Annotated in this window: 45 protein-coding genes and 2 pseudogenes (1 of these 47 running past the window's edge); 39 read left to right on the top strand and 8 right to left on the bottom strand. The window is 68.7% G+C overall.

All coding sequences use genetic code 11. From position 1 onward, the window contains the following. From rpmF to glk, 4 genes are all read left to right on the top strand, one after another. Window positions 1–110 carry the 3' portion of a 50S ribosomal protein L32 gene (rpmF, locus tag K343_RS0109305; protein ID WP_020648428.1) on the top strand. Its footprint begins 91 nt before the window's first position, so 110 of the gene's 201 nt are visible here — the last part of the coding sequence; the start codon falls outside the window, past its left edge; the stop codon is at window positions 108–110. 18 nt (window positions 111–128) lie between these two features. Continuing rightward, window positions 129–1184 (top strand): phosphate acyltransferase PlsX, encoded by a 1056-nt coding sequence (plsX, locus tag K343_RS0109300; RefSeq protein WP_043112443.1) that lies wholly within the window; start codon window positions 129–131, stop codon window positions 1182–1184. Window positions 1185–1216: 32 nt separating this feature from the next. Continuing rightward, entirely contained in the window at window positions 1217–1753 is a 537-nt protein-coding gene (locus tag K343_RS0109295; RefSeq protein ID WP_028007842.1) for a mechanosensitive ion channel family protein, read from the top strand. A gap of 67 nt (window positions 1754–1820) precedes the next feature. Beyond that, window positions 1821–2825, top strand: a complete 1005-nt coding sequence (gene glk, locus K343_RS0109290; RefSeq protein WP_028007841.1) for a glucokinase — start codon at window positions 1821–1823, stop codon at window positions 2823–2825. A gap of 68 nt (window positions 2826–2893) precedes the next feature. Here the strand turns inward: glk and gspF are convergent, their stop codons facing one another. The 4 genes from gspF to gspC all read right to left on the bottom strand — a co-directional run bounded on the left by gspF (window position 2894) and on the right by gspC (window position 8719). After that, complete coding sequence (gene gspF / locus K343_RS0109285) at window positions 2894–4111, bottom strand: type II secretion system inner membrane protein GspF (RefSeq protein WP_028007840.1); 1218 nt, start codon at window positions 4109–4111, stop codon at window positions 2894–2896. An 80-nt stretch (window positions 4112–4191) separates the two neighbouring features. Then, window positions 4192–5673, bottom strand: coding sequence for a type II secretion system ATPase GspE (gene gspE / locus K343_RS0109280; protein ID WP_051278106.1), 1482 nt, complete (start codon window positions 5671–5673; stop codon window positions 4192–4194). Further along, the gene (gspD, locus tag K343_RS21540; RefSeq protein WP_043112441.1) at window positions 5673–7817 is read right to left on the bottom strand and encodes a type II secretion system secretin GspD; all 2145 of its coding nucleotides are present in this window, start codon (window positions 7815–7817) and stop codon (window positions 5673–5675) included. Before gspD ends, gspE begins: the two co-directional genes overlap by 1 nt. Before the next feature lie 32 nt (window positions 7818–7849). Next, a complete protein-coding gene (gene gspC, locus K343_RS0109270) occupies window positions 7850–8719 on the bottom strand; it encodes a type II secretion system protein GspC (RefSeq protein WP_028007838.1) in 870 nt (289 codons plus the stop codon). A gap of 174 nt (window positions 8720–8893) precedes the next feature. Between gspC and K343_RS0109265 the strand changes: the two genes are divergently transcribed. The 3 genes from K343_RS0109265 to clpA all read left to right on the top strand — a co-directional run bounded on the left by K343_RS0109265 (window position 8894) and on the right by clpA (window position 13921). After that, window positions 8894–11122 (top strand): CHASE2 domain-containing protein, encoded by a 2229-nt coding sequence (locus K343_RS0109265; protein WP_028007837.1) that lies wholly within the window; start codon window positions 8894–8896, stop codon window positions 11120–11122. 114 nt (window positions 11123–11236) lie between these two features. Then, window positions 11237–11560 (top strand): ATP-dependent Clp protease adapter ClpS, encoded by a 324-nt coding sequence (gene clpS / locus K343_RS0109260; protein ID WP_028007836.1) that lies wholly within the window; start codon window positions 11237–11239, stop codon window positions 11558–11560. Between the two features lie 81 nt (window positions 11561–11641). Next, the gene (clpA, locus tag K343_RS0109255) at window positions 11642–13921 is read left to right on the top strand and encodes an ATP-dependent Clp protease ATP-binding subunit ClpA (RefSeq protein WP_028007835.1); all 2280 of its coding nucleotides are present in this window, start codon (window positions 11642–11644) and stop codon (window positions 13919–13921) included. Between the two features lie 157 nt (window positions 13922–14078). Here clpA and infA read toward each other — a convergent pair whose 3' ends face one another. The 4 genes from infA to K343_RS0109235 form a co-directional block, all read right to left on the bottom strand. Beyond that, window positions 14079–14297, bottom strand: coding sequence for a translation initiation factor IF-1 (gene infA, locus K343_RS0109250; protein WP_028007834.1), 219 nt, complete (start codon window positions 14295–14297; stop codon window positions 14079–14081). 54 nt (window positions 14298–14351) lie between these two features. Continuing rightward, entirely contained in the window at window positions 14352–15074 is a 723-nt protein-coding gene (locus K343_RS0109245) for an arginyltransferase (RefSeq protein ID WP_028007833.1), read from the bottom strand. Continuing rightward, window positions 15071–15814, bottom strand: coding sequence for a leucyl/phenylalanyl-tRNA--protein transferase (gene aat, locus K343_RS0109240; RefSeq protein ID WP_028007832.1), 744 nt, complete (start codon window positions 15812–15814; stop codon window positions 15071–15073). Before aat ends, K343_RS0109245 begins: the two co-directional genes overlap by 4 nt. Before the next feature lie 352 nt (window positions 15815–16166). Next, a complete protein-coding gene (locus K343_RS0109235; protein ID WP_028007831.1) occupies window positions 16167–16499 on the bottom strand; it encodes a hypothetical protein in 333 nt (110 codons plus the stop codon). A gap of 92 nt (window positions 16500–16591) precedes the next feature. On the opposite strand from K343_RS0109235, the pseudogene K343_RS25375 reads away from it, so the two are divergent. From K343_RS25375 to K343_RS0109070, 32 genes and pseudogenes are all read left to right on the top strand, one after another. After that, window positions 16592–17230 (top strand): annotated as a pseudogene (locus K343_RS25375) (DNA translocase FtsK 4TM domain-containing protein); the annotation flags it as partial. A 211-nt stretch (window positions 17231–17441) separates the two neighbouring features. After that, window positions 17442–19120 (top strand): annotated as a pseudogene (locus tag K343_RS0109230) (DNA translocase FtsK); the annotation flags it as partial. 84 nt (window positions 19121–19204) lie between these two features. Beyond that, window positions 19205–19843 carry an outer membrane lipoprotein periplasmic chaperone LolA gene (gene lolA / locus K343_RS0109225; protein ID WP_028007829.1) on the top strand — a complete coding sequence of 213 codons (639 nt, stop codon included), beginning with the start codon at window positions 19205–19207 and terminating at the stop codon, window positions 19841–19843. A gap of 109 nt (window positions 19844–19952) precedes the next feature. Beyond that, window positions 19953–21287: a replication-associated recombination protein A gene (locus K343_RS0109220; protein WP_028007828.1), complete on the top strand. Its 1335-nt coding sequence runs from the start codon at window positions 19953–19955 to the stop codon at window positions 21285–21287. A 106-nt stretch (window positions 21288–21393) separates the two neighbouring features. Then, window positions 21394–21777, top strand: coding sequence for a fluoride efflux transporter CrcB (gene crcB, locus K343_RS0109215; RefSeq protein WP_028007827.1), 384 nt, complete (start codon window positions 21394–21396; stop codon window positions 21775–21777). Window positions 21778–21784: 7 nt separating this feature from the next. Next, complete coding sequence (locus K343_RS0109210; protein ID WP_051278105.1) at window positions 21785–22135, top strand: DUF190 domain-containing protein; 351 nt, start codon at window positions 21785–21787, stop codon at window positions 22133–22135. 61 nt (window positions 22136–22196) lie between these two features. Further along, window positions 22197–23474, top strand: a complete 1278-nt coding sequence (gene serS / locus K343_RS0109205) for a serine--tRNA ligase (RefSeq protein WP_028007825.1) — start codon at window positions 22197–22199, stop codon at window positions 23472–23474. Window positions 23475–23591: 117 nt separating this feature from the next. Then, window positions 23592–25427, top strand: coding sequence for a DNA mismatch repair endonuclease MutL (gene mutL / locus K343_RS0109200; RefSeq protein WP_028007824.1), 1836 nt, complete (start codon window positions 23592–23594; stop codon window positions 25425–25427). Window positions 25428–25520: 93 nt separating this feature from the next. After that, complete coding sequence (locus K343_RS0109195; protein ID WP_028007823.1) at window positions 25521–26579, top strand: YjgN family protein; 1059 nt, start codon at window positions 25521–25523, stop codon at window positions 26577–26579. A 6-nt stretch (window positions 26580–26585) separates the two neighbouring features. Beyond that, entirely contained in the window at window positions 26586–27620 is a 1035-nt protein-coding gene (locus K343_RS21535) for a M48 family metallopeptidase (RefSeq protein WP_051278104.1), read from the top strand. Window positions 27621–27698: 78 nt separating this feature from the next. Further along, on the top strand, window positions 27699–28616 hold the full coding sequence (gene miaA, locus K343_RS0109185; protein ID WP_245585157.1) for a tRNA (adenosine(37)-N6)-dimethylallyltransferase MiaA: 918 nt from the start codon (window positions 27699–27701) through the stop codon (window positions 28614–28616). 71 nt (window positions 28617–28687) lie between these two features. Then, entirely contained in the window at window positions 28688–28948 is a 261-nt protein-coding gene (gene hfq / locus K343_RS0109180; protein WP_028007821.1) for an RNA chaperone Hfq, read from the top strand. A gap of 170 nt (window positions 28949–29118) precedes the next feature. Next, window positions 29119–30432 carry a ribosome rescue GTPase HflX gene (gene hflX / locus K343_RS0109175; RefSeq protein WP_028007820.1) on the top strand — a complete coding sequence of 438 codons (1314 nt, stop codon included), beginning with the start codon at window positions 29119–29121 and terminating at the stop codon, window positions 30430–30432. A gap of 136 nt (window positions 30433–30568) precedes the next feature. Beyond that, on the top strand, window positions 30569–31714 hold the full coding sequence (gene hflK, locus K343_RS0109170) for an FtsH protease activity modulator HflK (protein WP_028007819.1): 1146 nt from the start codon (window positions 30569–30571) through the stop codon (window positions 31712–31714). After that, entirely contained in the window at window positions 31711–32577 is an 867-nt protein-coding gene (gene hflC / locus K343_RS0109165) for a protease modulator HflC (RefSeq protein ID WP_028007818.1), read from the top strand. Before hflK ends, hflC begins: the two co-directional genes overlap by 4 nt. Next, window positions 32574–32765: a DUF2065 domain-containing protein gene (locus K343_RS0109160; RefSeq protein WP_028007817.1), complete on the top strand. Its 192-nt coding sequence runs from the start codon at window positions 32574–32576 to the stop codon at window positions 32763–32765. The genes hflC and K343_RS0109160 overlap by 4 nt, the downstream gene beginning before the upstream one ends. Window positions 32766–32779: 14 nt before the next feature. Next, on the top strand, window positions 32780–33760 hold the full coding sequence (locus tag K343_RS0109155; protein WP_043112438.1) for an ATP phosphoribosyltransferase regulatory subunit: 981 nt from the start codon (window positions 32780–32782) through the stop codon (window positions 33758–33760). 49 nt (window positions 33761–33809) lie between these two features. Next, a complete protein-coding gene (locus K343_RS0109150; RefSeq protein WP_028007815.1) occupies window positions 33810–35102 on the top strand; it encodes an adenylosuccinate synthase in 1293 nt (430 codons plus the stop codon). 561 nt (window positions 35103–35663) lie between these two features. Beyond that, window positions 35664–36680, top strand: coding sequence for an AAA family ATPase (locus tag K343_RS0109145; protein ID WP_084615795.1), 1017 nt, complete (start codon window positions 35664–35666; stop codon window positions 36678–36680). Between the two features lie 47 nt (window positions 36681–36727). After that, window positions 36728–37642 carry a DUF58 domain-containing protein gene (locus K343_RS0109140; RefSeq protein ID WP_211226202.1) on the top strand — a complete coding sequence of 305 codons (915 nt, stop codon included), beginning with the start codon at window positions 36728–36730 and terminating at the stop codon, window positions 37640–37642. Between the two features lie 11 nt (window positions 37643–37653). Then, on the top strand, window positions 37654–38673 hold the full coding sequence (locus tag K343_RS0109135) for a VWA domain-containing protein (RefSeq protein WP_028007812.1): 1020 nt from the start codon (window positions 37654–37656) through the stop codon (window positions 38671–38673). Further along, the gene (locus K343_RS23360; RefSeq protein ID WP_084615794.1) at window positions 38670–40460 is read left to right on the top strand and encodes a vWA domain-containing protein; all 1791 of its coding nucleotides are present in this window, start codon (window positions 38670–38672) and stop codon (window positions 40458–40460) included. Before K343_RS0109135 ends, K343_RS23360 begins: the two co-directional genes overlap by 4 nt. Next, window positions 40460–41926, top strand: a complete 1467-nt coding sequence (locus K343_RS0109125) for a hypothetical protein (protein WP_028007811.1) — start codon at window positions 40460–40462, stop codon at window positions 41924–41926. Before K343_RS23360 ends, K343_RS0109125 begins: the two co-directional genes overlap by 1 nt. Window positions 41927–42362: 436 nt before the next feature. After that, entirely contained in the window at window positions 42363–43868 is a 1506-nt protein-coding gene (locus K343_RS0109120; RefSeq protein ID WP_043112481.1) for a M81 family metallopeptidase, read from the top strand. A gap of 242 nt (window positions 43869–44110) precedes the next feature. After that, window positions 44111–45619: a M81 family metallopeptidase gene (locus tag K343_RS0109110; protein WP_043112479.1), complete on the top strand. Its 1509-nt coding sequence runs from the start codon at window positions 44111–44113 to the stop codon at window positions 45617–45619. A gap of 161 nt (window positions 45620–45780) precedes the next feature. Continuing rightward, entirely contained in the window at window positions 45781–47274 is a 1494-nt protein-coding gene (locus tag K343_RS0109105) for a M81 family metallopeptidase (protein ID WP_043112478.1), read from the top strand. Window positions 47275–47533: 259 nt separating this feature from the next. After that, window positions 47534–48469, top strand: a complete 936-nt coding sequence (locus K343_RS0109100) for a LysR family transcriptional regulator (protein WP_211226200.1) — start codon at window positions 47534–47536, stop codon at window positions 48467–48469. A 625-nt stretch (window positions 48470–49094) separates the two neighbouring features. Then, window positions 49095–52064, top strand: coding sequence for a TonB-dependent receptor domain-containing protein (locus K343_RS0109095; protein ID WP_028007806.1), 2970 nt, complete (start codon window positions 49095–49097; stop codon window positions 52062–52064). Window positions 52065–52361: 297 nt separating this feature from the next. Then, a complete protein-coding gene (locus tag K343_RS0109085) occupies window positions 52362–53750 on the top strand; it encodes a CapA family protein (RefSeq protein WP_051278102.1) in 1389 nt (462 codons plus the stop codon). A gap of 94 nt (window positions 53751–53844) precedes the next feature. Next, complete coding sequence (locus K343_RS0109080) at window positions 53845–55008, top strand: HupE/UreJ family protein (protein ID WP_161628869.1); 1164 nt, start codon at window positions 53845–53847, stop codon at window positions 55006–55008. Between the two features lie 150 nt (window positions 55009–55158). Then, a complete protein-coding gene (locus K343_RS0109075; RefSeq protein WP_028007802.1) occupies window positions 55159–56025 on the top strand; it encodes a D-amino acid aminotransferase in 867 nt (288 codons plus the stop codon). A gap of 209 nt (window positions 56026–56234) precedes the next feature. Beyond that, complete coding sequence (locus K343_RS0109070; protein ID WP_084615793.1) at window positions 56235–57521, top strand: M20/M25/M40 family metallo-hydrolase; 1287 nt, start codon at window positions 56235–56237, stop codon at window positions 57519–57521. Window positions 57522–57671: the final 150 nt, after the last annotated feature.

Raw genomic sequence — 57671 nt, 5'->3', positions numbered from 1 at the left:
CCGATCCGACCTCGGGCGAGACGCACCGCCGTCACCACGTGACTGCCGACGGTTACTACCGCGGCAAGAAGGTCGTGGACACGGCTCCGGCGGCCGACGCCGGCGAGTAAGCGCCGGTGCCGTCGGGCATGCCCGCTACGGCTCCCGTCGTTTTATCGATCGACGCCATGGGCGGCGATCACGGTCTGCAAACGACCGTGGACGCCGCTCTTTTGGCGTTGGCCGAGCACGAGGGGTTGCAACTGGTCCTGGTCGGCGACGAGTCGCTGGTCGAAGCCGCGCTGAAGGCGCGCAAGCCGGCGGCGCTGCTGCGCGCGCGTATCGCTGTGCAGCACGCCGCGGAAGTGGTCGGCATGGATGAGGCGCCGTCCAAGGCGCTGCGCAACAAGAAGGATTCGTCGCTGCGCGTGGCGATCAACCTCGTGCGCGACGGCCGTGCGCAGGCCGTGGTGTCGGCCGGCAACACCGGCGCGCTGATGGCGACCGCCAAGTTCGTGCTGAAGACGCTGCCGGGCATCGACCGGCCGGCCATCATCTCGCCGATTCCGTCGATGAGCGGCCATGTGCACATGCTCGATCTCGGCGCCAACGCCGAGTGCAGTGCCGAGCAGCTGTTCCAGTTCGCCGTCATGGGCTCGGCACTGGTCACGGCGATCCACGGCATCGAGCGACCGCGGGTGGCGCTGCTCAACATCGGCGAGGAAGAGATCAAGGGCAACGAGGTCATCAAGCAGACCGCGCATCTGCTGCAGGCCTCGCAGCTGAATTACATCGGCTTCGTCGAAGGCGACGGCGTGTTTCTGCGCGACATCGACGTCGTCGTCTGCGACGGCTTCACCGGCAACATCGCGCTGAAGACCGGCGAAGGCGTCGCCAAGCTGATCTACCACTACATCAAGCAGGAATTCACGCGCTCGGCGTTCACCAAGCTCGCCGCGCTCGCGGCGATGCCGGCGCTCAAGGCGCTCGGCAAGCGCATGGATCCGCGCAACTACAACGGCGCCAGCCTGGTCGGTCTCAACGGCATTGTCATCAAGTCGCACGGCAGCGCCGACGCGCTGGCCTTCGCTGCGGCGATCCGCGTCGCCGTGCGCGAAGTCCAGCATGATGTGCCGGCGCGGATTTCGCGGCTGCTCGCGGTTGCGCTGCCGCAGCTGCCGAAGGCCGCGTCCGGCGAAGCCTGACGCCAGCGCGTCGCCGGTCGCGCCTCGTCGTCATGGATCCGCTCTACGCGACCCTGCAGCAGTGGAGCGCGCCGGCGCTGCTCGCGCTGCAGGTCGTCGTCATTCTGGTCGGTGCCTGGATCGTGCAGCGCCTGGTGGCGCGCGCGCTCAAGCGCATCGCGCGCCGCTATCTGTTTGCGCCCGAGCTCGCGCTCGTTCTGCGCGGTAGTTTGCGGGCGCTGATCTGGATCGCGGCGCTGATCGCCGTGCTCGGCCGGATCGGCGTGTCGGCGACGGTGCTGTGGACGGCGGTATCCGGCTTCGTGGCGGTTGCCGCGATCGCTTTCTTCGCGATCTGGAGCGTGCTGTCGAACCTGCTGTGCGCGATCCTGATCTTCACCGTCGGCGCGTTCCGGCTCGGCGACGAGGTGGAGCTGGTCGATGCCGCCGACAAGCCCGGTCTGAAGGGGCGCGTGGTTGCGATCAATCTGCTCTACACCACGCTCAGCGAAAGCGGCGGCGCCCAGGTGCAGATTCCGAACAGCATGTTCTTCCAGAAGGCCGTGCGCCGCTGGCGCGGCGGCCAGTGACGCCTCGCCAGGCGCCGGCGCGCGCCTCTAGAATGACCGGCTCCAACCTCGAAGCCGAACCCGCACCATGCCCGCCACGTCCGAACTGCCGTTCCTCGTCGCCGACATCGGCGGCACCAATGCGCGTTTCGCGCTGGCTTCGGGCGACGCCGAACAGCGGCCGGTGCTGTCTGCGATTCGCGAGCTGAGGGCCGCCGACTATCCGACGCTCGGCGCGGCGGCCCGGCACTATCTCGATCTTTGCGGGACGCAGGTCGAGACCGCCGTGTTCGCGGTCGCCTCGCCGGTCACCGGCGATCACATCAAGATCACCAACAACCCCTGGGCGTTCTCGGTACAGGCACTGCGCGCCGAGCTGGGCCTGCGCGCGCTGCAGCTGATCAACGACTTCGCGGCGGTCGGCCATGCGGTGCCGCACCTCGGCCATGGCGACGTGCGTGCGATCGGTGCGATGCCCGAGCGCCTCGCGCGCGATCACAGCGACGGCCATTACTCGGTGCTCGGACCCGGCACCGGCCTCGGCGTCGGCCGTCTGCTGCTGCGCAAGGGCGAGACCATCGTCATCGAGACCGAGGGCGGGCACGTCGGCTTCGCGCCGGCGGACGGCTACGAGCTGAAGATTCTCGAGCTGATGCTGCGGCGGTATCCGCGCGTGTCGGCCGAGCGTCTGTTGTCCGGGGCCGGCCTGCTGAATCTGTATCGCGTGGTCGCCGAGATCGAAGGGGTCGCCGCCGACGCCGAGACGCCGGCGCAGATCACCGGGCAGGCGGAGGCCGATCCGGACAGTCTGGCCGGGCGCACCGTGGCGCTGTTCTGCGGGCTGCTCGGCAGTTTCACCGGCGACACCGTGCTCGCGCATGGCGCCTGGGACGGCGTCTACCTCGCCGGCGGCATCACGCAGAAGCTGGTGCACTGGCTGGAGCAGGGCGCGTTCCGCACGCGCTTCGAACGCAAGGGGCGCTTCGAGCCACTGCTGCAACGGGTGCCGACGCTCGCGATCACGCATCCGCACGTCGGCCTGCTCGGCTCCGGCGCCTGCGCGCTGGGCCTGTACGAACGGCGCGGCGGCTGACGGGGCGGGGCGGCGCTCCGCAACGGAGCGTGCGCCGCGCGCGCCGGCCGCAGGGACGGCGCCCGGCTTTACTTGACCAGCTGGTTCAGATCGAAGATCGGCACGAGGATCGCGAGCACGATCAGCAGCACGATGCCGCCCATCACGACGATCAGCGCCGGCTCGAACACGCTGACTGTGGTCTGGACCAGCATCTCGACTTCGCGCTCCTGGTTCTCGGCCGAGCGATCGAGCATCTCGTCGAGACGGCCGGACGATTCGCCGGAGGCGATCAGGTGCACGGTGATCGGCGGGAACAGCTTGCTGGCCGCCAGCGAGCGGCTCAGCGAGGCGCCCTCGCGGACCTTGATCGTCGCTTCGTCGATCGCTTCGCGCATCGGCAGATTGGTGACGACCTGCGTGCCGATGCGCATGGCGTCGAGGATCGGCACGCCGGAGCCGAACAGGATGCCGAGCGTGCGCGTGAAACGGCCGGTGTTGGCGCCGCGCGTGAGGCGCCCGATCAGCGGCACCCGCAGCAGGAAGCCGTGCACGCGCCGTTTGAACGGCGCAGCCTGCATCATGCGCGCGAACATGAATGCGCCGGCGGCGATCAGGATCAGCAGGTAGATGCCCCATTCACGCAGGAAGTTCGAAACGGCGATCAGCGCGCGCGTCAGCAGCGGCAGCTGCGCGCCGATGCTGTCGAACACGCCGACGACCTGCGGCACGACGTAGGTCAGCAGCGCCACGACCACGCCGATCGCGACCACCGTCAGGATCACCGGGTAGATCAGCGCGAGGCTGACGCGCGACTTCAGCACCTGGCGGCGCTCGACGTAGTCGGCGAGGCGCTCGAGGATGTAGTCGAGCTTGCCCGACTGCTCGCCGGCTTCGACGGTGGCGCGGAACAGCGGCGGAAAGGCGTTCGGGAACTGGTTCAGCGAATGGGCGAGGGAGTTGCCTTCGATGACGCCGGCGCGCACGCCAAGCGCGACGCGCTTGACGCGCTTGCTCTCGCTTTGCTCGGACACCGCGGTCAGCGCCTCGTCGAGCGGCAGGCCCGAGCGCACGAGGATCGCGAGCTGGCGCGTGAACAGGGCGAGCTCGGCGCTGCCGATGCTGCCACCGCCGCGGCTGAACGGCGCACCGCCGCTGGCCCGGCGTTCGGAAACCTGGGTGACGTCGAGCGGCGTCAGGCCCCGCTCGCGCAGCAGCTGGCGGGCGTGGCGCGGCGTATCGCCTTCGATCAGGCCCTTCTTCTGGCGGCCCTGTGCGTCGAGGGCGCTGTATTCGTACGCGGCCATGCGTCAGCCGCGCCCGGTCGTGGCGGGCGCCGACGCGACGGCGCGGCCGGCATCGGGACGAGGCGGCGACGCAGGCATCTTCAGTCCTCGATCGTCACGCGCAGGACTTCGCGCAGCGTGGTCTGGCCGGCGACGACCTTGTCGCGGCCCGACTGCAGGATGCCGGGGCCCTGCGAGCGCGCGTAGGCTTCGAGCTGCTGCTCGGAGGCGTTGTCGTGAATCATCGCCTCGAGCTTGCGGTCGACCTCGATGACTTCGTGCACGCCGGTGCGGCCGAGGTAGCCGGTATGGCGGCAGGCCGGGCAGCCGACCGGCTTGAACAGCGTCAGCGGCTGCGCCGGGTCGCGGTCGAGCTGCTCCTTCTCGGCGGCACTGGCCTCGTAAGGTTCCTTGCAGTGCCGGCACAGCTGGCGCACCAGACGCTGCGCCATCAGGCCGATCAGCGAGCTCGACAGCTGATACGGTTCGACGCCCATGTCGCGCAGGCGCGTGACGGCGCCGACCGCGGTATTGGTGTGCAGCGTCGACAGCACGAGGTGGCCGGTCTGCGAGGCCTGCACCGCGATCTCGGCGGTTTCGAGGTCGCGGATTTCGCCGATCATCACCACGTCCGGGTCCTGGCGCAGGATCGCGCGCAGGCCGCGCGCGAAGGTCATCTCGACCTTGGTGTTGACCTGGGTCTGGCCGACGCCGTCGATGTAGTACTCGATCGGGTCCTCGACCGTCATGATGTTGCGCGAGCGGTCGTTGAGCACCGACAGCGCGGAATACAGCGTCGTGGTCTTGCCCGAGCCGGTCGGACCGGTCACGAGCAGGATGCCGTAGGGGTGGTGGATGATGCGCTTGAGCGCGGCGATCGAATGCGCGTCGAGGCCGAGCTGTTCGAGGTCGAGCTTCTCGGCCTGCTTGTCGAGGATACGCATCACCACGCGTTCCTGATTGACGCCGGTCGGGATCGTCGACACGCGCACGTCGACCTTGCGGCCGCCGAACGCGCGCGAGATGCGGCCGTCCTGCGGCAGGCGCTTCTCGGCGATGTCGAGCTTGGCCATGACCTTGATGCGCGAGACCAGACGCGGTGCGAGCTGGCGCGGCGGCGCCATCACCTCGCGCAGCACGCCGTCGACGCGGAAGCGGATCTGCAGGCGGCTCTCGAAGCTTTCGATGTGAATGTCGGAAGCGTTCTCGCGGATCGCCTCGACGAGCAGGCCGTTGATGAACTTGATGACCGGCGCGTCGTCGTCGGATTCGAGCAGATCCTGGTTGTCCTGCAACGCCTGGGCGAGTGCGTCGAGATCGGCCTCGTCGTCCTGCAGGCTGTCCATCAGGCTCGCGGTCGCCGCGGTCTGGCCTTCGTAGGTGCGCGACAGCAGTGCGTCGAACTCCTGGGCCGACACCGACTGCAGCTTGAGCGGGCGGCCGACGAAGCGGCGCGTTTCCTGCACCGCGTCGAGCGCGACGCCGGGGCGCGCGACGGCGATGACATGGTCGCCGAGGTCTTCGGTGACGATCAGGCCGTGCCGCTTGGCGAACGTGAACGGCGGGCGCCGCAGCGTGTCCATCATGGGGTCGGCGACGGCTCGGTCGTCGGTGCCGGGATCGCGCCAGGGGCCTGTGCGGGGGGCTGCGAAGCGGGCGGCTGGGGTTCGGCGGCGCCCGGCTCCGGCGTACCGGCGGGCGGCGTCGCCGACGGCGCGATTTCGATCGGCGGCATCGTCGGGCTCGCGGCGGGTGGCGCCGACGTCGTCGGGGCCGGCGCCGTCTGCGGCGGGCGGTCGCCGCGCCAGGTGTCGAAGCTGCGCAGCAGCGGATAGTCGGTGCCGCTGGCGGCGTCGATCAGCGACTGCCGGACGTTGTCGTACTTCTTGCGCGAGTAGTACTCGATCTGCGTGTCCTGACGCAGGATCGACGGCCGGATGAACAGCATCAGGTTCTGCTTGCTCTTCTTGATCGAGTTGCTGCGGAACAGGGCGCCGAGCAGCGGGATGTCGCCGAGCAGCGGGATCGAGCTCTTCGAGGCCTGGATCTGGTCGTCGATCAGGCCGCCGATGACGAGGATCTGACCGTCCTCGACGCTGACGACGTTGCTCAGCGTGCGCTTGTTGGTGATCAGATTCGATGAGCCGGCGGCGCCGCTGGCAATGCCCGAAATCTCGAGGTTGATCTTCAGCTTGACGGTGTCGCCCTCGCTGATCTGCGGCGTCACCGACAGCGTCAGGCCGACGTCCTTGCGGTCGATCGTCTGGAACGGGTTGACCGAGCCGGACACCGACGACGTGCCGGTATTGGAGTAGCTGCCCGACAGGAACGGCACTTCCTGGCCGACCGAGAACTTGGCTTCCTCGTTGTCGAGCGTGACCAGCGACGGCGTCGACAGCACGTTGGTGTCGCCGTCGCTCTTCAGGGCGCGGATCAGCGCGCCGTAGATGCCGCCGGAGCCGGTCGTGGCGCCGACCACCATGGTGCCGCCGGAACCGATCAGCGACGCGGCTGCCGAGGCGTAGGCGGAGGTGCTGGTGCTCGTGGAAGTGGTCACGCTGCTGAGGCGCGACAGCGCGCTCTGCGTGCTGCTGTTGAGGATGCCGGCCGCGGCGACGTGGTTCGGGTCGTAGGCGACCCAGTCGACGCCGATTTCCTTCTGCTTGTTGGCGCTGACTTCGGCGACGATGCCCTCGACCAGCACCTGCGCGCGGCGGATGTCGAGCTGGGCGATGACGTCGCGGATCTGCCGCATCGCCTTCGGCGGGGCGGTGATGATCAGCGCGTTGGTGTCCTTGTCGGCGAGCACGCGGGCGTCGCCGTTGCCGCCGCCGGACGCGCTGCTGGCCGCCGCCGGCGTCGCCGCGGCGGTGCCGGCGGTGCTGCGCTGCTGCTGTTGCTTGACCTGCTGGGCGTAGCCTTCGAGGATCGGCGCGAGGTTCTCGGCGCTGGCGTAGCGCAGGTAGACGACCTGCGTCGCGCCGCCGTCCGGCAGTTCGACATCGAGCTGACGGACGATCGCGATCAGGCGCGCGCGATCGGCCTTGTCACCGCCGATCAGGATGCTGTTGCTGCGCTCGTCGGCGATGATGGTCGCCGGCTTGCTCGCCGGATCGGCCTGCTTGTCCTGCTGCGTCATCGTCGTCAGCGTACGCACGACGTCGGCGGCGGAAGCGTATTGCAGCTTGATGTTCTCGATGTCGCGGTCGCCGGCCTGATCCATCTGCCGGATCAGCGCGCCGAGACGTGCCACGTTGGCGGCGCGGTCGGCGACGATCAGGGTGTTGTTCGGCTGATAGGCGGCCAGATGCGCCCACTGCGGCATCAGCGGGCGCAGGATCGGCACCAGCTGCGAGGCGCTGACGTTCTGCAGCTGGAACACATGGGTGACGACTTCATCGCGGGCCAGGCGCGTGCCGTCCGAGGTATAGGCGCCGCCTTCCCACTTCACGTTGGCGTCCGGCACGATCTTGATCGCGCCGCCCGACGGAATCGCCGCAAAGCCGTTGACCTGCAGCACCGCGAGGAAGGTTTCGTAGAGGCTGTCGGAGTTCATCGGCGAAGCCGAGATCACCGTCACCTTGCCGCGCACGCGGCTGTCGACGATGAAGTTCTTGCCGGTGACGTCGCTGACGGTCGCGATCAGCGTATTGATGTCCGCGTCCTTCAGATTGAGGGTGATGTCCGCATGCGCGGGGCCGGCGGCCAGCCAGACGAGCGCCGCCATCGCGCAAACGAGAGGTCTGCGGAGCTTCATATTCAATTGAGGGTCACGTTGAAGGTTTGGGTCTGGCCGCCGCGCTCGACGGTCAGCGATACGCTGCTGGCCTTGGACAGATCGGTCAGCATCTGCAGGGCCTTCTGGCCATCGTCCAATTGTACGCCGTTGACCGAGGTCACCAGATCGCCCGGACGCAGGCCCAGCTGGTTGAACGCACCGCGGTCGCGGCCGGGATAGATGCGGAAGCCCTTGAGCTGGCCGTTGACGTTGGCAGGCTGCACGCGGATGTACTGCGAGGCCTTGCTCGGATCGCTCATCACCTCGTCGCGGATGCGGCTCAGCATCTGCGCGGTATCGCCGCCGGCGCCGGCCGCGCCGCGCGGTGGCGGCGCTTCGGCCGTACTCGGCGTGTCCTTGTTGAGTCGCAGCGTCTCCAGCGTGCCGTTGCGCGACAGCACGACGCGGTCGGGGAAGATCGCCTGGAGGCTCACGCCGCGGATCACGTCGTCGCCGATCGCATAGGGCTTTTCCTCGCCGTCCGAGCTGCCGATCAGCGCGCGCGACTCGTTCTCGGCAGTCGCCGAAAGGATGCCGAGCAGGGTCAGCGACAGGCGCGTGTCCGGGGCTTCCGCAGCGTTCTGCGCGCTCGGGGCGGGCTGGTAGGCGCCGAACAGGTGCGCATCGGCAAGCGCCTGAACATTGGTTTCGGCGCGCGCGGACGTCGCCGGCGGCGGCAGCGGCGGCGCCTGCCAGCGGGCGGCCTCGGGGACCGGCATCAGAGCCCAGACCAGCTGCGCCGCCAGATACGCGACGGCCACCACGAGCAGCAGCACCGCGAGCGGCGGCAGCTTGCGCCCGTGCTGTTCGTAAAGGCGACCGAGGGATTGCAGCGAGGGACTGAAGGTCATGAGGGCCGATGATACCTGCGCTACGTGAAAGGAAATAGCCGATCTTGGTAAGGGATTGCACCCTAACCCGAATTCCGGAGCGCGCGGCGCCGGCCGCATTTGCGGCCGCGGGGCGGCATTCAGTAGCCTGCGTCGCGCCCGCCGCCGACCGGCGCCGGGGTTGGGGGGAAGATCATGTCGCCACGTACGCGCATCCGCGCCGGCATCAGCGCCGTCGTGTTCGCGCTGTTCCTGCTGCACACCGCGCGCGTGCTGCCGCTGCGCCTGCTCGACGTCGTCGAGGCGTTCACCTATGACGCCCGCGTCATGCTGACGATGCCGGATCGGGCCGATCCGAAGATCGTCATCGTCGATCTCGACGAGAAAAGCCTGGCCGCCGAAGGCCAATGGCCGTGGACGCGCGACAAGCTGGCGGTTCTGGTCGAGCAGCTGTTCGACCGCTACCACGTGCGTGTGCTCGGTTTCGACATCGTCTTCGCCGAGGCCGATGACAAGGCGGAACGGCTGTGGCGTCAGCTCGCCGGCGGCGTGCTGGCCGATCTGCCGGGGCTGGCCGAGCGCCGCGCGGCGATCGCTGCCGATCTCGATTACGACGCCCGTTTCGCGGCGGCATTGCGTGGCCGGCCGGTGGTGCTCGGCAGCTTCTTCAAGCCGCGCCTCGATCCGGGCGAGCCGGCGCTGACCGGCCGCCTGTGCGCACCGCTGCTCGATGCCGCCAGCGCGCGCCTCTACGACGTGCGCTTCGTCGCGGCACGCGGCGCCGGCGGCAACGTGCCGGTGCTGCAGGAGGCGGTGCCGGACTGCGGCTTCTTCGACAATCCGAGCGTCGATTTCGACGGCGTCTACCGCCGCGTGCCGCTGCTGCAGGCCTACGAGGGGGCGGTCTATCCGTCGCTGGCGCTGGCGGTCGCGCGGCGGGCGCTCGGCGATGTGCCCGTCAGCCTCGAGTTCGATCCGCCCGAGGTGCGCACCTCGCTGCATCTGGAGCGCCTGCGCGTCGGTGACCGTACGGTGCCGGTCGATGCCCAGGCCGCCGCCTACGTGCCGTACCGCGGCGACAACCGTACGTTCCGCTACGTGTCGGCGACCGACGTGATCCGCGGCGCGGTCGCCGAGCCGGACCTGCTGCGCGACGCCGTCGTGCTGATGGGCGCGACCGCCGCCGGCTATCTCGATCTGCGCTCGACGCCGGTCAACAAGGTCTTTGCCGGGGTCGAGGTGCACGCCAATCTGGTCGACGGCATCCTCAATGGCGGCATCCGCCAGAAGGCGCCGTACTACGACGGCATCGAGGCGCTGCTGTTGCTGGCGGTGGCGCTGATCCTGGCCTGGGCGTTCTCGCATCTGGGCGCGGCCTGGAGTTCGCTGCTCGGCTTCGGCCTGGTCGGCGCGCTGATCGCGCTGGCGCTGGCCTTGTGGCAGGGCGCCGATTTCATCGTGCCGCTCGGCGTGCCGGTGCTGTTCACGTTGACCCTGTTCATGGCCCACCTGCTGTACGGCTACTTCATCGAATCGCGACGCGCGCGCAGCATTTCCAAGACCTTCGGCGAGTACGTGCCGCCGGAGATCGTCGCCGAAATGGCCGAGCGCGGCGGCGAGATCTCGATGGAAGGCGAGAGCCGCGAGATGACGGTGCTGTTCTCCGACGTGCGCGGCTTCACCAGCATTTCCGAGCGTCTCGACGCGCGCGAGCTGGCGGCGCTGATGAACGCCTTCCTGAGCCGGCAGACCGCCGTCATCCAGAAACATCGCGGCACCATCGACAAGTACATGGGCGATGCGGTGATGGCGTTCTGGGGCGCGCCGCTCGCCGATCCCGGACATGGCCTGCACGCGCTCGAAGCCGGCCTGGAAATGCTGCGCGCGGTGCGCGAACTCGACGCCGAGTTCGCGGCGCGCGGCTGGCCGCGGCTGGAGATCGGCGTCGGGCTCAACAGCGGCAAGATGAGCGTCGGCAACATGGGCTCGGCGTTCCGGCGCGCCTACACCGTGATGGGCGACGCCGTGAACCTCGGCTCGCGCGTCGAGGGTCTGACCAAGGCCTACGGGGTGTCGATCCTCTGCACGCAGTCGACCCGCGATGCGGCGCCCGGCGACTGGGCGTTCCGCGAACTCGACTACGTCCGCGTCAAGGGCAAGCAGGCGCCGGTCGCGATCTACGAGCCGTTCGGTCCCAAGGACGCGCTCGATCCGGGGCTGCGCCAGGATCTGGCCCGCCATCGTGGTGCGCTCAAGCTCTACCGCGCGCAGCAGTGGGATACTGCCGAGCGCGAGTTCGCGCTGCTGGCGCGGGGCGAGCGGCCGCATCCGGTCTATGCGCTGTTCCTCGAGCGTATCGCCTGGCTGCGCCGGCACCCGCCGGGGCCGGGCTGGGACGGCGCCTTCACCTTCGACCACAAGTAGCCTCTGCGGCCCGCTCCCGGACGTCGCGACGGACGGTCGCCGGCGGCTTTCCGGCGGCTGCTTGAGTTGCCTGCCGACGCCCCCACAATGGAGCGACGACGGTAAACTGGCACCATGAGCAACGAGGTCAAACGCGGCGATTCCGGTCAGGGTCTGGCGATCGAGGAGGCCAAGCCCCGGCTGGCCCCGCCGCCGCAATACAAGGTCATCATGATCAATGATGACTACACGCCGATGGAATTCGTGGTCCAGGTTTTGCAGCAGTTCTTCCGCCACTCCCGTGAGAAAGCGGTACAGATCATGCTGGAGATTCATACGGCGGGACGCGGTGTCGCCGGGGTGTTTCCGGCGGAGATCGCTGAGACGAAGACGGCGCAGGTCAACGCCTACGCGCGCAAGAATCAGCATCCGCTGCTGACTGTCATGGAGCAGGCCTGAGCCTGATCGTGCGCGGCCTGGCCGGTCAGGGTATGTTTGGTTTCACGAACGTGGTATCGCGCTCGCGCGCGGAGGTCGCGGATGCTTAGCGAAGAACTGCAGAAGGCGCTGGATGCGGCTTTCGTTTCGGCCCGGATGGAAGGGCACGAGCTGCTGACGGTCGAGCACCTGTTGCTCGCCCTGCTGTCGGACACGCACGTCGCCGAAGCGTTGAGCTCCAGCGGTGCCGACACCGAGAAGCTCGAGGTCGCGCTCAAGGACTACATTCGCAACCACATCCAGTCGATCAAGGACGTCGAGAAGCACGAAGTGCAGCCGACGCTGTCGTTCCAGCGCGTGCTGCAGCGGGCGATCTATCACGTCCAGGCGGCCGGCAAGAAGCAGGTGTCGACGCTCAACGTGCTCGTCGCCATCTTCTCGGAAAAGGATACGCACGCGGTCTATCTGCTCGGCGAGCAGGGCGTGTCGCGTCTCGACATCGTCAATTTCATCTCGCACGGCATCGCCAAGAACGGCTCCTCGCAGCCGGACAAGGCGCCGGATGCCGAGAGCGGCGAGGAAGGCGGAGACAAGGGCCAGACGCAGAGCGCGCTGGAGCAGTACGCCGTCAATCTCAACGAGCGGGCCGCGGAAGGCCGCATCGATCCGCTGATCGGGCGCGATCTCGAGATCGAGCGCGTCATGCAGACGCTGTGCCGCCGGCGCAAGAACAACCCGCTGCTGGTCGGCGAGGCCGGCGTCGGCAAGACCGCGATCGCCGAAGGTCTGGCCTGGCTGGTCGTCGAAGGCAAGGTTCCCGACCTGCTGAAGAATGCGGTCGTCTACAGCCTCGATCTCGGCGCGCTGATCGCCGGCACCAAGTACCGCGGCGATTTCGAGAAGCGCTTCAAGGCCGTCATCAACGAGCTGCAGAAGCGGCCGGGCTCGATCGTCTTCATCGACGAGATTCACATGATCATCGGCGCCGGCGCCGCCAGCGGCGGCGTGATGGACGCGTCGAACCTGCTCAAGCCGCTGCTGGCCTCCGGCGAGCTGCGCTGCATGGGCTCGACCACCTATCAGGAATACCGCGGCATCTTCGAGAAGGACCGCGCGCTGGCGCGCCGTTTCCAGAAGATCGACGTCGGCGAGCCGAGCGTCGACGACGCCGTGAAGATCCTCGAGGGCCTGCGCGCCCGCTTCGAGGAGCACCATCAGGTGCAGTTCACGCGCGGCGCGCTGCGCTCGGCGGTCGAGCTGTCGGTCCGTCACATCACCGACCGCCATCTGCCGGACAAGGCGATCGATGTCATCGACGAGGCGGCGGCGCGCCTGCGCCTGCTGCCGGAGAGCAAGAAGCGCAAGACCGTACAGGTCCGCGACATCGAGGAAACCGTCGCCAAGATCGCGCGCATCCCGCCGAAGAGCGTATCGAGCAACGACCGCGACAAGCTGGCGACGCTGGAGCGCGACCTCAAGCTGGTGATCTTCGGTCAGGACGCCGCGATCGAGCAGCTGACTTCGAGTATCAAGCTGTCGCGCTCGGGCCTCGGCAATCCGGACAAGCCGATCGGCAACTTCCTGCTCGCCGGTCCGACCGGCGTCGGCAAGACCGAGGTGACGCGCCAGCTGGCGCAGCTGCTCGGCATCGAGCTGATCCGCTTCGACATGTCCGAGTACATGGAGCGCCACACCGTGTCGCGCCTGATCGGCGCGCCGCCGGGCTATGTCGGCTTCGACCAGGGCGGCCTGCTGACCGAGGCGGTCATCAAGCACCCGCACTGCGTCGTGCTGCTCGACGAGATCGAGAAGGCGCATCCGGATGTCTTCAACCTGCTGCTGCAGGTCATGGACCACGGCACGCTGACCGACAACAACGGCCGCAAGGCGGATTTCCGCAACGTCATCCTGGTGATGACGACCAACGCTGGCGCCGAGGAATCGTCGCGTCGCTCGATGGGTTTTGCCGAGCAGAACCACACCACCGACGCGATGGAGGTGATGCGCAAGATGTTCACGCCGGAGTTCCGCAACCGCCTCGACGCGATCGTGCAGTTCGCGCCGCTGGAACGGCGCGAGATCCTGCGCGTGGTCGACAAGTTCATCCTGCAGCTCGAGGAGCAGCTGGCGGCGAAGAACGTGCAGCTCGACGTCGACGAGTCGGCGCGGCTGTGGGTCGCCGACCGCGGCTACGACGTCAAGATGGGCGCCAGGCCGATGGCCCGCGTGATCCAGGAAAGCCTCAAGCGGCCGCTCGCCGAGGAGCTGCTGTTCGGCAAGCTGGTCAACGGCGGTCGTGTGCACGTGCTGCTCGGCGAGGGCGACCAGCTCGCCTTCGAGATCGAGGCACGCGAGAAGCCGACGCAGCTCGAACCGGTCTGAGGATCGCGACTGGAACGAAAAAGCCCGCCGGAAGGCGGGCTTTTTGTTGGCGCGGCGGTTCGTTTCGGTCTCGTCGTGCTGCGTGCACGACGGTCGTCCTCACGACGCCAGGATCCCCGACGCTGCGCGTCGTGGACTCTCCACGCGGTTCGGACGACTACTTATCCCGGAACGTGATGCGGCCCTTGGTGAGGTCGTAGGGGGTCAGTTCGACCTTGACCTTGTCGCCGGTCAGGATGCGGATGTAATTCTTGCGCATGCGACCCGAGATGTGCGCGACGACGACGTGGCCGTTTTCCAGCTTCACGCGAAACGTCGTGTTCGGCAGCGTCTCCAGGATGACGCCCGCCATCTCGATGTGATCTTCCTTCGCCATACGCCCTTCGATTTACTTAGAAGGGCGGCATTATCGGGAAAGCACCCCGCCACATCAACCCGCGGCGACCGATCGAACCGGCGTCAGCTCGCGCCACTGGGTGCCGAGCAGGGCCTCCAGCGGTCGGAAGCGACGCTTGTAATCCATCTTCGGGCTGTGCTCGACCCAGTAGCCGAGATAGACATGCGGCAGGCCCGAACTGCGCGCCTGTTCGATCTGCGCCAGGACCGCGAGCGTGCCGAGACCGCGTTCGCGCAGTTCCGGGGCGAAGAAGGTGTAGACGGCGGACAGGGCCTGCGGCAGGTGGTCGACGACGGCGACGCTGCGCAGTTCGCCGCGTTCGCGAAAGCACCAGTAGCGCACGTCCAGCCACGAGCATTCGAGGAAGGCGTGGAAGGCCTTGCGGTCGAGCGGGTCCATGCCGCCGCCGGCGTGCCGCGCCTGCAGGTAGCGGCGATACAGCTCGTAGTGTTCGTCGCCGAGGCGGCGTTCGATCGTCAGCTGCAGATCGGCGTTGTCGCGCCAGCACCGGCGCTGGCCGCGGTCGGCGCCGAACTGGCGCACGTCGATGCGCACCGGCACGCAGCGTGTGCAGTCGCGGCAGTGCGGACGGTAGGTGTGATCACCGCTGCGGCGGAAGCCGAGTTCGAGCAGGCGCTGGTAGTGGCCCGGGCCGAGTCCGGCCTCCGGGTCGACGAAGGCGCTGCGCGCGAGCAGGCCGGGCAGGTAGCCGCAGGCATGCTCGGTGCTGAGGAACAGGCGCAGGGATTGCGTCATGGCGACGGTCCGTGGCGCGGGTCGGCCGGCGCGTCGTCGAAGCGCCAGACCGGCGACAGCGCGCCGGCATCGGTCGCCTGCGCCAGCTGGCGCAGGAACTGCTCGCGCGGCACCTCCTGCGCGCCGAGGCTCAGCAGGTGCGAGGAGCTGACCTGGCAATCGATCAGCTCGAAGCCCCAGCGCTCCAGCTGCCGGCACAGCCAGTACAGCGCCAGCTTCGAAGCGTCGGTCGCATGCGAGAACATCGACTCGCCGAAGAACACGCGTCCGATGGCGACGCCGTAGAGGCCGCCGATCAGCCGGCCGTCGCGCCAGACCTCGACGCTGTGCGCGTGGCCCTTGCGGAACAGATCGCCGTACGCGGCGCGCATGTCCGGGCCGAGCCAGGTGCCGCGACTCTTGGCGCGTTCGCCGCCGCAGGCGGCCAGCACCTCGCCGAAGGCGCGGTCGAAGCTGAGGGCGTAATCGCTGCGGCGCACGGTCTTGCCGAGACTGCGCGAGACGTGCAGGCCCGACGGGTGCAGCACCGTGCGCGGGTCCGGGCACCACCAGAGGATCGGCTCGTCGGGGTTGTACCAGGGGAAAATGCCCTGCCGGTAGGCGCGCAGCAGCCGGGTCGTCGAAAGATCGCCGCCGATGGCCAGCAAACCGTTCGGATCGCGCATCGCCAGGTGCACGGGCGGGAACGGCTGGTGCGGATTGCGCGGGTCCAGCCAGTGCAGGCGGATCGGGCTTTCCATCGTCGCGAAGCGGGCCTCCTACGGTGCACCGCTAGCATACGCAGCTCGCGTGCCGGCGGGAATGCGCGCCGGCACGCGGTCGGATTAGGGCCTGTTAACGCCAATAGCGTCGCTGTGGTGCTGCCTGGCGAGTCGCCAGGCTAGGCGCGGGCCGCGCACTTGGGTGATTCCCAAGAAGCGGACCGCAACGCCGCATGGCGGCTCGCCAAGCGGCATCCCGAAGGGACCGGTCCGTTTTGCCGCATCGCGACGTCTCTCGTCGCTCATGTACGTCCAGTACATCGCGCTCCTCGTTCCTTGCGCTGCGGCAAAACGGACTCGGCCACAGCGACGCTCTTGGCGTTAACAGGCCCTAGTGGAAAGTCGGCGCTGCCGCCGGCACGTCCTTGAGTACCCATTGCACGACTGCGTCGTGCTCGAAATGCGTGATCGGCTCGGCGTCGGTCGGTGGACCGGCTTCGGTCATGCGGCCTTCGTTGTCGAAATGGATGCGCGCGCCGGCGGTCTGGATCTTGAGTTCGCCGCTGTTGCGGTTGTCCTGCAGCGTCAGCTGCAGGTAGCGCAGGTCGCGCCCGGCGAATTCGGGCAGGCGGTCGGAACCGGCGGCGATTAGCGCCGCCTGATCGGCAGTGAATTCGCGGATGCCGCCTTCCGGCGTCAGGACGAAATGGCGAATATGGCTCATGGCTTTGATGTCGGCTTGCGCTCGTGAAACTTTGGACACGCTTTCAATATGAAGGTTTCGCGCCGGCTTTCAAGTCTCGGCCGCAGGGGAGCATGACCGGTATACTGCCCCGATCGCCGCAGGCCCGCCGGCGCGGGTTCCGCGCCATGCCGCATCCCGAAATCTCACGCATGTTCAAAGCCAAACCGCACGCCACCGACGAAGCCGCCGGGCCAGGCTGGCTCGAGCGCCTGCCGCGCGAGGCAGCGCTGCTCGGCTGCCTCGGCCTGTCGCTGTTCCTGCTGGTAACCCTCGCCAGCTTCAATCCGAACGATCCGGGCTGGTCCTCGTCCGGCAGCGGCGAGCCGGTCCGCAACCTGGCAGGGCCGGTCGGGGCGTGGATCGCCGACGTGCTGCTGTCGCTGTGCGGCTATGTGGCCTTTCTGCTGCCGTGGGCGGTGCTGCTGATCGGCATCCGCATCTTCAGCGAGGCTCCGCCGGGCGCGCGCATGCCGCGCGGCGTGCGCGTCGCGGCCTGGGCCGTGCTGCTGGTCGGGCTGGCGGCGCTGGCCTCGCAGCACATCGGGGCCTCGGCGAGCTGGGCGCCGCAGGGCAGCGGCGGCATCGCCGGTCAGGCGGTGGCGCGCGGTCTGGTCTCGGTGCTCGGCGGCTTCGGCAGCAGCCTGCTGCTGCTGACGCTGGTGATCGTCGCCGCGCCGCTGGCGCTGACCTTTTCGTGGCTCGACATCCTCGATCGCGTCGGCAGCTGGGTCTTCGCGCTGGCGGCACGGCGCATCGAGAGGCCGGCGCGGCTGGCCGAAGGCACCGACGGCGAGGACGGCGAACTGCCGATCGTCGCCGAGTCCGAACGTGCTCCGGCCAGACGCCGCAAGGAGAAGGAAGAGCCGGCCGCGCGCATCGAACCGCTGTTCGGCACGCCGGTCTTCGAGGAAACGTCACCGGCGAAAGAGAAGCGCAAGCGCAAGGCGCCGTCGCTGCTCGGCTCCGAGGAGGAGCAGCTCGGCCTGCTGCACGAGGCGCCGGCGGCGCCGGCGCTTGCGCCGATGCCCGCGCCCGCGCCGGCGCCCCGTCCGGCGGCGCCGGTCCGCAAGGCCGAGGCGGTCGAGGTGCCGGCCTTCGACGGCGATCCGCTGCCGCCGCTGACGATCCTCGATCCGGCGCGCCCGTCCGGCCGCCAGTACACGCCGGAGGAACTCGAGCGCCTGTCGCGCGACGTCGAGCGCCATCTCGAATCGTTCGGCGTAAGGGCGCAAGTCGTCGCGGCGACGCCGGGGCCGGTCATCACGCGCTTCGAGATCCAGCCGGCGCCCGGCGTGAAGGGCTCGCAGATCACCAATCTGTCGCGCGATCTGGCGCGCTCGCTGTCGGTGTCGAGCGTGCGCGTCATCGAGGTCATCGAAGGCAAGTCGGTCGTCGGTCTGGAGATTCCGAACCAGAAGCGCGAGATGGTGATGCTGCGCGAGATCATCGACTCGCCCGCGTACCGCAACTCCGCGTCGCCGCTGACGCTGGCGCTCGGCAAGGACATCGCCGGCAATCCGATGGCGGGCGATCTGGCCAAGATGCCGCATCTGCTGGTCGCGGGCACCACCGGCTCCGGCAAGTCGGTGGCGATCAACGGCATGATCCTGTCGATGCTGTTCAAGGCGACCGCCGATCAGGTGCGCTTCATCTTCGTCGATCCGAAGATGCTGGAGCTGTCGGTCTACGAGGGCATTCCGCACCTGCTGACGCCGGTCGTCACCGACATGAAGGATGCCGCCAACGCGCTGCGCTGGTGCGTCGCCGAGATGGAACGGCGTTACCGCCTGATGTCGGCGCTCGGCGTGCGCAATCTGGCCGGTCTCAATCGCAAGGTCGAGGAGGCCGCCGCCGGCGGCGAGCCGATCCGCGACCCGCTGAAGAACAGCAGCCAGGATCTGTTCGATCCGGAAGCGGGCGTGCCGGAAGCCGAGCCGCTGCAGCCGCTGCCGCATATCGTCGTCGTCATCGACGAGCTGGCTGACATGATGATGGTCGTCGGCAAGAAGGTCGAAGAGCTGATCGCGCGCATCGCGCAGAAGGCGCGCGCCGCCGGCATCCACCTGATCGTCGCCACGCAGCGGCCGAGCGTCGACGTCATCACCGGCCTGATCAAGGCCAACATCCCGTCGCGCCTCGCGTTCCAGGTCGCCTCGCGCATCGATTCGCGCACCATCCTCGACGAGCAGGGTGCCGAGACGCTGCTCGGTCACGGCGACGGCCTGTTCCGGCCGATCGGCGCCAGCCGGCTCGACCGCGTGCACGGCGCGTTCGTCGATGATCACGAGGTGCACAAGGTGGTCGCCTATCTGAAGCAGGTCGGCGAGCCGCGCTACATCGAGGAAATCTGCGCCGACGAGGCGCCGTCCGGTCCGGCCGAAGGCAGCGGCGATGACGCCGAGGCCGATCCTTTGTACGACCAGGCGGTGGCGATGGTGCTGGAGACGCGCAAGGCCTCGGTGTCCTGGGTGCAGCGCCGTCTCAAGATCGGCTACAACCGTGCCGCGCGCATGGTCGAGCAGATGGAGGCAGCCGGCATCGTCGGGCCGAGCGGCCCCGGCGGCAACCGCGAGATCCTCGCCCCGGGCGGACGCGATTGACGCGTCGTCCGGGATCTTGCGCGGAGTCAGATCCGATTCAGCGCCGCCGCCGATAGTGGCGCGTCCTTTCACCGGGTTCCCTCCATGAAGAAGCTGTCGACCCTGCTGTTCGCTGTCCTCGCGCTGTGCGGCGCGCAGGCCCATGCCGGTCCGGCCGACGACGCGCTCCGGCGCTTCGTCGACGGCGCGCAGACGCTCAGCGCGCGCTTCGAGCAGACGCAGAAGGACGAGCACGGCGAGGTGCTGGCGCAGCGCAGCGGCACCTTCGACCTGTCGCGCCCCGGACGCTTCCGCTGGCGCTACGACCAACCGTACGAGCAGCTGATGGTCTGCGACGGCAACAAGATCTGGAACTACGAGCCGGATCTCGCGCAGGTGACGGTGCGTCCGGCCGATCAGGTGCTGAAAGGCACGCCGGCGGCGCTGCTGGCGCAGCGCTCGCTGCTCGGCGACGCCTTCACCGTCGAATCCGGCGGGCAGAAGGAGGGCGCCGACGTCGTCCGCCTCAGGCCCAAGGGCGGCGAGGTCAACAGCGACTTCCAGTCGATCGAACTGTGGCTGAAGAACGGCGTGCCGCAGCGCATGCAGTTCTTCGATGCGCTCGGCGGCAATACCGACATCCGCTTCTCCGACATCAAGACCGGCGTCAAGCTCGATGCCGCGCTGTTCCGCTTCACGCCGCCGAAGGGCACGGAAGTGATCGACGACGGGGCGGGGCGTTAAGGCGCCGTGAGCGACGCTGGCACCTTCTCCGGAGAAACCCCTTCGGCCCTTCGCGACGCCGTTGCCGGCGAGGCTGCCCGTGGCTGATCGCACGCCGGCGCAGCCCTCCATGACCGGGCGTTCGCCGGGGTCGACGTCCGGCGGACGCCGGCCCGATCCGGCGCAGCCGCTGGCCGAGCGCATGCGGCCGCGCACGCTCGACGAGGTCGTCGGCCAGGATCACCTGCTGGGCGCCGGCGGCCCGCTGCGCGTGCTGCTCGAGGCCGGCAGCGTGCCGTCGATGGTGTTCTGGGGGCCGCCGGGCGTCGGCAAGACCACGCTCGCGCGCCTGCTCGCGCAGTACAGCGATGCCGAGTTCCTGACGCTGTCGGCGGTGCTCGCCGGCGTCAAGGACATCCGCGAGGCGGTCGCCCATGCGCAGGCGCTGCGCCAGGGGCTTGCGCCGCGGCGCACGGTGCTGTTCATCGACGAAATCCACCGCTTCAACAAGAGCCAGCAGGACGCGCTGCTGCCGTACGTCGAGGACGGCACGATCACGCTGATCGGCGCGACCACCGAGAATCCCTCGTTCGAGCTCAATGCGGCGCTGCTGTCGCGGCTGCGCGTGTTCGTGCTGCGCGGCCTCGACGAGACCGCGATCCGCGATCTGCTGGTGCGCGCGCTGAGCGATGCCGAACGCGGCCTGGGCCTGGCGGCCGACGCACTGCCGGCGCGCTGGCTCGATCGCATCGCCGAGGCCGCCGACGGCGACGCGCGGCGCAGCTTGGTGCTGCTCGAAACCGCGGTCGAACTCGGCCGCGCCGAAGCCGGCCGCGACGATCAGGTGCTCGACAAGCTGATCGGCCGCGGCCTGCGCCGCTTCGACAAGGGCGGCGAGAACTTCTACGACCAGATCTCGGCGCTGCACAAGAGCGTGCGCGGCAGCGATCCGGACGCAGCGCTGTACTGGTTCGCGCGCATGCTCGACGGCGGCGTCGACGCCGCCTATCTGGCGCGCCGCATCACGCGCATGGCGATCGAGGACATCGGCCTGGCCGATCCACGCGCGCAGCGCCTGTGCCTCGACGGCTGGGACACCTACGAGCGTCTCGGCAGCCCGGAAGGCGAGCTGGCGCTGGCGATCGCCGTCGTCTATCTGGCCTGCGCGCCGAAGAGCAACGCGGTCTACGCCGGCTACAACGCGGCGCGTGCGCTGGTCGAGCAGACCGGTACGCTGGAAGTGCCGATGCACATCCGCAACGCGCCGACCAAGCTGATGAAGGACCTCGGCTACGGCCAGGGCTATCGCTACGATCACGACGAAGCGGGCGCCGTGGCGGCAGGCCAGCAGTTCCTGCCGGATCGCCTGCTCGGCACCGAGCTGTACGCGCCGGTGCCGCGCGGCCTCGAGATCAAGATCGGCGAACGGCTCGCGCAGTTGCGCGCCGCGCGCAAGACGCGCTGATACGCCGCTTGCCGGGCTGCAGGCCTGCGCGCCTGCGTCTGGAGATGGCATGCTTGGCGCGGCACGGCTCGATACGGGGGCTGTGCATTTTCGCCCGAGGAGGCTCATGAGCGGTTCCGGATTCGTGATGGTCGGCATCGGCGCCGCCTGCGGTGCCTGGCTGCGCTGGCTGCTCGGCCTGTGGCTGAACCCGCTGTTCCCGACCGTGCCGTTCGGCACGCTGGCAGCGAACCTGCTCGGCGGCTATCTGATGGGGCTGGCGATGGCGCTGTTCGCGCATCACCAGACGTTGCCGCCGGAGCTGCGCCTGCTGCTCGCCACCGGCTTTCTCGGTGGCCTGACCACGTTCTCGACATTCTCGGCCGAGACCAGCACCTTGCTGCTGCGTGAGCAGTACGGCTGGGCGCTGGCGACGATCGGCCTGCATCTCGGCGGCTCGTTGCTGATGACCCTGCTCGGCATCGCGACCTACAACGGCCTGAAGGCCTGAGGCGGACATGGACGAAACGACGAAGCCGGGCGACGCGCCGCGCAAAGGCTGGTACCTGCGCGTCTTCGTATCCGAGAAGGATCGCCACGACGGCCGGCCGACCTACGACTGGCTGCTCGACACGGCACGCGCGCTGCAGGTGCGCGGCGGGTCCGTGATCCGCGCCGCTGCCGGCTATGGCCGCCGCGGCACGCTGCGCGACGAGGGTTTCTTCGAGCTGGCCGGCGAGCTGCCGATGGAAGTCGGCTTCGTGCTCGACGCCGCCGGCCGTGACGCCTTGCTCAAGGCGATCGCCGAGGCCGGTCTGTCGCTGTTCTACTGCTGCAGCGAAGTCGAGTTCGGCGTCACCGGCGCCTAGCGTCTCGGCCGGAGCGTGGCCTCGGCTACAATGCCGGGCCCCACGCCGACCCGTCTTTCCGATGCTCGATCCCAAGTTACTCCGGGCCCAGCCCGAGCAGGTCGCCGCGCAGCTCGCGCGCCGCGGCTTCGTCTTCGATCTGTCGCGCTTCAACGAGCTCGAATCGCGCCGCAAGACGCTGCAGGTCGAGACCGAGCAGCTGCAGGCCGAACGCAACGCTGGTTCCAAGCGCATCGGCCAGGCCAAGGCCAGGGGCGAGGACGCCTCGCCGGTGCTCGCCGACATGGATCGCATCAAGGTGCGCCTCGCCGAGATCGAGAGCCAGCTCGCCGCGCTACAGGCCGAGTTCGACGATTTCCTCGCGCGCCTGCCGAACCTGCCGCACGCCTCGGTGCCGGACGGCCGCGACGAGAACGACAACGTCGAAGTGCGCCGCTGGGGCACGCCGCGCCCGGCCGAAGGCGCCAAGGACCACGCCGACCTCGGCGAGGCGCTCGGCCTGATGGATTTCGCCGCCGCCGCCAAGCTCACCGGCGCGCGCTTCACCGTGCTGCGCGGCGGCCTGGCGCGCCTGCATCGCGCGCTCGCGCAGTTCATGCTCGACGTGCACACGCGCGAGCACGGCTATGAAGAGCTGTATGTGCCGTACATCGTCAACGACACCACGCTGCGCGGCACCGGCCAGCTGCCGAAGTTCGGCGAGGACCTGTTCGCGCTCAAGGGCGAGCAGCCTTGGCGGCTGATCCCGACCGCGGAGGTGCCGGTGACCAATCTCGTCCGCGACGAGATCCTCGCCGCCGACGAGCTGCCGAAGAAGTGGGTCGCGCACACGCCGTGCTTCCGTTCGGAGGCCGGTTCGGCCGGCCGCGACACGCGCGGCATGATCCGTCAGCACCAGTTCGACAAGGTCGAGCTGGTGCAGGTCGTCGAGCCGTCGACGTCGTACGCCGCGCTCGAAGAGTTGACCGGCCACGCCGAGACGATCCTGAAGAAGCTCGGGTTGCCGTACCGCGTGCTGGCGCTGTGCACCGGCGACATGGGCTTTGGCGCCGCCAAGACCTACGACCTCGAAGTCTGGCTGCCGAGCCAGAACCGCTATCGCGAGATTTCCTCGTGCTCGAACTGCGAGGATTTCCAGGCGCGGCGCATGCTGGCGCGCTATCGCCATCCGGAGACGAAGAAGACCGAGCTGGTGCACACGCTCAACGGCTCCGGCCTCGCGGTCGGCCGTACGCTGGTGGCGATCATCGAGAATTACCAGCAGGCCGACGGCTCGATCGCGATTCCCGATGCGCTGAAGCCGTACCTGGGCGGCATCGAGCGCATCGCCCGGCTGTAAGGCATGCCCAGCGCCATGGTGAGGCGCCCGTAGCGCCGGCGACGCCATCCGGAATCCGCAGCCTGCGCGCGCGGTGTCGCGGCGCTGCGCCATGACGATGAACGATAGACTGTCACGATGATCCGCGTTCTTCCCGACACGCTCGTCAATCAGATCGCGGCCGGCGAAGTCGTCGAGCGCCCGGCTGCGGTCGTCAAGGAGCTGGTCGAGAACAGCCTCGACGCCGGTGCGCGTGCGGTCGAAGTCGAGATCGAGCAGGGCGGGGCGGGGCTGATCCGCATCCGCGACGACGGCAAGGGCATCGGCCGCGACGAGCTGGCGCTGGCGCTGACGCGGCACGCGACCAGCAAGATCGCGAGCTTCGACGATCTCGAGCGCGTCGCGACGCTGGGCTTTCGCGGCGAGGCGCTGCCGAGCATTCTGTCGGTGTCGCGGCTCAGGCTCGCCTCGCGCACCGCCGAGGCCGATCACGCCTGGGAGCTGGCCGGCGCCGGACACATCGACGGCGTGCAGCCGCGGCCGGCCGCGCATCCGTTCGGCACGACGATCGAAGTCCGCGACCTGTTCTTCAACACGCCGGCGCGGCGCAAGTTCCTGAAATCGGAAGCCACCGAGTTCCGCCAGATCCAGCAGGCGCTGTCGCGCATCGCGCTGTCGCGCTTCGACGTCGGCTTCTCGCTGCGCCACAACAACCGCCGCATCTTCGACCTGACGCCGGCGGCCGGTGAGGAAGGCCGGCTGGCGCGCATTCGCGCGATCTGCGGCGACGATTTCGTCGCTGCGTCGGTGGCCATCGACGAGGCGCGGCTCGGCATGCGTCTGCACGGCTGGATTGGTCTGCCGAGCTTCGCGAGGCCGAGCGCCGACCTGCAGTACGTCTATGTCAACGGCCGCCTCGTGCGCGACCGCCTGATGGCGTTCGCCCTCAAGCGCGCCTTCGCCGACGCCATGCACTCGACGCACCATCCGGCCTACGTCGTCTATCTCGAACTCGATCCGGCGGCGGTCGACGTCAACGTGCATCCGCAGAAGACCGAGGTGCGCTTCCGCGATGCCGCGCGCGTGCACGACCTGCTGTTCGGCGCGGTGCACCAGTTGCTGCGCCGCTTGCGGCCCGAGCCGGAACGGCATCATCAGGTCACATTCGCCGGCTCCGAAGCGTCTGCTGCCGCGGCGCCGCCGGCGGCGAGTGCGGCGAGTGCCGGTGTGCTGCCCGGCTACGTCGCCCGCGAGGCCGTGTCGCCGCCGGCCTGGCGGCCGCCGGCACGGCTCGATCTGCGCGAGCCGCCGTCGCCGGCCTACGCGCCGGTTGCCGCGGCATCGGCGGTCGGCATCGAGCCGGCGCCGGCGCCGGTGGACGACCGGCCGCTCGGCACGCCGCTCGCGCAGGTGCACGGCATTTACATCCTCGCGCAGAACGATCACGGCCTGGTGCTGGTCGATGCGCATGCCGGCCATGAGCGCGTGCTCTACGAACGCCTCAAGCGCCAGCTCGCCGACGGCGGCATTCCGGCGCAGGCGCTGCTGGTGCCGGAAGTGGTGACGCTGGCCGAGGACGAGGCCGACGCGCTCGAAGCGCGGCGCGAGCAGCTGCACGCCTACGGCATCGACTTCGACCGCAGCGGGCCCGGCAGTATCCTCGTGCGCGCGGTACCGCCGCTGCTGGCACGTAGCGATGTCGGTGCGCTGTTGCGCGAACTCGCCGGCGACGAGACGCGCCGCGAGACGGCTTCACATTTCGGCGAGGCGCTCGACGCACAGCACCGCGTGCTCGCCGACGTCGCCTGCAAGGCGGCGATCAAGGCGCACCGCCGCCTGACGCTGGCCGAGATGGACGCCTTGCTGCGCGACATGGAGCGCACGGAACTCGCCGGCCAGTGCAATCACGGCCGGCCGACCTGGGTGCAGATCACAGTCGCCGAGCTGGACCGGCTGTTCCTGCGCGGACGCTGAACGTCCGTTTGTTTATCCTCGAAGTGGCCGTGGGCGCCGCGCGGGCGTGCAGGCATTCATCGACTTCGATGACTTCGATCCCGGGGGGGGGATATGGATAGCGAACCGACGCCGGCGCCGCCGGTGCAGACCGAGCCGTTCCGCTTCAATGGTTCCGGTGGCGAATACTTCGGCATCTGGATCGTCAACCTGCTGCTGACGCTGGTCACGCTGGGGCTTTATTCGCCGTGGGCGAAAGTCCGGCGCCTGCAGTACTTCTATCGCAACACCGAGCTGGCCGGCGCGCCGTTCGACTACCACGGCAAGCCCTGGTCGATCCTCAAGGGCCGCCTGATCGCGCTCGGCCTGCTGCTGATCTATCACTTCGCGACGACCTACCTGTCGGTGTGGACGGCGGTCGCGCTGGTGCTGATCGCGCTGGTGATGCCCTGGCTGCTGCGCAACGCTTTTCGCTTCCGCGCGCACTACAGCAGCTATCGCGGGTTGCGCTTCAGCTTTCGCGGTTCACTGGCCGGCGCCTACGGGGTGTTCCTCGGCTACGGCGCGCTGATGTTCTTCACCGCCTATCTCGCCGCGCCGCTGTTCCACCAGCGCCTCAAGCGTTACCAGCACGGCAACGCCTGCTTTGGCGGCAGCGCGTTCTCGTTCAGCGCCGGCGTCGGGCGCTTTTACCGGACCTATCTGCCGTTCATGGTCGGCTTCGCGGTGCTGTTCGCGCTCGCGTTCCTGCCGATCATCGGCCTGTCGGCCAGTGCGAAGGCCGGCGGCAAGCCTGATCCGGAGGCGGTGGCGGCCGCCGGCTTCGGCTTTCTCGCCGTGTTCCTGTTCGGAGCGCTGGTGCTCGGCCCGCTGTTTCAGGCGGCGATCCAGAACCTGATCTGGAATCACACGGCGCTCGGCCCGCATCGTTTCGTCAGCCGGCTGTCCGGCTGGCGCCTGCTCGGGATCACGGCGAGCAACTTCGTGCTCGTGGCGCTGACGCTGGGCCTGTTCATGCCGTGGGCGGCGGTGCGCGTCGCCCGTTACCGTGCGAGCTGCACGAGCCTGCAGGTCGAAGGTTCGCTCGACGCCATCGTCGCCGATGCCGGCGTCGAGGTCGCTGCGCTCGGCGAGGAAACCGCCGAGCTGTTCGACATCGACATCGGGCTCTGAAGGGCCATGCTCGACGCGGTCTATTTCGACGGACGCCACGCGCGCGGCCACGCCGTGCGCGTCGCGCTCGACGGCGACGACCTGCACGTTTGCGGTGACGGCATCGAGCGCCGCGAGCCGCTTGCGACGCTGCGCCTGTCGGCGCGCATCGGCCGCGCGCCGCGCACGATCGCGTTCGCCGACGGCGCGTCCTGCGAGCTGCGCGACCACGCGGCGCTGGAGGCGATGCTGCGGCGCACGCCGCTCGGGCGCGGCTGGCTGCATCGCGCCGAGGCCGACTGGAAGATCGTCGCGCTGGCGGTCGTCGCGATCGGATTGCTCGCCGCGGCGACACTGGTCTGGGGCGTGCCGCGCGGTGCGCAGTGGATCGCCGACACGATGCCGGAGCGCATGACGCGGGTCCTGTCCGAACAGAGCCTGGACCTGCTCGACCGCCATCTGCTGCACAAATCGACGCTCGATCCGACGCGCGCCGCCGATCTGACCGGCGCCGCCGAGGCCTTGCGCGCGCCCGACGGTTCGCAGCCGGTATACCGGCTGGAGTTTCGCAGCGCCCCCGATCTCGGGCCGAACGCATTCGCGCTGCCGGACGGTACGGTCGTGCTGCTCGACGAGCTGGTGGCGCTGGCCGACGACGACGCACAGATCCTCGGCGTCATCGGTCACGAACTCGGTCACGTGCATCATCGCCACGGTCTGCGCCTGATCGCGCAGAACTCGGCGATCGGCGTGCTCGCGGCATGGTGGTTCGGCGACGTCAGCACCGTGCTGGCGACGGCGCCGACCGTGCTGATGCAGGCGCGCTATTCGCGCGCGTTCGAGGCAGAAGCCGATCGCTACGCCGCCGCGCTGATGCGCGTCAACGGCATCGCGCCGGCGCGGCTCGGCGCGCTGCTGCGCAAGCTCGACGCGCAGCGCGGGCAGGGCGGTGCCGATCCGCTCGGCGGACTGCTTGATTCGCATCCGGCGCTGCTCGAACGCGCGCGGGCGCTGGAGAGCCTGCCGCCGGACGGCGCCGGGCGTGGCGGCGCCGAACCGTAGCTGCCGCAGCCGGGCAGTGCGACCGTACACTACGCGCCTATGGCGTCTACCGACGATTCCGCCCCCGTCATCCTGCTGATGGGTCCGACTGCGTCGGGCAAGACCGCGCTGGCGCTGGCGCTGGCCGAGCGCCTGCCGGTCGAGATCGTCTCGGTCGACTCGGCGCTCGTCTATCGCGGTATGGACATCGGCTCGGCCAAGCCCGACGCGGCGATGCGGGCGGACGTGCCGCATCATCTGATCGACATTCTCGACCCGGCCGAGCCGTACTCGGCGGCGCGCTTCGCCGAGGACGCGCGGCGGCTGATCGGCGAGATCCGCGGCCGCGGCCGTGTGCCGCTGCTGGTCGGCGGCACGATGCTCTACTTCCGGGCCCTGACCCAGGGCCTCAGCGCGCTGCCGTCCGCCGATCCGCAGCTGCGCGCCCGGCTCGAAGCCGAGGCTGCCCGGCTCGGCTGGCCGGCGCTGCACGCGCGCCTGGCGGCGCTCGATCCGCCGACCGCGGCGCGCCTGCATCCGAACGACCAGCAACGCATCCAGCGGGCGCTGGAGATCGCCGAGCTGAGCGGCATGGCGCCGAGCGCTTTCTACGCGCAGCCCAAAGCCGCCGGCGGCGGCGAGCGCTGGCTCAAGCTGGCGCTGAATCCGCCGGCGCGCGCCGAACTGCATGCGCGGATCGAACGGCGCTTCCACGACATGATGGCGGCCGGCTTCCTCGACGAGGTTGCGGCGCTATACCGGCGCGGCGACCTGCATCCGGAGCTGCCGTCGATCCGCGCGGTCGGCTACCGGCAGCTGTGGGGTCATCTGGCCGGCGAATATCCGATCGACGAAGCGGTCCGGCGCGGCATGGCCGCGACCCGCCAGTTCGCCAAGCGTCAGCTGACCTGGCTGCGCTCCGAATCCGGTCTGGTCTGGCTTGATCCGGCGCAAGCCGACCTCATAGAGAAGGCACTCGCGTTGCACGCCGCCACGGACGACAGCGCAGGCTCGTGAGCAGTGCTACACTGACCGGCGATAACCACGTCCGGGCCACGTAAGTCCGGGTACACAATAGGGAAAATCCGATGTCGAAAGGTCATACGCTACAAGAACCGTTTCTGAACGCCCTGCGCAAAGAACGCATCCCGGTTTCCATTTATCTCGTCAACGGCATCAAGCTGCAGGGCCAGATCGAATCTTTCGACTCGTTCGTCGTGCTGCTTCGCAACAGCGTCAGCCAGATGGTTTACAAGCATGCCATCTCGACCGTCGTGCCGGCGCGTGCCGTGCGCATCTACGACGCGGAAGGCGAAGGCGACGCCGCCGCGGAGACTCCCGCCGCTTGACCGCATCGTCTTCCGTATCCCCCAGTGCCGCCGCCGGTTGTCCGGCGGCGGTCGCGTGTCGAGCCGGCGTCACGGTGCATGCCGTGACGGCTCCCTTGCCGGCCCGCACGGAGCCACGCCGCAGCGGACGTGGCCCGGCCGCGTCGCTGGCGCACTGACGGCCCGGCGCCATGTTTGAGCGACCGAAAGCAGGCCAGAAGGCCCTGCTGGTGCATCTCGAGTTCCCCGGTGCCGACTTCGAGTCCGACCGCCAGGAATTCATCGAGCTGGCGCGTTCGGCCGGCGCTGAGATCATCGACGTCATCGGCGGCTCGCGCCGCGATCCCGATCCGGGCCTGTTCGTCGGCTCCGGCAAGGCCCAGGAGATCGCCGACGCGGTCGCCGCGAGCGGCGCCGAGCTGGTGATCTTCAACCACGCGCTGTCGCCGAGCCAGGAGCGCAATCTCGAGAAGATCGTCAAGGCCCGCGTGCTCGACCGCGCCGGTCTGATCCTCGATATCTTCGCGACCCGCGCCCGCTCGCACGAGGGCAAGCTGCAGGTCGAACTGGCGCAGCTCAACCACGTCGCCACGCGCCTCGTGCGCGGCTGGACGCACCTGGAGCGCCAGCGCGGCGGCGGCATCGGCCTGCGCGGCCCCGGCGAAACCCAGCTCGAAATGGATCGCCGCCTGATCCGCGAGCGCATCGGCACGCTCAAGCGGCATCTGGAGGCGGTGCGCGGGCGCCGCGCGCAGAGCCGCGCCGCGCGCATGCGCAACGACGTGCCGACGGTATCGCTGGTCGGCTACACCAATGCCGGCAAGTCGACGCTGTTCAACGCCCTGACCGGCGACGCCACCTTTGCGTCGAGCCAGCTGTTCGCGACGCTCGACACCACGGTGCGGCGCCTGGCGGTCAAGACCGGCGAGACCGTGCTGCTCGCCGACACCGTCGGCTTCATCCGCGATCTGCCGCACGACCTGATCGCCGCGTTCCGCGCCACGCTCGAGGAAGCGCGCGACGCCTCGCTGCTGCTGCACGTGGTCGACGCCGCCGACCCCGAGCGCACGACCCGCATCCGGCAGGTCGAGGAAGTGCTGGGCGAGATCGGCGCCGACGAAGTGCCACGCCTGCAGGTCTTCAACAAGATCGATCTGCGCGAGGACGAAACGCCGCGCATCGAGCGCGACGAGGAAGGCCGGCCGGCGCGCGTCTACGTTTCGGCGCGCCAGGGACTCGGACTCGACCTGTTGCGCGAGGCGATCGCCGAACGCCTGCAGCCGGCGCTGCAGGAGCAGGAGCTGGTTCTGCCGCCGTCGGCGGCGCGGCTGCGGGCGCAGCTGTTCACCCATCATGCGATCCGCGCCGAGGCGGTCGACGAGCAGGGCAATTTCCATCTGCGCGTGGCCATGCCCTACGAACGCCTGCGCGGATTGTGTGCGGCGGCCGGGGTTTTGCCGCCGCCGTCGCCGCATGTCGTTGAGGAATGGGAGCTATCTCCCTAAAATTTGCGGCTCGCCAGGAGACTGCGCAATCGCAAAGCAGGCAAGGGCCGCCGGGTATCCCGCCGGGCATGCCGACAAATCCCGTCCGCCGTATCCATTGCGGACGTCTGCACGAATACCAGGTAGGAGTCAGTCAATGGCTTGGAATGAGCCCGGCCCCGGCCGCGACCCGTGGAACCAGGGACCGAAGCGCGGCGGCCAAAGTCCGAACCCGCTCGATGATGCGCTGAAGCGTTTCAAGGAGCGCTTCGGCGGCAAGGGCGGTGGTCCCGGCGTGCCGGGCGCCGGCAAGGGCATGCCGTCCGGCCTGTTCGGCGTCGCCGCGCTGCTGATCGCGGCGCTGTGGCTGGGCTCCGGCATCTACGTGGTCGACGAGCAGGAGCGCGCCGTGGTGCTGCGCTTCGGCCAGCACGTCGGCACGACCGGGCCGGGCCCGCACTGGCACCTGCCGTGGCCGGTCGAGGACATCGAGATCGTCAACGTCACCGGCGTGCGCTCGGTGCGCGAGGAAGCGACGATGCTGACCAAGGACGAGAACATCATCGACGTCGAGCTGTCGGTGCAGTACCGCATCTCCAATGTCGACGATTACGTGTTCCAGGTGTCCGAGCCGGACCTGACCCTCAAGCAGGCCCTCAAGGCATCGGTTCGCGAAGTGGTCGGCCAGAGCGAGATGGACTTCATCCTGACCGAAGGCCGCGAGGAAGTCGCCGACGAGACCAAGCGGCTCCTGCAGGAGCGGCTCGACGCCTACCAGGCCGGTCTGGTCGTGACCGAAGTGAACCTGCAGCAGGCGCAGCCGCCGGAGCCGGTGCAGGCCGCGTTCGCCGACGCGATCAAGGCCCGCGAGGACCAGCAGCGCGTCAAGAACGAGGCCGAGGCCTACGCCAACGACCGTCTGCCGAAGGCGCGTGGCGCCGCGGCGCGCCAGATCGCCGAGGCGACCGCCTATCGCGATCAGGTGGTCGCCAGGGCCGAAGGTGACGCGGCCCGCTTCAGCCAGCTCGTCACCGAGTACAAGAAGTCGCCGAAGGTCACCAAGGAACGCCTCTACCTCGACATGATGCAGAGCGTGCTCGGCGGTTCGAGCAAGGTGCTGCTCGACGTCGACAAGGGCAGCCCGATGATCTACCTGCCGCTCGACCAGATCCTCAAGAATGCGCCGGGCGCTTCCGCGGGCACGCCGGACGTTCCGCAGCGTTCCTATCAGGCGGTGCCGCGCAGCGACAGCGGCGGTACCTCCAGCGACAGCTCGCGTTCGCGCGACCGGAGCCGCCAATGAAGAATTCCACTCTGCTGACGATTCTGATCGTCGGCCTCGTCCTCTGGGCGGCGTCGAATTCGCTGTTCATCGTCGACCAGCGCGAGCGCGCGCTGCTGTTCCAGTTCGGCGAGCTCAAGGGCGAGAGCTACACGCCGGGCCTGCATCTGAAGCTGCCGTTCGTGCAGCGCGTCGATACCTTCGACGGCCGCGTGCTGACGCTCGACAACCAGACCGAGAACTTCCTGACGGTCGAGAAGAAGAACGTCGAGGTCGATTACTACGTCAAGTGGCGCATTTCCGACGCCGCGACCTACTACCGCGCGACGCGCGGCCAGGAACTGGTGGCGATGGACCGCCTCGCCGGCATCGTCAACCGCGGTCTGCGCGACGAGTTCGGCTCGCGCACCATCCAGCAGGCGGTATCCGACGAGCGCAACGCCATCACCGCGGCGCTGCGCGAGAGCGTCGTCGACAAGGTCAAGGATCTCGGCATCAGCGTCATCGACGTGCGCATCAAGTCGATCAACCTGCCGCAGACGGTCAGCGAATCGGTCTACGACCGCATGCGCGCCGAGCGCGCGCGCGTCGCTTCCGACCTGCGCGCCCGCGGCGCCGAGGAGGCCGAGAAGATCAGCGCGACGGCTGATCAGGAAGCGCAGGTGACGCTGGCCAACGCCTACCGGCAGGCCGAGCAGCTCAAGGGCCAGGGCGACGCCCGCGCCGCGGAGATCTACGCCAAGGCCTACGGCCAGGATCCGGAGTTCTACAGCTTCTACCGCACGCTGAACGTCTACCGCGACAGCCTCGGCGGGCAGGGCGACGTCATGGTCCTGCAGCCGGACAGCCCGTTCTTCAAGTACTTCAAGAACGGCGTGCCGTGAGCTTCGACTGGACGGAGCTGCTGCGCGCGCTGGCGCTGGTGATGGTGATCGAGGGGCTGATGCCGTTCGCGGCGCCGTCGCAGTGGCGGCGCACGCTGTTCACCATCGCGCAACTCGAAAACCGCAGCATGCGCATGATCGGCTTCGCCAGCATGGTCGCCGGCCTCGCCGTCCTGCAGTTCGTCTAGGAACCAAGATCGACATGAAGAAGTGGATGCTGCCCAGCGGCGTCGAGGAAGCGCTGCCGCCGGTGTCGTGGCAGCTCGAAGACCTGCGCCGCAAGCTGCTCGACTACTACCGCAAGAGCCGTTACGAGCTGGTGCATCCGCCGCTGATCGAGCACCTCGACGCTCTGCTGACCGGCACCGCGCAGGATCTCGAACAGCAGATCTTCAAGCTCACCGATCCGGCCACCGGCCGGCTGCTCGGGCTGCGCGCCGACATGACGCCGCAGGCCGCGCGCATCGCCGCACGGCACTATCGCGACCAGGCGATCGTGCGCCTCTGCTATCTCGGCACCGTGCTGCGCTCGCGCCCCGACAGCCTCGGCGGGCCGCGCTCGCCGCGCCAGGTCGGCTGCGAGATCTTCGGTGAACCCGGCATGACGGCGGATCTCGAAATCCTGCGCGTCATGCTCAAGACGCTGAAGCTGGCCGGCTTGCGCAACGTGCACCTCGACCTCGGCCACGTCGGCATCTATCGCGCCGTCGTCGCCAAGCTCGGCCTCGACGCCGACAGCGAGGCGGTGCTGTTCGACATCGTGCAGCGCAAATCGCATCCGGACCTCGCCGAGTTCGCGCAGGCGCGCCAGCTCAAGCCGCGCGTGGCGCGCACGATGGGCGCGCTGATCGATCTCAACGGCGCGCCCGAGGACGTGCTGGCGCGCGCCGGGGAACTGCTCAAGGGCGAGCGCGGCGAAGTCGTCGCGGCGCTGACGCTGCTCGGCGACACGATCGCCGAACTGCGCCGCGAGATGCCGCGGCTGCCGATCAACCTCGACCTCGCCGAACTGCGCGGCTACCGCTACCAGACCGGCATGGTGTTCGCCGCGTTCGTGCCCGGCCACGGCCGCGAGATCGCGCGCGGCGGCCGCTACGACGGCGTCGGCCACGAGTTCGGCGCGCCGCGGCCGGCGACCGGCTTCTCGGCCGACCTCAACGATTTGCTGCGCCTCGGCGCGTGACCCCCTGGCGCGCTGGGCGCGCCGTTCAAGTGAGTGATGAAGGTGCTTTATGGGTAAGACAGTCGTCGTGATCGGCGCGCAGTGGGGTGACGAAGGCAAGGGCAAGGTCGTCGACCTGCTGACCGACCGCGTGCAGGCCGTGGTGCGCTTCCAGGGTGGCCACAATGCCGGCCACACGCTCGTCATCAACGGCGTGAAGACGGCGCTGAACCTGATTCCGTCCGGCATCATGCGCCCCGGCGTCGCCTGCCTGATCGGCAACGGCGTCGTACTGTCGCTGCCGGACCTCATCAAGGAGATCGAGAAGGTCGAGGCGACCGGCGCGTCGGTGCGCGAGCGCCTGCGCATCTCCGAGGCGACGCCGCTGGTGCTGCCGGTGCACGTCAAGCTCGATCAGGCGCGCGAGCGCGCGCGCGGCGAGAACAAGATCGGCACCACCGGCAAGGGCATCGGCCCGGCCTACGAGGACAAGGTGGCGCGGCGCGCGGTGCGCGTCGGCGACCTGTTCTCGCGCGAGCTGCTGGCTGCCAAGCTCGGCGAGCTGCTCGGCTATCACAACTTCGTGCTGCAGAATTTCTACAAGGAAGAGCCGGTCGACTTCCAGGAAACGCTGGAGACGCTGCTCGGCTACGCCGACATCGTGCGGCCGATGGTCGCCGACGTCACCGAGCTGCTGCGCCTGCACCTGCGCCGCGGCGACAACGTGCTGTTCGAGGGCGCGCAGGGTGCGCTGCTCGACGTCGACCACGGCACCTATCCGTTCGTGACCTCGTCGAACACGACCGCCGGCGGCGCCGCGACCGGCACCGGCGTCGGCCCGCGCGAGCTCGACTACGTGCTCGGCATCGTCAAGGCCTACGCGACGCGCGTCGGCTCGGGTCCGTTCCCGACCGAACTGGTCGACGACATCGGCCAGCAGATTCGCGACAAGGGTGCCGAGTACGGCACCGTGACCAAGCGTCCGCGCCGCTGCGGCTGGTTCGACGCCGTCGCTGCGCGCCGCTCGATCTTCAACAACAGCGTCACCGGCCTGTGCGTCACCAAGCTCGACGTGCTCGACGAGCTCGACGTGATCCGCATCTGCACCGGCTACAAGGTTGACGGCAAGCCGGTCGAAGTGCCGCCGATCGGCGCCGAGGGCTTCGCCAGGGTCGAGCCGATCTACGAGGAAATGCCGGGCTGGCAGGAGAACACCTACGGCGTGACGCGCTACGAGGACCTGCCGGAGAAGGCGCGCCGCTACCTTAAGCGCCTCGAGGAAGTGACGGAAACCGAAGTCGCGATCATCTCGACCGGCCCGGACCGCGAGCACACGATGGTGCTGCGCAATCCGTTCGACTGAAACCGCGCGAGCGACGCCGAAAGCGGCGGTTCCGGCAACGGAGCCGCCGCTTTTTCTTTGCGCGTTGCCGCATCGGCGCCGCCTATGCCGCCGGCCGGTGGTGCTCGCGCACCGGATGGAGTCGCACGGGCCCGCGATTGGTGCGCGTTGCACGATAGCGGTACCAAGGCCCGCCACCGTTCGCTCGCCGACGGCGGGACGAAGGCCCACCCACCGCCCGAACGGCGCCGATCCGGCGATGAACGCGCCGCGTCGTCGTCGCATTCCGGGGTATACCAGCGCATCGTGCTTTGCGCGCCCGCGTCCCCCAAAAATGCCGCCGCAGCAAGGCGCACGCGAGTGGACGGGAATTTGCATCAAGCCGAAGCGCGGGAAGCGGATAACCGCGAGTTATGCGCTCCACTGACAAATTCATTGGCTGGGGAAGCAGGCGCTTCCTAATCTCAACGAGCCACTCGACAGGAAGCGCACGATGTTGACGACGACATACTTTTCCGCTGCGCCGCGCGGCGCGCGCGCGGTGCAGACCGCGCTCGGAACCGTCCGGCCGGGCGTCGCGCCATGAGCGCGGCCGCAGACATGGCGCCGGCCCCGCTGTCCGGTGCGCAGTGGTCGGCGACGCTCGCCGACGAAATCGGCAAGGCGGTCCTCGGCCAGCGCCCGATCATCGAACGCCTGCAGATCGCGCTGCTGACCGGCGGCCACGTGCTGCTCGAAGGCATGCCGGGCCTGGCCAAGACGCTGCTCGTCAAATCGCTCGCGCAAGCGCTCGGCGTGCGCTTCGAGCGCATCCAGTTCACGCCGGACCTGTTGCCGAGCGACGTGGTCGGCACGATGGTGTACTCGCCGGGTGACGGCAAGTTCTCGCCGCACCTGGGCCCGATCTTCGCGAACCTGGTCCTCGCCGACGAAATCAACCGCTCGCCGGCCAAGGTGCAGAGCGCGCTGCTCGAAGCGATGCAGGAACGGCAGGTGACGATCGGCGGCGCCACGCACGCGCTGCCCAAGCCGTTTCTGGTGATGGCGACGCAGAACCCGGTCGAGCAGGAAGGCACCTATCCGCTGCCGGAAGCGCAGCTCGACCGCTTCCTGTTCAAGCTGATGCTCGACTACCCGGCGGTCGACGAAGAAATCGAGATGATGCGGCGCTGGGGCCAGGTCACCTCGCAGCCCGAAGTGCAGGCCGTCGCCAGCGGCGCGCAGCTGCTGGAACTGCGCAAGCAAGTCGATCGGGTGCATGTCGCCGACGCGATCCAGGCCTACATCGTCGCCCTGGTCCGCGCCACGCGCGCGATCGCCGCGCGCAAGGAAGATTCGTCGCGCGAGCCGCGCACGCTGGCCTTCGGCGCTTCGCCGCGTGCCTCGCTCGGCCTGCTGCAGGCGAGCAAGGCGCTGGCCTGGCTGCGCGGCAGCGATTTCGTGGCGCCGGCCTTCGTGCAGGACATCTTTCTCGACGTCATGCGTCACCGCGTCGGCCTGACCTACGAGGCCGAAGCGATCGGCATGACGACCGATCAGGTGCTGGCCGAGGTGCTGCGCCAGACCGCGGTGCCGGAACCGGACGCCGGCGCGCGCTGAACGCCGTCCGCTCCCCGCTCGCCCTTCGCTCGTACAGGTCCGACTCAATGGCGCCGATTCCCGCCGCGACCGCCGTCCTGCCGACCGCGCCGAAAGCGGCGCTGCGGCGCATGGAGTGGCAGATCGAGCGTGCGGTCAACACCACGCTGTCCGGCGACTACCGCTCGGCATTCCGCGGCCGCGGCATGGAGTTCGATCAGGTCGTCAAGTACCAGTGGGGCGACGACCTGCGCGACATCGACTGGAACGTGACGGCGCGGCTCGGCGAGCCGTACCGCAAGAAGTTCGTCGAAGAGCGCGAGCTGTCGCTGATCTTCGTGTTCGAGGATTCGCCGGCGCTGCAGTTCGGCTCCGGTGCGCGCACGCGCCGCGAATCGCTGCTCGAAGTCGCCGCGCTGCTGATGCTGCTGGCTTCGGTGAACCGCGACCGCGTCGGCCTGTTCTACAGCTCGCCGGTCGCGTCCTGGTATCAGCGGCCGATGGCCGGCCGCAAGAGCACGCTGCGTATGGCCTCGCGCCTGCTCGACACGCCGCCGCCGCCGCTCGATGTGGCGCCGGACTGCGCGCTGCCGTGGCGGATGATCCGCCGCGCGGCTTCGAACGGCAGCGTGATCCTCTGGTTCGGCGCTTTCATGCCGACCGAAACGCCGGAGGGCTGGCGCGTGCTGCAGCAGCGCTGCCAGACGATCGGCGTGCGCGCCGACGACGCCTGGGACGATGCGCTGCCGGAGTGCGGGCGCCTGGCCGTCTACGACCCGGTCGCCGGCCGCGTCGTCAATCTCGATCCTGCGTCGCGCGCCGAGCGCCATGCGCACGCGCAGTGGCGCGTCTGGCGCGACGCCTATTTCAGCCGCCTGTTCCCGACGCCCGGCGGCCGCCTCGCGGTACGCAACGACGAGGACCTGCTGCAGTCGCTGATCGCCTACTTCCGCCGGCACAAGCAGCCCGGCGCCCGCGGCTGAGGGACTGACGTATGCCGGGCTGGACGTTTCACGACTCTCTCTGGCTGTGGCTGCTGGCCGCGCTGCCGCTGCTGATGTGGCTGCGCCGGCGCCGCGGCGTGACGGTGCTGGTGGTGCCCGAGGCGCAGCAGTGGCAGATGTCGGCGAGCGCCAATTCACCGCCGTGGGCGGTGGCCTGCGCGTATGCCGGGCTGGCGCTGCTGATCGTCGGCCTGGCGCGGCCGCAGTTCCTGGAGCCGGAGAAGGACCCGAAGCGCAGCGGCTACGACTTCATCATCGCCATCGACCTGTCGACCAGCATGTACGCCGAGGACTTCCAGCGCGGCGGCACGACCACCAACCGCCTGCAGGCGATCAAGCCGATCATCTCCGCCTTCATCAACCGCCGTCCGGACGACCGCATCGGCATCGTCACCTTCGGCGGCCGCGCCTATACCTTCGCGCCGCTGACCTTCGACCACGAGTGGCTGCGCAAGCAGACGGCGCGCCTGTCGATCGGCCTGATCGAGGATGGCACCGCGATCGGCGACGCGATCGGCGTCTCGCTGTCGCGCCTGCGCCAGGGACAGAAGGGGGAGGCCGGCAAGCGCGAGGGCGCGTTCATCGTGCTGCTCACCGACGGCGCCAGCAACAAGGGTTCGCTCGATCCGCGCCAGGCCGCGCAGCTCGCGGCCGAGGACGGCGTCGCCGTCTACACGATCGGCGCCGGTGCCGAAGGCAATATTCCGATGCCGGTGTTCGACTACGCCGGCAAGCGCGTCGGCACCGAGATTCGCGCGTCGGAAGTCGACACGCTGCTGCTGCGCGACATTGCCGAGAGCACCGGCGGCCTGTTCTTCCGCGCCACCGACGAGCGCGCGGTCGGTCAGGCCTTCGCGCAGATCGACCGCGAGAACAAGATCGACTTCGATGCGCCGCCGCCGCTGATCAGCCATGAACTGTTCGCGTACTTCGCGCTGCCGGGCGTCGCCTTGCTCGGCCTGGCGCTGTTCGGCGCCGTGCGTCGCAGCGGCGAGGATGCCTACGCATGAGCTGGGGTTCACCACTGCTGTTGCTGGCATTGCTGCTGCCGCTGCTCGGCGCCGTCGCGATGCGCCGCCATGCGCGGCGCATCGCGACGGCGCGCTGGCCGGCGATGCGGCGGGTCGCGGTCGTCGGCGAACGCCTGCGCGCGCGGGTGCCGGGGCGCCCGCGGCCGCGCGTGCTGATGCTGCTGGCGATCGCGCTGGCGATCGTGGCGCTGGCGCAGCCGCGCTGGGGCGAGCAGGATCAAAGCGCGTTCACCAGCGCGCGCGAGGTGATGATCGCGCTCGATCTGTCGCGCAGCATGCTCGCCGAGGACGTCGAGCCGACGCGGCTCGATCACGCCGCGGCGATCACCGAATCGCTGCTCGATGCGCTCAAGGGCGAGCGCGTCGGGCTGATCGTGTTCGCCGGCACCGCGTTCGTGCAGGTGCCGCTGAGTTCCGATTACCAGATTATCCGCGAGTTCCTGCCCGACCTCGGGCCGGACTACATGCCGCAGGGCGGTTCCGACTACACCGGCATGCTCAAGGCGGCGCTCGAAGGTTTCGGCGAGGAGCCCGACGTCGACCGCTACCTGATCGTGCTCAGCGACGGCGAGAGCACGACCGAGGGCTGGCAGGACCTGCTCGACACGCTGGAGAAGCGGCAGATCCACGTGATCGCGCTCGGACTCGGCACCGAGGCCGGCGGCTTCATCCGCGACGCCAGCGGCGCCTACCTGCAGGATTCGCGTGGCGGCACGGTGCACTCGAAACTGATGCCGTCGACGCTGCTGACACTGGCGCGGCGCACGCACGGCGAGTACCTCAATGCCAGCACGCTCGAGGACGTCGGACCGCTACTGCAGAAAACCGTCGCGACCGGCCGCAAGGGTCGTTTCGGCGATGAACTCGGCACCGCCAGCCGCGAGCGCTTCCAGTGGTTCCTGCTGCCGGCGGTACTGCTCGGCCTGCTCGGCCTGTTCACCGAATTCCACCAGCGGCCGCAGCCGCGCGAGATCCATCGACGCAAGACCGGCGCGACGGTGCGCAGCGGCGTGCCGCTGGCACTGGCCGCGCTGGCGACGCTCGCCGGCGGCGAACAGGCGCGCGCGCATTTCGACGCCGACGCGCAGTTCGAGGTGCGCGAGGTATTCGACAGCAACCCGAGCGAGCGTCTGCGCGCGATCGTCGATCACCTCGGCCGCTACGGTTACGACGCCTACGATATCCGCCTGATGGTCGAGGAGACGATCAAATACGGCCTCGACGAGCAGCGCACCGAGCTGGTTCCGGCCGAGGGCGTGATCCGCGATGCGATCGACGCGACCTACGAGGGCGAGCGGCTCGACAAATCGGTTGCCAACTGGGCGTTCTACCGCGCGCGCCTGACCGAGATGCTCAAGCCGCCGGCCGGCGAGGACGGCGCCAACAAGGCCGCGCAGAACAAGGCCAATCCGCTCGACGAGGAGGACAAGCCGCCGACCGTCGCCGGCCAGAGCACGCAGCAGTCGGCGAACGATTCGTTCGGCCAGGGCTCGGCGACCAAGACCGACGCCTCGCTCGGCGATCTGTCGCCCGACGCCGATTCGCCGGTCGCCAAGAAGAACCAGACGCCGCCGCCGAAGAACGTGCGCATGGCGGCGCTGCGCGCGGCGAAGTCCGGCGAGAGCCGCGCCGGCCCGGACCCGATCCTCGAGTTCTCGAAGCAGCGCCTCAAGGACGTCGCCGAGCGCGATTCGCCGGGGCGCCTGCATCAGCTGATGAGCGAGAGCACGCAGGCGCAGCAGACCACGGAACAGGAAGACTGGTGATGACGGCGACCCTCCGCGGCTGGTTCACGGCAATGGTGCTGGCGGCGACGCTGGCCGCCGCCGCGCTGCCGTCCGGCGCGCGCGCCACGGTTGCGGGCGACATGCCGGACACCGCCGCCGGCGCCGATGCGCCGGTCGCCGCCGCGGTTGCCGTCAGCGCCGCGCCGCTGGCGCTCGGCCGCGTCGGCAGCGCGCCGTGGCCCTTCGCTCCGGCCTGGTTCGCGCTCGGTGCGCTGCTGGTCCCGGCCGCACTGTGGCTGGTGCTGGCCTGGAAGCAGGCGTTCGAAACCGATCCGGTGCGCGGCCGCCGTCGCGGCGTGCGCGAGCTGCACCGCCTGCTGCGCGAGCTGCAGCGTGCGCCCGGCACGCGGCCGACGCCACGCCAGCTGCACCGCTGGCTGCTGGCCGCGGCGCGGGCCTGGGACCTGCGCAGCGCCGCGCCGAGCGCCGACGAGCTGGCGGCGGCGATCCGGGTGCTCGGCGGCGACGACACGCTCGCCGGGCAGTGGCAGGGCCTGTGGCGCGCGACCGAGCGCGGCCTGTACGCCGCCGATGCCGGTCTCGCCGACAACTGGGCCGAGCGCGCCCAGGCGCTCGGTGCGGCGCTGCTGGTGCCGCCGCGCACGCGGCGCGGGCCTGATCGCCGCGTCGATTGGCTGCCGCCGCTGGCGGTGCTGACGCTGGCGCTGTGGCTCGGGGCGCCGGAGGCGGCGCGCGCCGGGTCCGCGGCACCCGCGACGGCATCGGCTGTCGCGGCCGATGCCGCCGAGTCGCTGGCGATGCGCGATGCCGCGCTCGTCGCGCTGCAGGCGCAGCCGCGCGACTGGGCGGCGCACGAAAATCTCGCGCACTTCTACCTGCAGCAGCAGGACGGCGATCGCGCGCTGGCGCATGCGACGGCCGCGTTCCTGCTGCACTCGTCGACGCCTCAGGCGCGCGACACGTTGCGTGCGGCGCTCGCGCTCGCACCCGGCGCCGATTCACGTCTGCAGCGCCTGTTCCTCGGCAATGCGCTCGAGCGCCTGCCGGCCGCGCTGGCGCCCGGCGGCTGGCAGCGCGCGGCGCTGCTGGCGAGCCTGCTGTTCGCGGCCGCCGCGGCGGTGCCGATCGTCGGCCGCTACCGCGGCTGGCCGCGCCGCTACCGCTATGCCGGCATCGGCGCAGCCGGCGTGGCGCTGCTGGCGCTGGCGGCCTCGATCGGCGCCTGGCAGGCCTACGGCGAGCTGCGCCTGGGCAACGCCGGCCTGCTGCTGCAGCGCGTCAACCTGAGTCCGACGCCGACCGATCTGGTGCCGCAGGACGAGACCACGCCGGCCGCCGGCGGCAGCGTGGTGCTCGGCCTGCGCGCTTTCCTCGGCTGGCGCCAGGTCGCGGCCGGTTCGCAGGTCGGCTGGGTCCGCGCCGGCGCCGTGATGCCGCTCTACGGCGAAGCCGCGCCGCCGCCTGCCGCGCCCGCGCGGCCGTGAGCGCGGTGGCGCCGGCGCGGTGCGGAGTCGATCGCGCGCGCTGCGGTACGGTGCCGCGCACCCGCACCCGCACCCGCACCCGCACCCGCACCGCCGCGGTCGCGGTCGCGGTCGCGTCGCGCCTGGCGCATAACCGCGGGTTATGCGCAGGGTTTCGCAATTCATTGGTGCGCCGCTCTGGCGCCCGATATGGTCTGGTGACGTGGTCGGGGCGTGATGGGCTCACCCGCGTCGTGAGGACGTATCGCTTCGGTTCTGTCTGCGTCGGCCGCGTCGTGGCCGCGCTTCTTCTCTTCCGTTCTTCCAGGGGCTCATCATGAAAATCACGCGACGCTCGGTGTTGACGGCTTCGGCCATGGCCGGCCTGGCGGCGGTGCCGTTCGGCACCGCGACTGCTGCACCCGAGCGTGCCGGGCGCGTCAGCCCGACCAAGCCGCTGCGCATCGCCGTCATGCACTTCGCGCACGAGACGGTGACCTTCCTACCGTACGACACCACGCTCGACGACTTCATCTACGAAGGTTCGCCGGCGCGCGGCGAAGCGCTGCTGAACTCCTCGCCGCGCAGCTACATCGGCGGTTTCGTGAAGGTGGCGCGCGAGCACGCCAACGTCGAACTGGTCGGCGTCGAATCGCCGCTCGGCTCGAAGAAGGGCTCGGGCTCCGGCTGGATCACCAAGGAAGCGTTCGACACGCTGCTCGACAAGATGATCGCCGACCTCAAGGCGCAGGGCCCGTTCGACGGCGCCTATCTGTCGCTGCATGGCGCGATGGGCGTGCGCGACGTCGCCAAGCCGGAATCGATCATCGCCGCGCGCGTGCGCGAAGTGGTCGGCCCGAAGGCCTACATCGTCGGCACCTTCGATCCGCACGGCAACGAGGACGCCGAGTTCCTGCGCCACGCCGACCTTGCGTTCACGATCAAGTATTACCCGCATTACGACGGCTTCCTGCAGGGCGAGCGCGCGGCGCGCACGCTGATCCGCGCCTGCCGCGGCGACTACAAGCCGACGACGGCGACGCGCAAGCCGCCGATCCTGACCGCCTCGGTGCTGCAGTGGACCGGCGCGTCGCCGTGGATGGATCTGGTGCAGCGGGCGCTGGTCTGGGAGGCGCGCGAGCCGGACGTCTACGTCAACTTCTACTACGGCTTCGCGTTCGCCGATGTGGTCGATGCCGGCATGTGCTTCCAGGTGATGACCAACGGCAAGCCGGAACTGGCGAACCACATCGCCGACGACATGGCCAACACCGCCTGGCGTCTGCGCGAGCAGCTGGTGAACGGCACCAAGGTCTATTACATGAAGGAGGCGGTGAAGCTCGGCAAGGAAGCGCTCGCCAGCGGCAAGTATCCGATCGTCTTCGCCGACCACAGCGACCGCAGCGGTGCGGCGACCTGGCTGCTCGAACAGATCATCGCGCAGAAGATGAGCAATACGCTGATCGGCACCATCGCCGATGCCGACGTGATCGAGACGCTGCGCAAGAAGGGCGTCAAGGTCGGCGACAAGTTCGACATGGAGATCGGCGGCAAGCTCGATCCGTCGGCGGGCAAGCCGGTGCGCATCACCGGCACCGTCTACACGGTCAGCGGCGCGGCCGGGCGTCCGGAATACGGCACCAAGGCCGGCGGTTCGCAGCTGTGGGTCAGCGTCAAGTTCGGCGACGGCAACGTCGTCATCATCAGCCCGTATCTGCACCAGAACACCGAGCCGGAGACCTGGCTGTCGATCGGCATCAACCCGGCGGACTTCAAGGCGTTCGCGATCAAGTCGCGCGTGCACTTCCGCCGCGGCTACTACGACAACGGCTACGCCAAGACCATCCTGCTCTGCGAGCCGGAGACGCCGTTCGTCGGCACCGTGCATCTCGAAGCGCTGAACTACAAGCATCTGCCGCGCGACAAGTTCTATCCGTACGGCAAGAACGTCAGCTATCCGTAAGCGCGGCGCGCGGTCCCCCGCGGCGGCGCGATGCGGATCTTCGGGTTCGTCGATCGCGCCGCCGTCTTCGTTCCGGCGGTCATGCACCGCACCCGCTGCGGCGGGCAGCAGGAGAGGGCTTCATGAAGATCACCCGGCGCAAGGTACTCGCCGCCTCGGCGATGGCGGGACTCGCGGCGGCGCCGTTCGCCGGCGCCGTGCAGGCGGCCGACAAGCGCGGCGCGCTGAACGCGAGCAAGCCGCTGCGCATCGCCGTGATCTACTTCGTGCACGAGACGGTGACCTTCCTGCCGTACGACACCACGCTCGACGACTTCATCTACGAAGGCTCGCCGGCGCGTGGCGAGGCCTTGCTCGGCTCCGATCCGCGCGGCGCGATCGGCGGCTTCGTCAAGGTCGCGCGCGAGCACGCCAACATCGAGCTGGTCGGCATCGAGTCGCCGCTGTTTCCGAAGCGCGGCACGGCGTCCGGCTGGATCGACAAGACGACCTACTACCACTTCGTCGACAAGATGGTCGCCGAGCTGAAAGCCCAGGGGCCGTTCGACGTCGTTTACCTCGCGCTGCACGGCGCGATGGGCGTGCGCGGCGTCGAGCGGCCGGAAGCGGAGCTGGCGCGGCGCGTGCGTCAGGTGGTCGGGCCGAAGGCCTGCATCGGCGGCACTTTCGATCCGCACGGCAACGAGGACGCCGAGTTCCTGCGCCACGCCGATTTCGCGTTCTGCGTGAAGTATTACCCGCACTACGACTACTACCTGCAGGGCGAGCGCATGGCGCGCGTGCTGATCCGCGCCGCGCGCGGTGACTACAAGCCGGCGACGGCGACGCGCAAACCGCCGATCATCACGCCGTCGGTGCTGCAGTGGACGGGCCAGTCGCCGTGGATGGATCTGGTGCAGCGGGCGCTGGTCTGGGAGGCGAGGGAGCCGGACGTCTACGTCAATTTTTACTACGGCTTCGCGTTCATGGACTCGGCCGAGGCCGGCATGTGTTTCCAGGCCATCACCAACGGCAATCCGGAACTGGCGAACCGCATCGCCGAGGACATGGCGAACACCGCCTGGCGCCTGCGCGACGAGCTCGTGCACGGCACCAAGGTCTACTACATGAAGGACGCGGTGAAGCTCGGCAAGGAAGCGCTCGCCAAGGGCCAGACGCCGATCGTGTTCGCCGACCACAGCGACCGCACCGGTGCCGCGACCTGGCTGCTCGAGCAGATCATCGCGCAGAAGATGAGCAAGACGCTGATCGGCACCATCGCCGACGCCGATGCGATCGAGGCGCTGCGCAAGAGGGGCGTGCGCCCGGGCGATCCGTTCGACATGGAGATCGGCGGCCGTCTCGACGATTCGGCCGGCAAGCCGGTGCGCATCACCGGTACCGTCAACACGGTCAGCGGCGCGCCGCAGCGTCGCGGCGGCGGCGCGGTCGGCAGCGGCGGCTCGCAGCTCTGGGTCAGCGTCAGGTTCGGCGACGGCAACGTCGTCATCATCAGCCCCTACCTGCATCAGAACACCGATCCGGAGGCCTGGACCGACCTCGGCATCAATCCGGCGGACTTCAAGGCGTTCGCGATCAAGTCGCGCGTGCACTTCCGCCGTGGCTACTACGACAGCGGTTTCGCCAAGACCATCCTGCTCTGCGAGCCCGAGCAACCCTTCGTCGGCACCGTCCACCTGGAGGCGCTGCACTACCAGCACCTGCAGCTGGACAAGTTCTATCCGTACGGCAAGAACCTTAGCTATCCCTGAGGTCTGCCATCGCTGCGCCTTCTGACCCACATCCCCAAGCCAATATGAAAATCACCAGAAGAACCGCCCTGACCGCGTCCGCGATGGCGGGCCTCGCCGCTGTGCCGTTCGGCTCGGCGCTGGCCGCCGGCCGGCCGGGCAATCCGAACGCGAGCAAGCCGCTGCGCATCGCCGTGATGAACTTCATGCACGAGAACGTCACGTTCCTGCCGTACGACACCACGCTCGACGACTTTATCTACGAAGGTTCGCCGGCGCGCGGCGAGGCGCTGCTGCAGTCCGGCTTCGGCACCATCAGCGGCTTCGTGAAGGTGGCGCGCGAGCACGCCAACGTCGAACTGGTCGGCGTCGAATCGCCGCTGTTCCCGAAGCGTGGCTCGGCGTCCGGCTGGGTGACCAAGGATGCCTTCGATACGCTGCTGAACAAGATGATCGCCGACATGAAGGCGCAGGGGCCGTTCGACGGCGCCTATCTGTCGCTGCACGGCGCGATGAGCGTGCGCGACGTGCCGAAGGCGGAGTCCGAGATCGCGCGCCGCGTGCGCGAGGTGCTCGGTCCCAAGGGCTTCATCGCCGGCACCTTCGATCCGCACGGCAACGAGGACGCCGAATTCCTGCGCCATGCGGACTTCGCGTTCTGCATCAAGTATTACCCGCACTACGACGACCGCCTGCAGGGCGAGCGCGCGGCGCGCATGCTGATTCGCGCCTGCCGCGGCGACTACAAGCCGACGACGGCGACGCGCAAGCCGCCGATCCTGACCGCCTCGGTGCTGCAGTGGACCGGCGCCTCGCCGTGGATGGATCTGGTGCAGCGGGCGCTGGTCTGGGAGGCGCGCGAGCCGGACGTCTACGTGAACTTCTACTACGGCTTCGCGTTCGCCGACGTGGTCGACGCCGGCATGTGCTTCCAGGTGATGACCAACGGCAAGCCGGAACTGGCGAACCACATCGCCGACGACATGGCCAACACCGCCTGGCGTCTGCGCGACGAGCTCGTGCACGGCACCAAGGTCTATTCGATGAAGGACGCCGTGAAGCTGGCCAAGGACGCGCTGGCGAAGAAGCAGGCGCCGATCGTGTTCGCCGATCACAGCGACCGCAGCGGCGCCGCGACCTGGCTGCTCGAGCAGATCGTCGCGCAGAAGATGAGCAACACACTGATCGGCACGATCGCCGACGAGCAGGCGATCGAGACCTTGCGCAAGAAGGGCGTCAAGCCGGGCGATCCGTTCGACATGGAGATCGGCGGGCGTCTCGACGAGTCGGCCGGCAAGCCGGTGCGCATCAGCGGCACGGTCCACACGGTCAGCAGCGGCATCGGCCGCTTCGGCGGCAACGCCGCGTCGCAGCTGTGGGTCAGCGTCAAGTTCGGCGACGGCAACGTCGTGCTGATCAGCCCTTACCTCTACCAGAACCTCGAACCGAAGGAATTCCTCGACATCGGCATCAATCCGGCGGACTTCAAGGCGTTCGCGATCAAGTCGCGCGTGCACTTCCGCCGCGGCTACTACGACAGCGGCTATGCCAAGACCATCCTGCTCTGCGAGCCGGATCAACCCTTCGTCGGCACCGTCCGGCTCGAGGCGCTCAAGTACAAGACCCTCAAGATCGACAAGTTCTATCCGTACGGCAAGAACGTGACCTATCCCTGACAGCGGTCGTCGAACTGACAGGCGCTTCATCCGACCCGGCCCATCGGCCGGGTTTTTCGTTGTCGGGGTTTTCCCGCAAGGCATTCCCTGACATCGGTTTTTCGTGCCCCAAAAGAGTGATCCGTGGCACGAATGTTGCGCATTCGTGGCAATCGATAACGGCGCCGCGCGGCCCGCGAACGATGGACGGCCGACAAAGGAAGTTGCCGACGCAAGCAACACGGTTTCGAAGGGCACGGCCCTCTGGTTGAAGACGCTCATGGCAACGATGCAACTCCGCTACATCGAGATGTTCCAGGCCATCGTGCAGGCCGGGACGCTCACCGGTGCGGCAACGCTCCTGAACATTTCGCAGCCGGCGGCGACCAAGCTGCTGCAGCAGGCCGAGCGTCGCCTCGGCTTCCCGCTGTTCGTGCGCGCCAAGGGGCGCCTGCAGCTCACGCCCGAGAGCGTGCTGCTCAAGGAAAAGATCGAGCGCATCTCCGACGAGCTGCGCGACCTGCAGCGCCTCGCCGCCAATCTGGCGCGCTCGGATCAGCAACTGCTGCGCGTGGTCAGCACGCCAACGCTCGCCAACGCGATCGTGCCGCGGGCGATCACCTGCCTGCGTAAGCGTTTCAGCAATGCCGCCGTCGAGCTGTCGACGCAGCACTCGAACGAGATGATCCGCTCGATCGTGCTGCGCGAAACCGATATCGGTCTCACCCTGCAGGAACTCAACCATCCGGATGTGCGCTGCCGGCCCTTGTGCACCGGCGCGCTGGTGCTGATCGCCCCGGCCGGGACGTGGACGGCGCAGGAGCGCAAGCAGCCGATCTCGATCGACTGCCTCGCCGACAGCCCGCTGGTCGGAATCGCGATGATGGACAACTTCGGGCGCCAGCTGCAGACCTATCTGGAGCGGCTGACGCCGCCGCCGCGCATTTCCATCTGGGTGCAGACCTATCAGATCGCCAAGGAGCTGGTCAGCGCCGGCGAGGGCATGGCGCTGGTCGATCCGTTCACGGCGGTCGCCGGCGGACACGAGGTCGACATCCGCGTCGTCGAGCCGCACTTTCCGTTGCGGCTGTACGTCGCACATCGCGTCGACGGGCCGCTCAACGTCGTGCAGCAGACCTTCCTGAAGTGCGTGCAGTCCGAGGCCGAAGAGCTGATCGGTGCGCGTCCGGCAGAGGAAACGGCGAGGGCGGCCTAGAGCCGCGAAGCCACGCATGGTCTGACGCGATGTCGCGTGCTTCAAGCGCGGCGGATTCCGTCACGCGAACTTCGCCAACTCTGCCGCGTAAGCGCGTCGGCGGGCCCTCCGATGCCTCGATGCGGTCCGCCTGCGTCGGGACCGTCATCCATGCCTGTGGAATCGTGCGTGTCCCAAATGGGGCGTTTTTCCCGCGTGCGCTTCGTTTTGGGCCGTGCGCTGGCAGCTGCTGGTGCGCCGGGCGCGGGGCCTCTCATGCGGCATAACAAGCGGTTATGTGCCGCAAGCATCTTTTCATTGGAGACAGACAAACCGGCTCACTAACGTAAAGGCCGTCGATAAAGACATGTCTGCAACTGAAAGAGCGTGGGTCGGATGGACCAGCGCGGCTTGAGAAGCCAGCCACGGCGCGAGGGAGTCGCTGCCGAGGGACGGGAAGCCGAAGTAACAAGGGCCGGAAAGAAACCAATTTCCGAATCCGGAATATCCGCTTATCGCAAACAGACCGCTTTATCCGTGGCGTTCTATTTGCCGATCGAATGATGGGAGTGTACGCGTGTTGAGTTCAAAAGATCTTTCGCCGTCCGTTGATGAAAAGCGTCATCGCGCATCGGACGTCTCCGCCGTGAAGGTTCTGATCGGCACGATCGCGGCGGTTGCCGCGTGCTCGGCCCAGGCGCAGGACGCGCCGATGGAAACTGCCGCCGCCGAGGTCGCCAGTCCGGCGGCTCCGGCAGCTCCGGCTGCCGCGGCGGTCGAGGAAATCATCGTCACCGGCACGAGCATCCGCCGCGAGGACGATGCCGCTCTGCCGGTGACGGTGATGAGCACCGAGGAAATGGATTTGCGTGACGCCGGTACGCCGGTCGATCTGCTGACGGCGCTGCCGGCGGTGACCGGCGTGCCGCTCAACGAATCGACGCAGGGCGGCGCGGGTGCGCGCGGCGACGTGGCCGGCGTGGCGATGCGCGGCCTCGGCACCGGTGCGACGCTGCTGCTGCTCAATGGCCGCCGCATGGCGGCGCACGGCATCGCGTCGGGTACCGACATGACGGTCAATGCCAACACCATGCCGGCACGCGGCCTGGCGCGTGTCGACGTGCTGCGTGACGGTGCTTCGTCGATCTACGGTTCGGACGCCGTCGCCGGCGTCGTCAACTTCATCGTCGACAGCAAGTTCAAGGGCAATCAGGCCGAGTTCCAGGCCGGCTTCACCGAAATCGGCTCCGGTGACGAGCGTCGCCTGACGCTGACGCACGGCGACTACTACCTGGACGGCCAGCTGCACTGGATTTCCACGTTCGACGCCTACGACCGCGATGCCCTGCTCAGCGAAGACGTCGGCGGCGACTCGAACAAGGTGTCGCGCGCGCCGTACGGCTTCAATGCCGTCAACGGTCCGTTCTTCGACCGCAACGCGTCGAGCCAGTATCCGATCTTCACCATCGCCGGCACCGGCAAGCGTTATCTGGTGCCGAACGGCAACGGCACGGCGGTCGTCAGCGCCACCGCCCCGGACCGGCAGGGCGAGTATTCGAAGGACGCGTACTACGACATGAACGCCGGCTACTCGCTGCCGGAGACGACGCGCTTCAACTGGTTCAACCAGCTCGATTACCAGGTGACCGACAACTTCAGCCTGTTCGGCGAGGCGCTGCTGTACTCGGCGCAGTCGACGATGGAGCGCCCGCCGGTTGCGTACAGCAGCACCGCCGACCGGGCGATCGTCATTGCCGCCGACAATCCGTTCAATCCGTTCGGGGCGGCGGTGACGCTCAACAACTACCGCTTTGTCGACAACGGCAACGAGCGCGTCAAGACCGATACCCTGGCCTACCGCTTCGTGTTCGGCGGCCGTGGCAATCTCAGCTCGCGCTGGAACTGGGAGTCGGCCGCGACTTACTCGCGCAACGGTACGCATGACACCTCGCAGAACGCGATTCGCGAGAGCGCCATGCAGGCGGCGGTTGCCGCGGGCCTCTACAACCCGTTCGGCTACAACTTCGCCGGCACGGGCACCGCCGCGGTTCCGACCAGCGTCTACGTCAACGATCCGGCGGTCATCGACAGCTTCTCGCAGAAGTTCCGCCAGACCGGTCGCGACATCCTCGCCACGGTCGACGCGCGCGTGACCGGCGAGCTGTTCGATCTGTGGGCCGGCCCGGTGCAGGTCGCCCTCGGCGGCGAGTACCGTCACGAGGACTACGCGCTGTACCGCCCGCAGTATGTTGGCCTGAACTACGAGGGCAATGCGCTCGGCCTCGATCCGACCAATAACGACTTCGTGCAGGCCTCGCCGGTCGCCAACATCTACGACACGCGCGGCGTGATGGCCGGCTTCGCCGAAACCGTCATTCCGCTGGCCACGCCGGGCAACAACATTCCCGGCCTGTACAGCCTCTCGGTCGGTGCCTCGCTGCGTTACGAGCACTACAGCGACTTCGGCAGCACCTCCAACCCGAAGTTCACGCTGGACTACCGTCCGCTCGAGCCGGTGATGATCCGCGCCTCGTACAACGAGGGCTTCCGCGCGCCGAATCTGGCGATGATGAACTACCAGCGCACCACGACCACGTCGTATACCGATCCGTATCGCACGGGTATCGCCGGTGGCGGCTCGTCGCCGCGCCTGCAGACCAGCGGCGCGCTCGGCGAACTCGGCCCCGAGACCTCGCAGGGCATGACGCTGGGTGTCGTCGTCGACGTGCCGAAGGTTGACGGTCTGCGCTTCTCGGTGGACTACTTCAAGATCAAGATGGACGACGTCATCGCGACGCCGAACGCCAACCAGCTGCGCAACGACGACGCCGCGCGTCTGCGTGCCGCGACGCAGGCGGCGCTCGCTGCGGGCGTGGCGCTGGAGGACATCGATCTTGGCAGCGGGACCGCCGGCTATCAGGGCAACCCGAACATCACCCGCGACGCAGTGACGCAGGAAGATCGCGATACCTTCGCCGCCTACAACGCCGGCAAGGATCAGTCGGAATGGCTCGCGCCGGTCGGCCAGCTGGTCAATACCAACACGCCGTTCACCAACGCCGACCAGCAGGAAGTCGCGGGTTATGACTTCAACATCACCTACAACCTGCCGCGCTTCACCTGGGGCAAGGTCACGTTCTCGACGGACTGGACCTATCTCGACAAGTTCACGCAGACCGGCGGTCTGACCGGCGTGTCGAGCGTGCTGCTCGGCGCCGACGGTAACACCCGCCTGCGCGGTTCCGCGGCGCTGTCCTGGACGCACGACCTCTGGTCGGCCGGTCTGTCGGCGTACTACATCGGCGAGTATGCCGATACGTCGGCAGTCTTCACGCCGGACTCGACCTGGGACGGCAAGGTGCCGGGCTACGTCAAGACGGTCGGTGGTGTGAACTACTGGAAGGTTGACGACAACATCACCTACAACGGCTTCGTGTCGCGCAGCTTCATCTCCGATTCGGCATGGCTGGACGGCCTGACGGTGCGCGTCGGCGTGAAGAACCTGACGAACGAGAAGCCGCCGCTCACCCCGGACACGGCCGGCTACGACCCGACGGTCTACAACAGCATCGCCGTCGGCCGTACCTGGACGGTGCGCCTGAGCAAGAACTTCTGAGGGTAGGTGGTCGCGAAACCCGGGCCGACGTTGGCCCGGGTTTCGCGGTTCACGGGATTGCCGGATGACGGTGGCTGATTCCGAGGTGAGGTTTGTCCGGACGTCGATTGCGGCAGACTGCTTGTTGCGCGGATCGGCAATCCCGGGCCAGGCGGTGAAGCCGGCCACCGCGGGACCGGGCTACTGTCTTCAACGCGGCCGCCGGTATCGCCGCCCCAAGTTCCTTCATGTGCCGTCGCGTGATCGCTTCTCGACGTCGATGGCTTTTATACGCAGCGCCTTCAACCTGGAGTTCTTATGCGCGCAGTGACCTTCAGCCTCTCCGCCTGTCTGATGGGGGCTGCCGTGCTGGCGGCGCCGGCGGCGTTCGGCGCCAAGGCCGATCGTGCCTGGCAGTCGGCCGCCGGGGCCGCGGACGAGACGGTGTTCGCCCTGACCGGCGACTCGATCATCAACCGCCGCCTGTCGGTCTACGAGGCGCCGGGCAAGGACGCGATGTTCGGCCTGATCCGCGGTGCCGACGCGGCGTTCACCAATTTCGAGACGCTGATCCATCCGTACAACATGCCGGGCGCCGCCGAGAGCGGCGGCACCTACATGGCGTCGCCGCCGTTCGTCGCCAAGGAACTGGAGTGGGCGGGCTTCGATCTGCTCGGCCTCGCCAACAACCACGGCAATGACTACGGTGCCGAAGGCCTGATGATGACGGTCGACGCGCTGTCGAAGACCGATCTGATCTACGCCGGTGCCGGCAGCAATCTCGCGTTCGCGCGGGCGCCGGGCTATCTCGACACGCGCCGCGGCCGCGTCGCGCTGATCTCGACCTCGTCGAGCTTCCCGTCGGCGATCGGCGCCGGCGCGCAGCGCAAGGATCTGCCGGGCCGTCCGGGCATCAATCCGCTCGGTCACGAGGAGACCTACTCCGTCACGCAGCAGACTTTCGATTCGCTCAAGCCGATGGGGCGGGCGATGAAGGTCGACGGCCAGGACACGCTGCGCATCGGCAATGCGACGTTCGCGGTCGGCGCGACCGTCGGCGTGGTGTCCAAGGCCAATGCCCGCGATCTCGCCGAACTCGCCGCCAGCGTGCGCGACGCGCGCCAGCAGGCGGACTGGGTGATGGTCTCGGTGCATTCGCACGAGTACAAGACGCCGAGCGATCCGACGCAGCCCGCCGACTTCCTCGTCGAGTTCGCGCACGCGATGATCGACGCCGGTGCCGATGTCGTCGTCGGCCACGGCCCGCATATCCTGCGCGGCATCGAGGTCTACAAGGGCAAGCCGATCTTCTACTCGATGGCGAACTTCATCTTCGAGAACGATCTGGTTGCGTTCCAGCCGGCCGAGAACTACGAGAAGACCGAGCTGCCGGAGTCGGCGCTGCCGAGCGATTACTACAGCAAGCGTTCGAAGAACGACACGGTCGGGTTCCCGGCCGGCCGCAAGTACTGGCAGTCGGTGGTCGCCGAGGTGATCTACAAGGACGACCGCACGCTCAAGGGCATCAAGCTGCATCCGGTCGCACTCGGCTTCGGCCGCTCGCGTCCGCAGCGCGGCCAGCCGTATCCGGCGACCGGCGCGGAAGCGGCGCAGATTCTCGAGGACATCACCAAGCTGTCCGAGCCGTACGGCGTGAAGATCACGGTCAAGGACGGCGTCGGCTACGCCAGCTGGAAGACCGACTGAGCAACGGCCGCGCCGGCCGGCGCCGCGCAGCGTGTCGCGGCGTCCGGCCCGGTGCCGGTCCGGACCAGCCGGGCAGACGATGGACCCACGCATCATGAACGCGCAGGTTTCGACGACGGTGTGGCAGGCGCTGGGCCGGTTCTGGCGCTGCGGGCTCGCGGCCCTCGCGCTGCTGCTCGCGGCGCTGCTGCCGGCGGCGGTGTCCGCGCACGCCGGCAGCCAGTCGTACCTGACCGTGCAGGTCGACGGCGGACATGTCGAGGGGCGGCTGGTGATGAGCCTGATCGACGTCGCGCTGGCGCTGAAGCTCGATGTCGGCGCCCCGCCGGAGCAACTGCGCGCCGCGCTCGCCGCGCGGCACGACGAGGTCGGCGACTATGTCCGCCAGCGACTCAAGCTCGTCGCCAACGGGCACGAGCAGCTGCTCGATTACGACGGCATCGTCGACGCGGTGCAGAACGGCGAGGACTTCGTCATCGCCGGCTTCAAGTCGGATGCGCCGGCCGCGATCGAACAGCTCGACATCGGCTATACGCTGTTCTTCGAGGACGATCTGCAGCACCAGTGCCTGGCCAAGATCGTCTGGGGCGACGCGGAGCCCGAGGAAGTGGTGTTCACGGTCGGCACCGCCTATCAGCCGTTCTCGCACCGGGCGAGCGGCGGCCGTGGCTTCTGGCAGTTCCTGAAATCCGGTGTCTGGCACATCTGGATCGGCTACGACCACATCCTGTTCCTGATCGCCCTGCTGATCCCGGCCGTGTTCACGCGCACGGCCTCGGGCCGCGCGCCGGTGCCGACGCTGATGCCGGCGATCCTGCGCGTGACGACCATCGTCACCGCGTTCACGCTCGCGCACTCGATCACCCTGAGCTGCGCGGTGCTCGGCTGGGTGCACCTGCCGAGCCACTTCGTCGAATCGGCGATCGCCGCGTCGGTCTTCATCGCCGCGGCCTACAACTTCCTGCCGCGCACGGCCGGTATCAGCGGGGCCTGGCTCGCGTTCGCGTTCGGCCTGCTGCACGGCTTCGGTTTCGCCAGCGTGCTGTCCGAGCTGGATCTCGGTTCGCAGCAGATCTGGCGTCCGCTGGTCGCCTTCAACCTCGGCGTCGAAATCGGCCAGCTGGCGATCGTCGCCGTGTTCTTCCCGCTCGCGTACCGGCTGCGCGCGACGCGTTTTTACCGGATCGGCGTGGTGCGGGGCGGCTCGGCCGCGGTTTGCGCCTGCGCCGCCGTGTGGTTCTATCTGCGTGCCTTCTGAGCCGCGACGTCCTGCGCACCCGACATCGACGACGGCGAGATTCCCCTCATCATCCTTTGCACGGCCCGCGCCGGCCTGCCGCTCCCGGGCGGCGCGCCGGACGCGGGCAGGGCAGCGGACCCACCGAAACATCAGGATCAGGTTTTGAGCATGAATACGGTTTATCTGGATGGTCAGTTCGTCGATGCCGCGGAGGCGCGCATCTCGCCGCTCGACCGCGGCTTCCTGTTCGCCGACGGCGTCTATGAAGTCGTGCCGGTCTTCAACGGCGTGCCGTTCCGTATCGAGGAGCATCTGCAGCGCCTTGAGCGCTCGATGCGCGAGCTGCAGATCGACAATCCGCATCCGCGCGAGCAGTGGCGCGCGCTGTGCGGCGAGATCGTCAGCCGCAACGGCGGCGGCAATGTCTCGATCTACGTGCAGGTGACGCGCGGCACGGCGGCGAAGCGCGATCACGTGTTCCCGGTGCCGGCCGTGCCGCCGACGGTGTTCATGAGTGCTTCGCCGCTGAGCCTGTCGCCGCTGCACAACCCGGACAGCGCGGTCGGCGCCAAGGCGCTGACGCGCGAGGACAACCGCTGGGACCGCTGCGACATCAAGTCGGTCGCGCTGCTGCCGAACATCCTGTTCCGGCAGATGGCCCAGGTCGTCGGTGCCGCCGAGGTGATCCTGACGCGCAACGGCTGCGTGACCGAGGGCTCGTCGACCAATGTGTTCGTCGTCAAGAACGGCCGCATTGCGACGCCGCCGATCAGCAACCGCATTCTCGCCGGCGTGACACGCAACCTGACGGTCGAGATCTGCCGCCAGCACGGTCTGCCGATCGAGGAGCGCGAGGTCACCAAGGCCGAGCTGGAAGCGGCCGACGAGCTGTGGATCACCAGCTCGACGAAGGACGTGCTGCCGATCGTCGCGCTCGAAGGCCGCGCCGTCGGCGGCGGCCGGCCGGGGCCGGTCTGGAAGGAGCTGGCCGGCTACTTCCTCGCCTACAAGCGCAAGATCTGCAACCTCGGCTGAAGGCTCAGGCATCCGGGCCGGCAGGGGAGGCGCCGCGCCGGCCGTCCCGGTGACGGGGCGCGGCGCCCGCCATTTGTTCCGGTTATGGCAGGTCGCGCACTGGTGATTGGTGGTCGCCGGGCGGCCTGCGCTAGCGTTCAGGGCACGCGCCGCGGCATCGGACGATCCGCGCGCAAGGCCGCATCCCGAAGACAGGAGTGAAGACTTTGATGGACAGGAAATGGACCGGCGCCGCACTCGGCGGCCTGTTGCTCTCGATGACGCTGTCGGCACACGCCGCCGGCACGAACTACGACAAGGACGCGTCGCGTCTGCTCGCCAGCGGCAAGTTCAAGACCGCGACCGCGCAGATCGACAAGGACTACGAGCGCATCGTCGGTGACATCGTCACGCTGACCGAGATCGAGGCGCCGCCGTTCAAGGAAGAGCAACGTGCGCGCGTCTACCAGCGCATGCTGCAGGAGCACGGCCTCTCCGACGTCGAGATGGACGAGGTCGGCAACGTCATGGGCCTGCGCAAGGGTACCGGCTCGGGCCCGCTGGTGGTGATCGCCGCGCATCTGGACACGGTGTTTCCGGCCGGCACCGACGTGAAGGTCCGCCGCGAAGGCCACACCCTGCACGCGCCGGGCATCGGCGACGACACCAGCAGCCTGCCGGTGCTGCTCGCGTTCGTTCGCGCGATGGACGCCGCCGGCTTCAAGACCCGCTCCGACATCCTGTTCGTCGGCAACGTCGGCGAGGAAGGCCCGGGCGATCTGCGCGGCACGCGCTACCTGTTCAACAAGAGCAAGTACAAGGACCGCATCGGCTACTTCATCTCGTTCGAGCCGGGCCACGCCGGCCGCATCACGAACGGCGGCGTCGGTTCCAAGCGCTACAAGGTCACGTTCACCGGTCCGGGCGGGCACAGCTTCGGCGCGTTCGGCCTCGTCAGCCCGGCGTTCGCGCTCGGTCAGGCGATCGAGGAGTTCGGCAAGATCCAGGTGCCGAAGACGCCGAAAACGACCTACAACGTCGGTCTGATCGAAGGCGGCACCTCGGTCAACTCGATTCCGTTCGCGATGTCGATGACCGTCGACATGCGCTCCGCCGGCAAGGCCGAGCTCGACGCGCTCGAACAGCAGTTCCTGGCGATCCTGCCGAAGGCAGTCGCGGCCGAGAACGCGGCCCGTTCGACGGCGAAGGGCGAAGTCGCCTACAAGCTCGAAGCGGTCGGCGACCGTCCGGTCGGCCACACCGATCTCGACAAGAGCATCAGCAGGATCGCGAGCGCCGTGTCGCGCGCCGGCGGCATCGAACCGCAGTTCGGCAGCAGCTCGACGGACTCCAACGTGCCGATGAGCCTGGGCATCGAGGCCCTGACGCTCGGCGGCGGCTTCGAAAGCTCGCGCGCGCATTCGCTCGACGAGTACGTGCAGCTCGACAAGCCGCAGGACGTGCACAGCATGTCGCTCGGTCTGGCGACCGTGCTGATGCTGGCCGGCGTGAAATAGGCGGCCATGGCGGCGACGGCCCCGCGCCGTCGCCGCTGTCGAAAAAAAGCCCGGAAGGCGCAGGCCTTCCGGGCTTTTTCGTGCGGCGCGTGCCTCGTGCGGCGCGTGCCTCGTGCGGCGCGTGCCTCGTGCGGCGCGTGCCTCGTGCGG

Source organism: Solimonas flava DSM 18980 (genome assembly GCF_000426685.1).
GTDB lineage: Bacteria > Pseudomonadota > Gammaproteobacteria > Nevskiales > Nevskiaceae > Solimonas > Solimonas flava.
Note: the sequence above shows the minus strand (reverse complement) of the source record. Positions and strands in the feature narration are given on the sequence as shown.

Bases quoted from the DNA above. Each gene is read 5' to 3' on its own strand.
- plsX (WP_043112443.1), top strand. From the start codon at position 129: ATGCCCGCTACGGCTCCCGTCGTTTTATCGATCGACGCCATGGGCGGC.
- K343_RS0109295 (WP_028007842.1), top strand. From the start codon at position 1,217: ATGGATCCGCTCTACGCGACCCTGCAGCAGTGGAGCGCGCCGGCGCTG.
- glk (WP_028007841.1), top strand. From the start codon at position 1,821: ATGCCCGCCACGTCCGAACTGCCGTTCCTCGTCGCCGACATCGGCGGC.
- gspF (WP_028007840.1), bottom strand. From the start codon at position 4,111: ATGGCCGCGTACGAATACAGCGCCCTCGACGCACAGGGCCGCCAGAAG.
- gspE (WP_051278106.1), bottom strand. From the start codon at position 5,673: ATGGACACGCTGCGGCGCCCGCCGTTCACGTTCGCCAAGCGGCACGGC.
- gspD (WP_043112441.1), bottom strand. From the start codon at position 7,817: ATGGCGGCGCTCGTCTGGCTGGCCGCCGGCCCCGCGCATGCGGACATC.
- gspC (WP_028007838.1), bottom strand. From the start codon at position 8,719: ATGACCTTCAGTCCCTCGCTGCAATCCCTCGGTCGCCTTTACGAACAG.
- K343_RS0109265 (WP_028007837.1), top strand. From the start codon at position 8,894: ATGTCGCCACGTACGCGCATCCGCGCCGGCATCAGCGCCGTCGTGTTC.
- clpS (WP_028007836.1), top strand. From the start codon at position 11,237: ATGAGCAACGAGGTCAAACGCGGCGATTCCGGTCAGGGTCTGGCGATC.
- clpA (WP_028007835.1), top strand. From the start codon at position 11,642: ATGCTTAGCGAAGAACTGCAGAAGGCGCTGGATGCGGCTTTCGTTTCG.
- infA (WP_028007834.1), bottom strand. From the start codon at position 14,297: ATGGCGAAGGAAGATCACATCGAGATGGCGGGCGTCATCCTGGAGACG.
- K343_RS0109245 (WP_028007833.1), bottom strand. From the start codon at position 15,074: ATGACGCAATCCCTGCGCCTGTTCCTCAGCACCGAGCATGCCTGCGGC.
- aat (WP_028007832.1), bottom strand. From the start codon at position 15,814: ATGGAAAGCCCGATCCGCCTGCACTGGCTGGACCCGCGCAATCCGCAC.
- K343_RS0109235 (WP_028007831.1), bottom strand. From the start codon at position 16,499: ATGAGCCATATTCGCCATTTCGTCCTGACGCCGGAAGGCGGCATCCGC.
- lolA (WP_028007829.1), top strand. From the start codon at position 19,205: ATGAAGAAGCTGTCGACCCTGCTGTTCGCTGTCCTCGCGCTGTGCGGC.
- K343_RS0109220 (WP_028007828.1), top strand. From the start codon at position 19,953: ATGACCGGGCGTTCGCCGGGGTCGACGTCCGGCGGACGCCGGCCCGAT.
- crcB (WP_028007827.1), top strand. From the start codon at position 21,394: ATGAGCGGTTCCGGATTCGTGATGGTCGGCATCGGCGCCGCCTGCGGT.
- K343_RS0109210 (WP_051278105.1), top strand. From the start codon at position 21,785: ATGGACGAAACGACGAAGCCGGGCGACGCGCCGCGCAAAGGCTGGTAC.
- serS (WP_028007825.1), top strand. From the start codon at position 22,197: ATGCTCGATCCCAAGTTACTCCGGGCCCAGCCCGAGCAGGTCGCCGCG.
- mutL (WP_028007824.1), top strand. From the start codon at position 23,592: ATGATCCGCGTTCTTCCCGACACGCTCGTCAATCAGATCGCGGCCGGC.
- K343_RS0109195 (WP_028007823.1), top strand. From the start codon at position 25,521: ATGGATAGCGAACCGACGCCGGCGCCGCCGGTGCAGACCGAGCCGTTC.
- K343_RS21535 (WP_051278104.1), top strand. From the start codon at position 26,586: ATGCTCGACGCGGTCTATTTCGACGGACGCCACGCGCGCGGCCACGCC.
- miaA (WP_245585157.1), top strand. From the start codon at position 27,699: ATGGGTCCGACTGCGTCGGGCAAGACCGCGCTGGCGCTGGCGCTGGCC.
- hfq (WP_028007821.1), top strand. From the start codon at position 28,688: ATGTCGAAAGGTCATACGCTACAAGAACCGTTTCTGAACGCCCTGCGC.
- hflX (WP_028007820.1), top strand. From the start codon at position 29,119: ATGTTTGAGCGACCGAAAGCAGGCCAGAAGGCCCTGCTGGTGCATCTC.
- hflK (WP_028007819.1), top strand. From the start codon at position 30,569: ATGGCTTGGAATGAGCCCGGCCCCGGCCGCGACCCGTGGAACCAGGGA.
- hflC (WP_028007818.1), top strand. From the start codon at position 31,711: ATGAAGAATTCCACTCTGCTGACGATTCTGATCGTCGGCCTCGTCCTC.
- K343_RS0109155 (WP_043112438.1), top strand. From the start codon at position 32,780: ATGAAGAAGTGGATGCTGCCCAGCGGCGTCGAGGAAGCGCTGCCGCCG.
- K343_RS0109150 (WP_028007815.1), top strand. From the start codon at position 33,810: ATGGGTAAGACAGTCGTCGTGATCGGCGCGCAGTGGGGTGACGAAGGC.
- K343_RS0109145 (WP_084615795.1), top strand. From the start codon at position 35,664: ATGAGCGCGGCCGCAGACATGGCGCCGGCCCCGCTGTCCGGTGCGCAG.
- K343_RS0109140 (WP_211226202.1), top strand. From the start codon at position 36,728: ATGGCGCCGATTCCCGCCGCGACCGCCGTCCTGCCGACCGCGCCGAAA.
- K343_RS0109135 (WP_028007812.1), top strand. From the start codon at position 37,654: ATGCCGGGCTGGACGTTTCACGACTCTCTCTGGCTGTGGCTGCTGGCC.
- K343_RS23360 (WP_084615794.1), top strand. From the start codon at position 38,670: ATGAGCTGGGGTTCACCACTGCTGTTGCTGGCATTGCTGCTGCCGCTG.
- K343_RS0109125 (WP_028007811.1), top strand. From the start codon at position 40,460: ATGACGGCGACCCTCCGCGGCTGGTTCACGGCAATGGTGCTGGCGGCG.
- K343_RS0109100 (WP_211226200.1), top strand. From the start codon at position 47,534: ATGGCAACGATGCAACTCCGCTACATCGAGATGTTCCAGGCCATCGTG.
- K343_RS0109085 (WP_051278102.1), top strand. From the start codon at position 52,362: ATGCGCGCAGTGACCTTCAGCCTCTCCGCCTGTCTGATGGGGGCTGCC.
- K343_RS0109080 (WP_161628869.1), top strand. From the start codon at position 53,845: ATGAACGCGCAGGTTTCGACGACGGTGTGGCAGGCGCTGGGCCGGTTC.
- K343_RS0109075 (WP_028007802.1), top strand. From the start codon at position 55,159: ATGAATACGGTTTATCTGGATGGTCAGTTCGTCGATGCCGCGGAGGCG.
- K343_RS0109070 (WP_084615793.1), top strand. From the start codon at position 56,235: ATGGACAGGAAATGGACCGGCGCCGCACTCGGCGGCCTGTTGCTCTCG.